Source organism: Runella sp. (assembly GCF_965279615.1).
Classification (GTDB): domain Bacteria; phylum Bacteroidota; class Bacteroidia; order Cytophagales; family Spirosomataceae; genus Runella.
The window spans coordinates 6317988-6375658 of sequence record NZ_OZ257252.1 but is presented as its reverse complement, the minus strand read 5'-3'; the positions used below and the strand labels follow the sequence as shown (position 1 = coordinate 6375658).

55 protein-coding genes and 1 tRNA gene (2 of these 56 cut by a window edge) are annotated in these 57671 nt (G+C 42.8%); 23 read left to right on the top strand and 33 right to left on the bottom strand.

The window, feature by feature from the left end; genetic code table 11:
* Window positions 1–679, bottom strand: partial view of a (d)CMP kinase gene (cmk, locus tag ACQY73_RS26710; protein WP_428657065.1) — the 5' portion only. It extends 29 nt beyond the left edge of the window; only the first 679 of its 708 coding nucleotides appear in the window; it begins with the start codon at window positions 677–679; the stop codon falls past the left edge of the window.
* A 264-nt stretch (window positions 680–943) separates the two neighbouring features.
* On the opposite strand from cmk, the gene ACQY73_RS26705 reads away from it, so the two are divergent.
* Entirely contained in the window at window positions 944–1465 is a 522-nt protein-coding gene (locus tag ACQY73_RS26705; protein ID WP_428657063.1) for a hypothetical protein, read from the top strand.
* A gap of 84 nt (window positions 1466–1549) precedes the next feature.
* Window positions 1550–1999, top strand: coding sequence for a TM2 domain-containing protein (locus tag ACQY73_RS26700; RefSeq protein WP_428657061.1), 450 nt, complete (start codon window positions 1550–1552; stop codon window positions 1997–1999).
* Between the two features lie 36 nt (window positions 2000–2035).
* Here the strand turns inward: ACQY73_RS26700 and ACQY73_RS26695 are convergent, their stop codons facing one another.
* The 24 genes from ACQY73_RS26695 to ACQY73_RS26580 form a co-directional block, all read right to left on the bottom strand.
* On the bottom strand, window positions 2036–2839 hold the full coding sequence (locus ACQY73_RS26695) for a hypothetical protein (protein WP_428657059.1): 804 nt from the start codon (window positions 2837–2839) through the stop codon (window positions 2036–2038).
* Window positions 2840–2864: 25 nt separating this feature from the next.
* Window positions 2865–3734, bottom strand: coding sequence for a hypothetical protein (locus ACQY73_RS26690; RefSeq protein ID WP_428657057.1), 870 nt, complete (start codon window positions 3732–3734; stop codon window positions 2865–2867).
* Window positions 3734–4186, bottom strand: coding sequence for a membrane protein insertion efficiency factor YidD (gene yidD / locus ACQY73_RS26685; protein ID WP_428657055.1), 453 nt, complete (start codon window positions 4184–4186; stop codon window positions 3734–3736). The genes ACQY73_RS26690 and yidD overlap by 1 nt, the downstream gene beginning before the upstream one ends.
* Entirely contained in the window at window positions 4183–4878 is a 696-nt protein-coding gene (locus ACQY73_RS26680; RefSeq protein WP_428657053.1) for a LolA family protein, read from the bottom strand. The genes yidD and ACQY73_RS26680 overlap by 4 nt, the downstream gene beginning before the upstream one ends.
* A gap of 183 nt (window positions 4879–5061) precedes the next feature.
* Entirely contained in the window at window positions 5062–5916 is an 855-nt protein-coding gene (gene prmC / locus ACQY73_RS26675) for a peptide chain release factor N(5)-glutamine methyltransferase (RefSeq protein WP_428657051.1), read from the bottom strand.
* An 80-nt stretch (window positions 5917–5996) separates the two neighbouring features.
* Window positions 5997–6281, bottom strand: coding sequence for a hypothetical protein (locus ACQY73_RS26670; protein WP_428657049.1), 285 nt, complete (start codon window positions 6279–6281; stop codon window positions 5997–5999).
* An 8-nt stretch (window positions 6282–6289) separates the two neighbouring features.
* Entirely contained in the window at window positions 6290–6832 is a 543-nt protein-coding gene (locus tag ACQY73_RS26665) for a DUF420 domain-containing protein (protein WP_428657047.1), read from the bottom strand.
* Window position 6833: 1 nt separating this feature from the next.
* Window positions 6834–7358: a hypothetical protein gene (locus ACQY73_RS26660; protein ID WP_428657045.1), complete on the bottom strand. Its 525-nt coding sequence runs from the start codon at window positions 7356–7358 to the stop codon at window positions 6834–6836.
* A gap of 61 nt (window positions 7359–7419) precedes the next feature.
* The gene (locus tag ACQY73_RS26655) at window positions 7420–7740 is read right to left on the bottom strand and encodes a cytochrome C oxidase subunit IV family protein (RefSeq protein ID WP_428657043.1); all 321 of its coding nucleotides are present in this window, start codon (window positions 7738–7740) and stop codon (window positions 7420–7422) included.
* Window positions 7741–7827: 87 nt separating this feature from the next.
* Window positions 7828–8589, bottom strand: coding sequence for a cytochrome c oxidase subunit 3 (locus tag ACQY73_RS26650; RefSeq protein ID WP_428657041.1), 762 nt, complete (start codon window positions 8587–8589; stop codon window positions 7828–7830).
* Window positions 8590–8632: 43 nt separating this feature from the next.
* Entirely contained in the window at window positions 8633–9217 is a 585-nt protein-coding gene (locus tag ACQY73_RS26645; RefSeq protein WP_428657038.1) for a cytochrome c oxidase subunit 3, read from the bottom strand.
* An 8-nt stretch (window positions 9218–9225) separates the two neighbouring features.
* Window positions 9226–10101 carry a heme o synthase gene (gene cyoE, locus ACQY73_RS26640; protein WP_428657036.1) on the bottom strand — a complete coding sequence of 292 codons (876 nt, stop codon included), beginning with the start codon at window positions 10099–10101 and terminating at the stop codon, window positions 9226–9228.
* Between the two features lies 1 nt (window position 10102).
* Window positions 10103–11125, bottom strand: a complete 1023-nt coding sequence (locus ACQY73_RS26635; protein WP_428657033.1) for a COX15/CtaA family protein — start codon at window positions 11123–11125, stop codon at window positions 10103–10105.
* Complete coding sequence (locus tag ACQY73_RS26630; RefSeq protein ID WP_428657030.1) at window positions 11103–12983, bottom strand: cytochrome c oxidase subunit I; 1881 nt, start codon at window positions 12981–12983, stop codon at window positions 11103–11105. Before ACQY73_RS26630 ends, ACQY73_RS26635 begins: the two co-directional genes overlap by 23 nt.
* 30 nt (window positions 12984–13013) lie before the next feature.
* Complete coding sequence (locus ACQY73_RS26625) at window positions 13014–14135, bottom strand: cytochrome c oxidase subunit II (RefSeq protein ID WP_428657028.1); 1122 nt, start codon at window positions 14133–14135, stop codon at window positions 13014–13016.
* Between the two features lie 30 nt (window positions 14136–14165).
* Window positions 14166–15488: a quinol:cytochrome C oxidoreductase gene (locus tag ACQY73_RS26620; RefSeq protein ID WP_428657025.1), complete on the bottom strand. Its 1323-nt coding sequence runs from the start codon at window positions 15486–15488 to the stop codon at window positions 14166–14168.
* A gap of 103 nt (window positions 15489–15591) precedes the next feature.
* The gene (locus ACQY73_RS26615; RefSeq protein ID WP_428657023.1) at window positions 15592–16182 is read right to left on the bottom strand and encodes a c-type cytochrome; all 591 of its coding nucleotides are present in this window, start codon (window positions 16180–16182) and stop codon (window positions 15592–15594) included.
* Between the two features lie 15 nt (window positions 16183–16197).
* Window positions 16198–16725: a DUF3341 domain-containing protein gene (locus ACQY73_RS26610; RefSeq protein WP_428657020.1), complete on the bottom strand. Its 528-nt coding sequence runs from the start codon at window positions 16723–16725 to the stop codon at window positions 16198–16200.
* A 69-nt stretch (window positions 16726–16794) separates the two neighbouring features.
* Window positions 16795–18222, bottom strand: a complete 1428-nt coding sequence (nrfD, locus tag ACQY73_RS26605; protein ID WP_428657017.1) for an NrfD/PsrC family molybdoenzyme membrane anchor subunit — start codon at window positions 18220–18222, stop codon at window positions 16795–16797.
* Window positions 18223–18320: 98 nt separating this feature from the next.
* The gene (locus ACQY73_RS26600; RefSeq protein WP_428657015.1) at window positions 18321–21437 is read right to left on the bottom strand and encodes a TAT-variant-translocated molybdopterin oxidoreductase; all 3117 of its coding nucleotides are present in this window, start codon (window positions 21435–21437) and stop codon (window positions 18321–18323) included.
* Window positions 21438–21462: 25 nt separating this feature from the next.
* The gene (locus ACQY73_RS26595) at window positions 21463–22662 is read right to left on the bottom strand and encodes a c-type cytochrome (RefSeq protein WP_428657012.1); all 1200 of its coding nucleotides are present in this window, start codon (window positions 22660–22662) and stop codon (window positions 21463–21465) included.
* A gap of 295 nt (window positions 22663–22957) precedes the next feature.
* A tRNA-Cys gene (locus ACQY73_RS26590) sits at window positions 22958–23028 on the bottom strand.
* A gap of 93 nt (window positions 23029–23121) precedes the next feature.
* Window positions 23122–24939, bottom strand: coding sequence for a 30S ribosomal protein S1 (rpsA, locus tag ACQY73_RS26585; protein WP_428657010.1), 1818 nt, complete (start codon window positions 24937–24939; stop codon window positions 23122–23124).
* Between the two features lie 130 nt (window positions 24940–25069).
* Window positions 25070–25582: an HNH endonuclease gene (locus tag ACQY73_RS26580; protein ID WP_428657007.1), complete on the bottom strand. Its 513-nt coding sequence runs from the start codon at window positions 25580–25582 to the stop codon at window positions 25070–25072.
* Between the two features lie 301 nt (window positions 25583–25883).
* Here ACQY73_RS26580 and ACQY73_RS26575 point away from each other — a divergent pair, with 301 nt between their 5' ends.
* Genes ACQY73_RS26575 through ACQY73_RS26550 form a run of 6 tightly spaced genes read left to right on the top strand, consistent with a single transcriptional unit; the run spans window position 25884 to window position 32895 of the window.
* Window positions 25884–26501 (top strand): TetR/AcrR family transcriptional regulator, encoded by a 618-nt coding sequence (locus tag ACQY73_RS26575; protein WP_428657004.1) that lies wholly within the window; start codon window positions 25884–25886, stop codon window positions 26499–26501.
* A gap of 24 nt (window positions 26502–26525) precedes the next feature.
* Window positions 26526–26957, top strand: a complete 432-nt coding sequence (locus ACQY73_RS26570; protein WP_428657001.1) for a DUF3995 domain-containing protein — start codon at window positions 26526–26528, stop codon at window positions 26955–26957.
* Window positions 26958–26975: 18 nt separating this feature from the next.
* Window positions 26976–27326: a DUF4260 domain-containing protein gene (locus ACQY73_RS26565; RefSeq protein WP_428656998.1), complete on the top strand. Its 351-nt coding sequence runs from the start codon at window positions 26976–26978 to the stop codon at window positions 27324–27326.
* A gap of 43 nt (window positions 27327–27369) precedes the next feature.
* On the top strand, window positions 27370–28719 hold the full coding sequence (locus ACQY73_RS26560; RefSeq protein ID WP_428656994.1) for a TolC family protein: 1350 nt from the start codon (window positions 27370–27372) through the stop codon (window positions 28717–28719).
* Window positions 28720–28768: 49 nt separating this feature from the next.
* The gene (locus ACQY73_RS26555) at window positions 28769–29815 is read left to right on the top strand and encodes an efflux RND transporter periplasmic adaptor subunit (protein ID WP_428656992.1); all 1047 of its coding nucleotides are present in this window, start codon (window positions 28769–28771) and stop codon (window positions 29813–29815) included.
* A gap of 14 nt (window positions 29816–29829) precedes the next feature.
* Window positions 29830–32895, top strand: coding sequence for an efflux RND transporter permease subunit (locus ACQY73_RS26550; RefSeq protein ID WP_428656989.1), 3066 nt, complete (start codon window positions 29830–29832; stop codon window positions 32893–32895).
* A gap of 409 nt (window positions 32896–33304) precedes the next feature.
* Here the strand turns inward: ACQY73_RS26550 and ACQY73_RS26545 are convergent, their stop codons facing one another.
* The 3 genes from ACQY73_RS26545 to ACQY73_RS26535 form a co-directional block, all read right to left on the bottom strand.
* Window positions 33305–35344, bottom strand: a complete 2040-nt coding sequence (locus ACQY73_RS26545; protein ID WP_428656986.1) for an OPT family oligopeptide transporter — start codon at window positions 35342–35344, stop codon at window positions 33305–33307.
* 34 nt (window positions 35345–35378) lie between these two features.
* Complete coding sequence (locus tag ACQY73_RS26540; protein WP_428656984.1) at window positions 35379–37235, bottom strand: glycoside hydrolase family 127 protein; 1857 nt, start codon at window positions 37233–37235, stop codon at window positions 35379–35381.
* 110 nt (window positions 37236–37345) lie between these two features.
* Window positions 37346–38287 (bottom strand): dihydrodipicolinate synthase family protein, encoded by a 942-nt coding sequence (locus tag ACQY73_RS26535; protein ID WP_428656981.1) that lies wholly within the window; start codon window positions 38285–38287, stop codon window positions 37346–37348.
* Between the two features lie 511 nt (window positions 38288–38798).
* Here ACQY73_RS26535 and xylA point away from each other — a divergent pair.
* On the top strand, window positions 38799–40127 hold the full coding sequence (gene xylA, locus ACQY73_RS26530) for a xylose isomerase (protein ID WP_428656978.1): 1329 nt from the start codon (window positions 38799–38801) through the stop codon (window positions 40125–40127).
* Window positions 40128–40226: 99 nt separating this feature from the next.
* Here xylA and ACQY73_RS26525 read toward each other — a convergent pair whose 3' ends face one another.
* The 4 genes from ACQY73_RS26525 to ACQY73_RS26510 form a co-directional block, all read right to left on the bottom strand.
* Complete coding sequence (locus ACQY73_RS26525) at window positions 40227–41558, bottom strand: NCS2 family permease (RefSeq protein ID WP_428656976.1); 1332 nt, start codon at window positions 41556–41558, stop codon at window positions 40227–40229.
* A gap of 108 nt (window positions 41559–41666) precedes the next feature.
* A complete protein-coding gene (locus tag ACQY73_RS26520; RefSeq protein ID WP_428656973.1) occupies window positions 41667–41972 on the bottom strand; it encodes a (2Fe-2S) ferredoxin domain-containing protein in 306 nt (101 codons plus the stop codon).
* A gap of 99 nt (window positions 41973–42071) precedes the next feature.
* On the bottom strand, window positions 42072–44168 hold the full coding sequence (locus ACQY73_RS26515) for a carboxy terminal-processing peptidase (protein ID WP_428656970.1): 2097 nt from the start codon (window positions 44166–44168) through the stop codon (window positions 42072–42074).
* A gap of 83 nt (window positions 44169–44251) precedes the next feature.
* Window positions 44252–45019, bottom strand: a complete 768-nt coding sequence (locus ACQY73_RS26510; protein WP_428656967.1) for an FKBP-type peptidyl-prolyl cis-trans isomerase — start codon at window positions 45017–45019, stop codon at window positions 44252–44254.
* Between the two features lie 146 nt (window positions 45020–45165).
* Here ACQY73_RS26510 and ACQY73_RS26505 point away from each other — a divergent pair, with 146 nt between their 5' ends.
* The 10 genes from ACQY73_RS26505 to ACQY73_RS26460 all read left to right on the top strand — a co-directional run bounded on the left by ACQY73_RS26505 (window position 45166) and on the right by ACQY73_RS26460 (window position 52155).
* Window positions 45166–46143 (top strand): alpha/beta hydrolase, encoded by a 978-nt coding sequence (locus tag ACQY73_RS26505; RefSeq protein WP_428656964.1) that lies wholly within the window; start codon window positions 45166–45168, stop codon window positions 46141–46143.
* 97 nt (window positions 46144–46240) lie between these two features.
* Window positions 46241–46699, top strand: a complete 459-nt coding sequence (locus ACQY73_RS26500) for a YHS domain-containing (seleno)protein (protein WP_428656962.1) — start codon at window positions 46241–46243, stop codon at window positions 46697–46699.
* A 37-nt stretch (window positions 46700–46736) separates the two neighbouring features.
* A complete protein-coding gene (locus tag ACQY73_RS26495; RefSeq protein WP_428656960.1) occupies window positions 46737–47138 on the top strand; it encodes a DoxX family membrane protein in 402 nt (133 codons plus the stop codon).
* A 67-nt stretch (window positions 47139–47205) separates the two neighbouring features.
* Entirely contained in the window at window positions 47206–48249 is a 1044-nt protein-coding gene (locus tag ACQY73_RS26490; RefSeq protein WP_428656957.1) for a hypothetical protein, read from the top strand.
* A gap of 72 nt (window positions 48250–48321) precedes the next feature.
* On the top strand, window positions 48322–49023 hold the full coding sequence (locus tag ACQY73_RS26485) for a Crp/Fnr family transcriptional regulator (RefSeq protein WP_428656955.1): 702 nt from the start codon (window positions 48322–48324) through the stop codon (window positions 49021–49023).
* 82 nt (window positions 49024–49105) lie between these two features.
* Window positions 49106–49564 carry a DM13 domain-containing protein gene (locus ACQY73_RS26480; RefSeq protein ID WP_428656953.1) on the top strand — a complete coding sequence of 153 codons (459 nt, stop codon included), beginning with the start codon at window positions 49106–49108 and terminating at the stop codon, window positions 49562–49564.
* A gap of 55 nt (window positions 49565–49619) precedes the next feature.
* Entirely contained in the window at window positions 49620–50336 is a 717-nt protein-coding gene (locus tag ACQY73_RS26475) for a hypothetical protein (protein ID WP_428656950.1), read from the top strand.
* Window positions 50337–50360: 24 nt separating this feature from the next.
* Entirely contained in the window at window positions 50361–50894 is a 534-nt protein-coding gene (locus ACQY73_RS26470) for a YceI family protein (RefSeq protein WP_428656947.1), read from the top strand.
* The gene (locus ACQY73_RS26465; protein WP_428656944.1) at window positions 50891–51397 is read left to right on the top strand and encodes a DinB family protein; all 507 of its coding nucleotides are present in this window, start codon (window positions 50891–50893) and stop codon (window positions 51395–51397) included. The genes ACQY73_RS26470 and ACQY73_RS26465 overlap by 4 nt, the downstream gene beginning before the upstream one ends.
* A 26-nt stretch (window positions 51398–51423) precedes the next feature.
* Entirely contained in the window at window positions 51424–52155 is a 732-nt protein-coding gene (locus ACQY73_RS26460) for an NRDE family protein (protein ID WP_428656941.1), read from the top strand.
* On the opposite strand, the gene ACQY73_RS26455 is transcribed toward ACQY73_RS26460, so the two are convergent.
* A complete protein-coding gene (locus tag ACQY73_RS26455) occupies window positions 52145–54058 on the bottom strand; it encodes a tetratricopeptide repeat-containing sensor histidine kinase (RefSeq protein ID WP_428656939.1) in 1914 nt (637 codons plus the stop codon). The genes ACQY73_RS26460 and ACQY73_RS26455 overlap by 11 nt on opposite strands.
* Before the next feature lie 180 nt (window positions 54059–54238).
* Between ACQY73_RS26455 and ACQY73_RS26450 the strand changes: the two genes are divergently transcribed.
* From ACQY73_RS26450 to ACQY73_RS26435, 4 genes are all read left to right on the top strand, one after another.
* Window positions 54239–55615: a hypothetical protein gene (locus ACQY73_RS26450; RefSeq protein WP_428656936.1), complete on the top strand. Its 1377-nt coding sequence runs from the start codon at window positions 54239–54241 to the stop codon at window positions 55613–55615.
* A 259-nt stretch (window positions 55616–55874) separates the two neighbouring features.
* A complete protein-coding gene (locus ACQY73_RS26445) occupies window positions 55875–56237 on the top strand; it encodes a hypothetical protein (RefSeq protein ID WP_428656933.1) in 363 nt (120 codons plus the stop codon).
* A 139-nt stretch (window positions 56238–56376) separates the two neighbouring features.
* Complete coding sequence (locus tag ACQY73_RS26440; protein ID WP_428656931.1) at window positions 56377–57108, top strand: GDSL-type esterase/lipase family protein; 732 nt, start codon at window positions 56377–56379, stop codon at window positions 57106–57108.
* A gap of 3 nt (window positions 57109–57111) precedes the next feature.
* Window positions 57112–57671 carry the 5' portion of a serine hydrolase domain-containing protein gene (locus ACQY73_RS26435; RefSeq protein WP_428656928.1) on the top strand. It continues 1024 nt past the right edge of the window, so 560 of the gene's 1584 nt are visible here — the first part of the coding sequence; its start codon is at window positions 57112–57114; its stop codon lies off the right edge, out of view.

Sequence of the window (57671 nt, the reverse complement as noted above, 5' to 3'; positions counted from 1 at the left end):
AACTGCTGATTTTTTCATCGGCCAAATTAGTAAGCAATTCTATTTGTTCATCCAATGTCATAAAAGAAGTGTCTACCAAAGTAGCATCCGCTGCTTGCCGTAAAGGACTGTCGGCCCGGGTGGTATCAATTTGGTCCCGTTTGTGAATGTTTTTTAAAATATCTTCCAGATCAAGCATTTCTCCTTTTTCCAGCAATTCAATCTGGCGACGTTGTGCTCTGATGTGAGGATCGGCAGTCATAAAGACTTTGAGTTCGGCTTCCGGAAACACTACAGTTCCAATGTCACGTCCATCCATCACTACTCCTTTGGCTTTGCCCATTCGCTGTTGCTGCGCCACCATAGCTCGTCGCACTTCCGAGATAGCACTGACCTCACTTACCCAATTGGCTATGTATAATTTTCGAATTTCGTCTTCTACATTCAATCCGTTCAGATACGTTTCATTGCGTCCGTTCTCCGGGTTTCTCCTAAAGTCAATTTTTATACTTTCAAGTGCCTTCGTAATTTCTTTAGGATTGGTAAGCGCAATATGGTGGGTGTGGAAATAAAGTGTTACAGCCCGATACATGGCACCTGTATCTATATAAGCATACCCTAAATGAGCAGCGACACCTTTGGCAGTGGTACTTTTACCGCAGCTGGAATAGCCATCTACCGCAATAATGATTTTAGACATAAGTAGTGAAATAGGTTCGCCGACAAAGATAGGAATGAAGTGCCGAGAATTCCAGAAACAACCGATTTTCTGAGTTTAATAAGTGATTAAAATTAGTTTGATCGTTTGTATTTAACACTCTTGGTTTCTACATTTACTTTATAGACCAATCATTAATCCCCTACGCGTTTACCGAATAATAAATTAGAGCAATTCTGTTTTTTTCTAACACGTTTTTGAAGTTTCTTTGTATCGTTAATTCTAACTAAAAATCACACGTTCACCATGAAAAAAATGTTTTCTATCGCATTGTTGGCCTTTGCCACAATGATTTGTTTTCACTCAACTTCATTTGCACAATTCTCAAAAGGCGATAAAAGAGTTGCTATTGGTGTGGGTCTTTTTTCACTTGGAGCCAATGCAACCGTTGAGTATGGAATTATGGATGATTTAGGAGTAGGTTTGTATGCGAGCTATGAACGCCCCAGCCTTGGATATATCGGTATCAACTATTCGTATTCAGACATCCAGATCGGACCACGTGCCACCTATCACCTTAATCGTGTATTGAATTTGGATAGTAAAGATTTTGATCTTTATGTATCAGGTGGAATCCTGCTCCGCAGCTATGGTTATCCGGATTCTTATTGGAATGCCTACGGTCTTGGTTCAAGAACCCGCTATACTACTGCTACTTTGCTGGCAAGAGTAGGTGGTACTTATAATTTTTCTGAAAAAATGGCTCTTTTCGCTGACCTTGGCTCGGGTGGCTCTTGGGTTCAGGCCGGAATTTCATTTAAATTCTAAAAATTCTAAGCTATCTTATTTGTAGGTTGTGTACCAAACATCTATTTTTGGTACGTATTTAAACAAAAAACCCAAAGTAAGTTTATGAAAAGACTATTTGCACTTGTTTTCAGCTTTGCTGTACTTCTTGTAGGCAAAAGCTATGCAACCAACACAGCCGAGTATTTTGTTGATGCACAAGCCATTGAGCAAACGCTTAATGACGGTGAGCAACTTGATCTGGCAAATACCGCAGAAGCCGCCTCTGCACTTGAAAGCCTTATGGGCGCAGGTCAAGCTGATGCTACGAAAGTAATGGCCGGTGACAAAAAACCCGTCGTAGCTTTTATTCTTTCATGGGTAGTAGGTTGGTTAGGTATTCACCGCGCTTACTTGGGTACTGCAGGTGGTGTAATTGTAGGTTATATCTTGACCTGCGGTGGATTGGGAATTGTGAACTTGATTGACTGGATTGTTTTATTGATGGAAGTGATCGAAGAAAAGAAATTCGATTCGTATGTCAACAACAAGAAATTCTTCATGTGGGCTAACTAGTCTCCGTTATAGATACAAAAAAGGGAAGTAGCCAAGCTACTTCCCTTTTTTGTTTTCTCCTTCGATCAATACCGCTCGAATTTTCTGATTATTCTTCGCCTTACGCTTCCGATTGGTTTCTTCCGCCATTAATTCAGCACGGCGCGCCCCTCCAAAATAAAAGGCCTGAAACATACCGGCACCCGTAAAAAAGCCGATCAGATAATACCGATGCCACACATGATAAACTCCAAAACCCAACGCAAGAGTTTGCAGACCTACTGAAACCAGTCCTTGCATAGGAAATCCTGCATACATTTGCCCTACTCCGGGCATCACAAACGAAAGCAACTGCGCCTTTTCCGGGCTTTTGGGCTTTTTTCGGAGGAAATCATACAACTCGTCGGCATTTATACTTAATTGATTACGAACGACATACCGTTTAAAAATCTCCTTTGACTCCGGCCAACGATCCAATTCATTAAGAGTCAATATTTCCAAAACATCTAACGCAGAAAACAAGGTTGAATCGCGCACATAGAAACGCGTTTGCAGGATTTGCCCGTGTGCTTCACCATAATGCCGGCTCAGGTAACCACATAAAGCCAACTCATAGCGCAATCGAAATTGTAACGTATCGTTTGGTTCGTTCAGGTCGATGCGTTGGGCCGTTAGCCATGCCTCTTCAAAACGTTTCAAATACTTCTGGCATTGAATTTTTTTGAACAATAAATCATTGGCTGACAAGCGATATATGTCAGCATTCATTGAATCAAGACGCCGGCTTTGGTCAAACAACGCCTTTTCATAATACACTGCGGCCAAATCAAATTGACCTGCCTTCGAAAGACTGTCGCCCATCTGAGAAACCTGTGCAATCCCTCCCTTATTGATTAAAAACAGTACGCAGAGGAATCTGCATATTAAATAAAATCTGTGCATCCAGTTTATCATTAAATTCCTGCTGACGAATATGAACCGTCAATACACTTCCCCAGATATTGCCTACATAGAAAAAAGTAAAAAGCCCGCTGTACAGCAAAAAACGAGGGCTTTTCCAGCCATCTTTTCGATATGCTTCATACGCCTGAAATCCCAATGCCGCGTTTTGAATAAGGGTTATTACTCCCTGACCCAATTTGCCGGCGTACATTTTTCCGGTTCCCGGAATGATCGCCGACATCAATCCTGCCACTACCGGTGATTTTCGTCTATGCTTTTTGAGCGATTCAAAGCTTTGTTTCATCACTTCTTCTTCCTGACTGAACGCAAAGTACTTTCCCGTAAACTGCGCCTGATACGTTGAAAAGCGCACCGTATCGCGTCGCAGTAAACTTACTCCTGCCAATTGAAGGTTCTTTAATGCAATATGGAGCGAATCAACTACTTTAAGATCTGTCAGAATAGTGTCAGCCTTTTCGTATCTTTTTGAGAATGTATGCCCAAATTCTTCTAAAAATCGTGAGGTAATATAATTGGGGTGTTGAATAGGTACTTTTTCAAAATAATAGATAGCCGAATCGATCTGTTGTTGATTATAAAAGGCAATGGCTCGAAAATAAGGAAGTGATTGCTTCTCTTTTGTCCACTGAAGTACATCATTGTAATACTTTCGTTCAAGCAGGTATTCCACAAAAAGTGAATCCGATGAAGATTTCTGCTGTGCTTTCAGAGGCGTCCAAGCCAATAAACTTACTAAATAACAAAGTGTACCAAACGACCCAAACAGAAAGGCAGACGCTCCTTTTTTACTCATTATTTACTGTTTTTGGCGTTTAGTCGGTACATAGCAGGTGTATCTATGACCCTTCCCGTTAGGGGTGAAATACGAATAAATTCAATACTGGTAGCGGCTACGCGATTGCACCGGGAAATACGATCAGCACTTAGGGCAATGCCTTTAAATATTCCAAACTCCTGAATTGCCGCTCGGCTGAATCGAGAACAGGAAAGTTCATAGAGGCATTCTGCTGATATTTGTGGTGATATTACTTTCTGATAACCCGTCAAAGCGCCGTTGAGCATCCAATAAGCAGGATTAAAACGCAGAAAAGCTTTTGCCTTTGTTTTCTTAGACTGTCCAAATTTTACAGTTGGCGCAGAACCGGATTCGGCCAGCAATTCCAAATCAGAGACTTGCGCCAAGCTTACGATTGGCGCAACCAACAAAAGCAAAAGGACAAATTTACAATGTCTAAAGAATATCATTTTATGACCTTGGCGTTAGAAGGGATGGTAAACTCCAGCAAATTAGACTGAACCTGCTCATTTATTTTCAACGCACCATAGGCCGTTTTTGTTACAATGGAATCCTTGGCCGTTACATAATCAATCTGCGTAATTGTCTGGGGAAAATCAACCGTTCCCAGTTTCATGTAATCGTAATAAAACACCTTTTTGATGGTACGTTCTGATGGATCAACATATTTCATAAAAATAGGGTTTTGCCCTTTATGGACAAGCTCTACCCGCTTTATGTTTTTGGCCAAAGGCGTTGGAGACTTCCATGTTGTGATCATTACCCCATTTTCAAATTTTGTAGTACCCAAGCTAAATCCCATACTCGAAAGCCCTAAATCGGCTTTACGATTATGAAGAAAAAAGAAAAATTGGGTCGTTTCTGTGCTGTAAGTGGCATTTTGTTGTTGCAGCACCGTATTTTTCGTAGGGTCATACACTCTCAATTCGCCATTGGCATTGTTAAATAGATACAATTCTGAGGGCTTTGGAAACTGCGTCACCATCCTGCCCGAAGTGGCATAGCAAAGTTCCGCGCGTGTATTGGTTGTTTTTCCTTTGTGATTGGTACGCATGGTCATAGAAGCACTCACTTTACGTACCTCCTGTGCATATCCTACAGTGGCAAACACTACCCAAAAAGCAATTTTTACAAAATTCATTTTATCATTTTCAAAACGTCGGCAAATTACGGCCTTTCGTCCACATACAAAAACATAAACGTCAGACTTCTACATTAACGCATTTCCAACCTCAAAAACCTCAATCGACTCCAAGACTCCAATAGCTTTAAAACAGAAAAGGGGATGATTTATCTCACCCCCTTTTCTGTCCATTATATCTTTTTACGCGGAGAGTTGAGCTTTCACAATACGATCCTTCCCGTACATATCCTGAATAACTTCTACTTTTTTGAATCCTTTTTCGAGGAACAATTGCTTAACAACTCCCCCGAAATGCTCATTTATTTCAAGATAGCACGTCCCATCCGATTTTAAATGGTTGGTACAAAAATCAGCGATGGCACGGTAAAACAGCAACGGGTCTTCATCTTCTACAAACAACGCCAAATGAGGCTCAAAACGCAGCACATTGGGCTGCATACTTGTTTGTTCGGCATAAGTGACATAGGGAGGATTGCTCACAACTACGTCAAATTTTCCGTCAAACGTATCATCTTTTAAAATATCGTACTTCTCAAAAGTAACTTCTGATAACAATTGGTGAGCGTTTTCACGCGATACGGCAAGGGCATCGTCAGAAACGTCCCAACCCCAAACTTTAGCAAACGACATAAACCTGTCCAATGCAATTGCAATGCAGCCGCTTCCTGTCCCGATGTCTACGATTTTAACGGGGCTCTCTTCCCAAAAACAGTCTTTTACGATCAGGCGAACCAATTCTTCTGTTTCAGGACGTGGAATCAAAACGGAAGGAGAAACCTTAAATTCCAACCCACAGAAGTAGGTTGATCCAATAATGTGTTGAATAGGTTCGCTCTGATTCAAGCGTTCAATGATCCTGTCCCAATTGGGTTGTGATTCATCCGGCGAAATAGGCTTATCCGTCAGCACATCAACGCTCCGTAAACGAAGATAATGCTCCAACAGCATAAAAGCCATGGCTTTTACTTCCTTCGAGGAATAAGCAGTAACGTTTTGTACGATGTAATCAAAAAGTGACTTAGCTGAAGTAAACATTGAGCAAAAGTTAGGTTTGGGGCCTTGGATTCGGGAAATTTGCCCTAAACCCATTCAAAAACACTTTATAATTCATGGAGTTAGCCATTCAGCGCATTTCGTAACTGCTCCCGAAGAGCCACTCGTTGTGCCATTTCTTTTCTGCTGCTGCGATACCATAAATAGGCAATTACACCCACCGTCAGGTACGGAAATATAAATAAATAAGCGATTCCCGCGTTGATACCGTTCCCTATCACGTTTCTGCCTGTACTCATATTGGTCTCAACAGCTCCTTTGCACATAGCACACTGCGCAATTGCACTTTCAGCGCCGACAATAAGCAACAAAATAATAGCCACAAACAAACTCTTACATTTCTTCATAGTTGTATCTAATTATAATAAGGGCTAATCATTAAATATACAATCACTCCCGTGATACTTACGTATAACCAAATGGGAAAAGCCCATTTAACTGCCTTTTTATGGAGATCGATCTGATTGCTCATGGCAAAATAAATGGCCCTCAGCACAAACCAAACAACACCGATCGATAATGTAATATGCGATACCAGCAAGACGTAATAAATAGGGCGAATGAGGCCTTCACCACCAAAAGGAGTCGACTCATTTGACAAATGGTAAAGCACATAACTTACCAAAAACAAAGAACCCAAAATAAATGAAACGGTCATCGCTTGGCGGTGAGCTGCGATGTTTTTCTTCTTAATAAAATAATAACCTGCCAATAATGAAATCGTAGTCAATGAATTAATGAGTCCATTGATATGGGGCAATGCTTTTGTCCATTCACCCAACTCTACTTTAGGGATACGTGGATTGAGCAAAATAGCCACCACCAGAGGAATTGCTACCGCAATTATGTTAATTACATTATTGTATTTCTTGTCTTTAGGTAATGATAGTGTTGTCATTTTAATCTTTGACTTTATCGTAAATATCAATGAGAACTTTTAATTCTGCCAGCAAACGGTCTACTTCCTCCGGATCAGTACCATCATATACACCTCGAATAAACCCATCCTTATCCAACAATACAAACTGTTGATTATAGGGAATGAGTTCAGCAGATTTTTTCCTTTTTACGGGATCAATTTTATAGATCTCAGCCGCCTCTTTTTCAACCTCTGCTCCTTTTAAAGGCTCTACAATTACCTGCTCCGAAGCCAATTTCTCTACTCTGGCAAATTGTTGTGTTAACTGCACGGAAGGATGTTCTCCAAAAAAAGCAACAACCTTGATCTTTTTTTCAGTGGCAGTCGGAATTTGATAAAAAACGGTGTCCGCCCCATTCATTACTACCTTTCCCGTTGAATCAACGAGAGGTTGCAGATAGGGCAGCGTAAAATGATTTTCAGTAAACGCGTGTAAAAATAGAACAATTAAAGCCGGCAGTACCAACACCACGGTTAGCAAGCCGGCTTTTAAGTATCTTTTCATAGTATAGAAATACTCTTTTACTCAGTAATGAGTTGGCGAAATAACTTTTAACTTCTCTAAATCAGCGTAAGTCAAAAATAGAACCTCCCTCACGCATAAGCGCAATCAATAACCACACCACAAAGATACATGGAATAAGAATAGCCCAAATAAGTGTTTTGACTTCGTGCTTTAAGTGCATAAATTCACCCACGATGTAAAATGCCTTAACGATGGTCATTCCTACGAAAATAGCTGTCTTAAGCGGTCCTGCATGCAGCGTAAAAGCAATTAAAAACTCCAATGCGGTAAGCACTAAAAGAATCCAAAAAGTACGCCAAATCGCTTTCCGTTGCTCTGCGCCGGCATTCTCATCAACTTCATGTTCGTGTACGTGTGCCATATCTTTTTAAAATAGTAAGTTAAACGTTAGAGAGTAGCGTTAAGCAAGCATAACTACTTAACGCCTAGTATTTAATAGAATTTTGAATTACACCAGATAGAAGAAAGTAAATACGAATACCCACACCAAATCTACAAAGTGCCAATATAATCCAACTTTTTCGACCATTTCATAATGCCCACGACGCTCATAAGTACCGGTTGCCGTGCGGTAAAAAACTAAGAAATTCAATATTACCCCTGAAAATACGTGAGTACCATGAAAACCTGTAATGAAGAAAAAGAAGTCAGCAAAAGCAGGAGGACCATATTGGTTTTCGGTAAGGTTTGCGCCAAAAACAGTTTTTGACACCCATGAACCATCAACGATTTCTTTGATTACTGTACCTCCGTCTGTTCCATGGATAAAGTGAGTCCATTCCCACGCTTGGCAACCTAAAAAAGTAGCACCACCCAAAAGAGTCCAAAGCATGTATTTCTCAACGGTAGCGCGGTCATTACGATGCCCCGCTTCTACTGCCAATACCATTGTTACAGAACTGAAGATCAGGATAAAGGTCATTATCCCAACGAATATAAGTGGTGCGTGTAAACCATGAAGGAAAGGTAAAGCATCAAAAACCTTTTCCGGGATCGGCCAATAGGTTGGTGATGAAATAAAGTCAGCAACTTTACCCGCATAGGCCGGGTAGCTGTAGCGAACCAAGCCATAAGAAACCAGCAAAGCCGAGAAAGTAAATGTGTCCGAAACCAAAAAGAACCACATCATCAACTTTCCGTAGCTGGCTTTCATAGGTTCAACCCCTCCTAGCCATACGTTTTTAACATTCGGTTGTGCAGTAGCAGCCATCGTTATTCTATTAAATATTGCAAATTTTAATTAAGACTCTTTTTCAACGAAAATACAAAAGGAAAACAAATAAATAGATCCACAAAATGTCGAGGAAATGCCAATACGTAGTACATATCTCAATCCGGCGTAAGCTTTTTGCGTGTACTTTTAACCGCATTGAAGAAGTAAATGTAACACAAAGCACCAAAAGACCGGTAATTAGGTGAACACCATGTAATAAAGTAAACACATAAAAGAACGATCCTGATGGATTTCCTACAAAATAAACGTTCTGAGCAACCAATTCTTTCCAACCCAGAAACTGCATCACCAAGAATGCCAGCCCAAGCACAAAAGTAATAGAAATTGCTATTTTGAGTGTATTGAAATTGTCTTTTTTTGCCGCCAAATAGGCCCAATGCATTGCTACACTACTGATAAAAAGTACGACAGTACTGTACCAAAATATCTGCGGAATTTCAAATTCTACCCAGTTTCCTTCGGCCCGTCGGACCAAATACGCACTGGTTTGGGAAGCAAACAGCATGATGATGGTCACAATAAACCCCCAAAGAATAAACTTCTTAGGATCCATTGCCATCGTTTCAGGCGCTTCCTCTATTCTTATTTTCTCTACCTCAGCCATGATCCAAATTAAATTTTGTCCAATAAGTACGCAATTTGTACGATTGGTAAATAAATAAATGAGCCAAACATTAATTGCAACGCAGTTTTATCGGAACATTTTCTCATTAGATGAAAGGTCTGCGCCAAAAACAAAACACCAAACAACATCGCAACCAATGCCGAATTAATTCCTGTCATCCCAAGTTGATAAGGCAGCCATCCAACCGGCAATAAAAATACCGTATAGATCATGATTTGGATCGCGGTACTTTTGTCTTTCCCTCCTTTTGAAGGCAATAACCGAAAACCGGCTTTCTTATAATCTTCATCCAGCACCCAAGCAATGGCCCAAAAATGAGGAAATTGCCAAATGAATTGAATAGCGAATAAAATGCCCGGTTCAAGACCAAATTGGTTAGTAGCGGCCACCCACCCGATCATGGGAGGAAATGCACCCGGTATTGCACCTACAAAAACAGCAATGGGGCCTTCTTTTTTCAAGGGAGTGTATACAAAACCATATAAGATGGTCGAAAGTATCGCCAAAGCACAGGCACGCAAATTAAACTCTACCAAAAAGATAAAAGTGGAAACAGTAAACAAAACCACGGCCAGCCAAATTGCTTCCTGTACACTTACCCGTTCACCGGGAAGTGGCCGAGCCTGTGTACGTTTCATTAATTTATCTAAATCTTTTTCAATGATCTGGTTGATAATATTGGCAGCACCTACAATACAAAAGGCGGCAAATATAAAAATGGATAACGGCCTCCATTCCACTTTAGCTGTCCCCAAACTGTACCCAAAAGCACCTGAGAAAGCCACTAACCATGCCAATCGCAACTTCATAAGTTCCAAATAAGCACGGATTTTCAAAAAAAGTATATCTAAAGTTATTGACATTTCAGATGTTCATTTTTTCGGTTTGCAAGACCATTTTTTGCTTAAAAACACTTTCAGCATTGAGCAACAACCACACAACAAACTGCATTCCGATTGAGACAGTGGCAAGGGTCAAATGGATTGGCTGTGCTACAGCCGGTACACTTAAATATGCCAGTGTTATTCCTGTTATTATCTCTACAACTATTATTGATAAAAGAGCCAACGATAGTTTATAGATAATTCCCTTGGTCTGACTGTTTTTAGTTAGCAGATAAATTAAACCTGCGTGCAATGTGAAAATAACAATTGAAAAAGAGCGGTGAACATAGAATGAAATACCTAAATTCTCTACCCATTTATCTCTCGCTCCACTTCCTAAGCTCGCCATCACTACATCCATTGCTTCGCGTACCTGCGTTCCAATCAGCACTTGAAGTAATGACAATCCTATCGTCCACTTGAGCCACTTATCAATCAACCCTTTGCTTCTTATTTCTTCTACTTCTACATAACCTGCGTATGATCTTGCCATTACATATAATAACACAAACACGATGACAATGGCCAACAGCATGTGTAATGTAACGATGAGTGGTGATAATTCTGCCGAGACAACTTTAGCACCCAACCACCCCTGAAAGCCTGTCAGCAGGAATGCTGCTAAGCTCATATAAAAAATAGGGCGATCTTTTTTCAGGAAGGGAATAGAAGCGAGAAGCGTTCCAAAGATCAAAACTCCTGTAAAAGCACCAAATAAGCGATTGAGGTACTCCGTCCAGGTCTTGGTAACATTAAATTCAATTTCACCCTTGAGCTTTGCTCCGTAAATTTCCTGATAGTTAGGAGGAAGTTGAGACGCTTCTGTAGGAGGCACCCAACTTCCAAAACATTTTGGCCAATCAGGACATCCCATTCCGGAGCCGGTGCTTCTAACAATTCCGCCGACAAGTATCAGTAAATATACTACGACAACGGTTAAAAGCGCCAGCCTCCGAAATAGGCGATTGTTATTTTTTGGGTCAATGACCCTGGAATTGGTCATTATAATTTTGTGCCTCAATTTCTTTTTCCTGCGCTATGTACGCGTTCTCATGAGGGAAATTCGATTCCGGCGTTTGAGAATGGGGTACGTTTTGCGGAATAAAATCTACGTCCGAACCCGGCTTGCTATAATCGTATGGCCAACGATATACTGCCGGAATTTCTCCTACCCAGTTACCGTGTCCAACATTCACAGGAGTTGTCCATTCCAACGTATTTGAATTCCAAGGATTCAATGGCGCTACTTTACCTTTGAACATACTGTAGAAGAAGTTCCAAAGGAAAATAAACTGCGCAAAGAACGTAAAGATAGCCGCAATACTTACAAACATGTTGAGGTCGGTGAATGACTTTCCGAAGTCAAAGCTTGTAAATTGATAATAACGACGTGGGAAACCGGCAATACCGATGTAGTGCAATGGGAAGAATACCAAATAAACCCCCGCAAATGTCAACCAGAAGTGCAACTGCCCCAATGTATTGTTCATCATACGACCAAACATTTTAGGATACCAGTGGTAAATTCCGGCAAAGAATCCAAAAGCTGATGCAGCACCCATCACAATGTGAAAGTGAGCAACCACAAAATATGTATCGTGCAATTGAATATCCAAAGCAGAGTTACCTAAGATAATCCCGGTCAATCCACCTGAAACGAATAGTGATACAAGCCCGATTGAGAAAAGCATTCCGGGAGTAAATACAATATTACCGCGCCAAAGTGTAGTAATGTAGTTAAATGCTTTCACCGCCGAAGGAACGGCAATGATTAGCGTTAAAAACATAAAGATTGAGCCTAAGAAGGGGTTCATCCCTGTTACAAACATGTGGTGAGCCCACACGATAAACGCAAGGAAGGCAATAGCCATCAAAGAGGCAATCATGGCACGATAACCAAAGATAGGTTTCCGTGAATTGGTAGCAATGATCTCAGACGTAATTCCCAAGGCAGGAAGCAATACGATATATACTTCCGGGTGACCTAAGAACCAAAATAAGTGTTGGAACAGAATCGGGCTGCCTCCTACGTTTGGCAGTGCTTCACCGTTAATGTAAATTTCAGAAAGGTAGAAACTTGTTCCGAAATGACGGTCAAAAATCAGCAACAAAGCCGCCGATAACAATACAGGGAAGGAAATGATCCCCAAGATTGCGGTAATCATGAACGCCCAGATAGTAAGTGGAAGACGAGTGAACGTCATACCGCGGGTACGGAGGTTAATGATGGTTGTAACGTAATTTAAGCTACCTAACAACGATGACATAATGAAGATTGCCATACTCAACAGCCACAATGTCATACCCATTTTCGAACCGTCGTGTGCCTGTGGCAATGCGCTCAAAGGTGGATAAACAACCCATCCACCGGCAGCAGGTCCCGTCTCCAGAAAGATTGACGAAAACATCAATACACTTGAGACAAAAAAGAACCAAAACGACAACATGTTCAGGAACCCCGAAGCCATATCGCGCGCTCCTACCTGTAAAGGAATCAGGAAGTTACTGAATGTACCACTAAGACCGGCAGTCAAAACGAAGAATACCATGATGGTACCGTGCATTGTAACTAAAGCAAGGTAGAAGTTCGGGTCAAGGGCTCCCGTTTCGGTGATCCATTTGCCCAGAAAAGGTTTCATCCAGCTAATATCCGCACCGGGAAAACCCAATTGAATCCGGAAAACTACTGACATTGCCGCCCCAATAATTGCCCAAAAAATACCCGTGATCATGTATTGTTTGGCAATTACTTTGTGATCTTCTGAGAAGATATACTTGCGCCAGAAGTTTAATTCTTCATGATGTTCATGCTCATCATGGGCGTGAACATCGTGCTCCAAATTGGCCTCTACTACTGACATTTTTATGAGAGTTTAAAGTTATTTATTCAATTAACGTAATGAAGAAGTTGCCGCAGCTGCTGAACCTGTAGCAGCAGTTGTGCTGTCAGCTTCCTCTACGTAAGGCGCATAATCCATTGCTTTTGCCCGCAATTTCTCAGGAATTTTAGAGATGAATTTTGGATCAGCTTCTAAAATAATCGACAAAACGGGTTTTTGCTGTTGTTTCCAGGCATCTACGGCTGCTTTATCTTCTACGATAAGACGCAAACGCATGGCAAAGTGACCACGTCCACAAACCTCTGTACAGGCAATTTCGTAATCAAAGTTAGGATTGCCTGTTTCAGCACGCATCTGCTCGGTTGATTTATCCGGTGTAAACCAAAATTTGGTTGGCATCCCCGGAACCGCATCCATTTTTACACGCATGTGAGGAATAAAAACACTGTGCAGTACATCACGTGCGCGAATTTTCAATGATACAGGTTTGCCGACTTCTACGTGCATCTCACTTACGTTAATGAAGTCATCAAAGGAAGCTTCATCTGAATAATCAATCCCGCTTGGGTTGTTATTGTTATCGTCAATAAGTTTATAGTTATAGTTTCCAAGTTTGTTATCCTGAATACCTCCGTAGCGTACAACCCAGCCAAATTGTTTTCCCATGATCTCAATTACCTGAGAATCAGCAGGAGCATCAGCCATGATCTCTGTCCATGTACGGAATCCTAAGAATACTAAAACCGCCATAATGACCGCTGGGATTGCCGTCCAGATCAATTCAAGCTTGTGGTTTTCAGGATAAAAAGTGGCCTTATATCCTTTCTTGTATTGATATTTCCATGAAAAGAAAAATAACAGAAAGTTGACGACGAAAAACGCAATGGTCAACAATGACATATCCAACCAGAACTGACTGTCAGTTTCACGACCGTGAGGCGATGAAGCTTCGGGCAAGAAGTAGTTTCTGGCAGACAGGAATGACCATACAGTGCCAACGGTGCCTGCTATTAGGAAAAACATCCACATAGCACCGTTAATCTTATTATTTGGAACGGGAGCATCCGGTTCAGTGTCTGATTGAACACTACTCATCACTTTCTGCAATTTGGCTGCGATGGCAATAGCTACCCCAAGCAGCACAAGCAATAATAAACCAACTAAATATACCATTGTATTAAGAGAGGTTGTAATTTAAATTCGTTACGCAATATCATGGTGCAAAGACTCTTCCAACATCGGGTGATTGCGTGGAATTAAATTTGCTTTTGTAAGTTGAGTTGATACTGACCAAATAAAGGCACAGGCAAACAACAGTACAAATCCGAATTCTACTGCTCCAAAACCTCCGTTTGCTCCTACCGTACCGGGCATGATGTTGGTATAAAAGTCAAAGTAGTGACCTACTAAAATTGACCAACATGCAATTTTCAAAATAACAGGAGTACGTTTTGCATCTCGTGTCATTAAAACCAGAAAGGGAGTCACAAAGTTTAACAAAACATTGATAAAGAACGGAGCTTTGTAGATACCACCATAGCCGCTGAAACGCTCACGGTAATAGATGGCTTCTTCGGGTAAGTTGGCGTAATAGATCAATAAGAATTGCGCAAACCAAACGTAGGTCCAGAAAATACTGAAAGCAAAACAGAATTTACCCAAATCATGCAAATGGCTTTCATTTACTACTTTTAAATATCCTTTGTCTTTCAATGTAACAATGGTCAAGGTCATGGTAGCCAAACCTGCTACGTGCCAACTGGCCAAGGTATACCATCCAAACATCGTTGAGAACCAGTGGGTGTCGATAGACATCACAAAATCCCATGCCGATGTAGAAGAAGTTACGGCAAAAACAACCAAAAATACCACACCGTATTTAATAGATTTTTCGTAATTATCAAGTCCACCAATTTCATCTTCCTGAAGAGAAAGAGTACGAATAACGCGCCATAAAGTATACCACAAACCAAAATAGAGTACTAATCTGATTAAGTAGAAAGGCTTGTTCAGGAAGCCTTTTTTACCGGCAATGATGGCATCATAATGCTCACTGGCAGGATCCATGATTCCTTCGTGCATCCAGTGATATATCTTATCACCAAAAAATACCGCCAAGACGATCATAATAATGGCAGGTACCGGTAAAAACGCAGGCATAGCTTCCGGGATGCGTTTGAAAGCGGCCGACCAACCTGCCTGTGCCAGATAATTATAGGAAATAAAAAACATTCCGATAACAGAGATACCCGCAAAATAAACACTGTTTAGCCATAAATTGGCAATGATACGTTGTGTCCAGTGATAACCATGAGCCCCATGGTCATGTGCATGCTCTGCAGCGTGACCGGCCGCAGCATGAGCTGCTTCATGAGCGTCATGTCCTCCCCCCTGCGACAACAGGTATGAGCCTATCAGAACCAGTGCAATACCGGCTCCCATTCCAATAAGAAGATTACGTTTCGACTCGGCGGTAAACTCAAATTGCTCTTCTACCGAAACAACTTCGTGATGATGTGCGCCCATTATAAAATTGTTATTCGTTATCGATTTTTTTTGTTATTGTTAATGGCTAATTGTCAATGTTTTATCGTAATCCGAAAAACCACTAACAATTAACGTATCGGGATTAGCCCTTTTGTAATTTATGGACATAATGTGCTATTTTCCAGCGTTCTTCAGGAGTAACCTGCGAACCATGTGGCCACATACGGCCTTTCCCATGCGTAATCACGTGGAAAATATGCCCATCATTCATCGTAAGATAAGCATCTGCTTTATAGTTAGGCACCCCTTTGTACATTTCCGCAACAGGGCCATTACCATCTCCGGCTTCACCGTGGCAATGCTGGCAATAACGACCATAAAGCGCTTTTCCCTCCGCCAATGTTTTTTCATTATTGGGAATCGGGTTTTTCAAAATAGCTTCGGCAGTTGCGATGTCATCTTTACCGATATGATAAATCATCAGATCAACACCTGCACTGTCAAACTGCGTTTTGTAATTACGGCGCGATACCGTTCCGGGAACAGGCTCACGCATGTTTTTACCGTCAGCATTAATTGGATTCTTTTCGATTTGAGTATAAGGCTCATACCCAAGCGAATTGTACATGTTGGGTGCAAATTCCCAGCCCGTATCATCATGACTGCGTTGGCATGAGGTCATGGTTGCGGCGGCAAAAAAGGCACCTATTATTAGTGTATGAATTCTTTTCATTTGTGTATCAATACATTACAACTGTTTAACACTCACTTCTTCCGCCCCCGACGCTTTGATCAAGCTTTCGATTTCGGTTTCTGACAGCTTATTTTTGCTCAAGTCGATTGCCATTACAAATTTGTTGTCAGTACAACGCGGGTCAAACAAAAGCGGTTTTACGGTTGGCCCCAAGCCATTCGAAATGAAAAAAGTAAATGTCATTCCAAAAGCAGTAAACAATACGGTTAATTCGAACATTGCAGGTACGTAGTTAGGATACGAAAGTGGATCCTTTCCTCCAATTACCATTGGCCAGTCAATGCCCATTGTCCAGGTTGTAAGTGCCAATGCACATAAAAAACCTGTAACGCCAAAGCAAAATGCGGCAATACCGATACGGGTACGTGGGTGACCGATAGCAGTATCCATTCCGTGTATTGCAAAAGGAGAATACACTTCATAGATTTTTACACCCGCACTCTTGATCTTCTTCACTGCGGCAAGGGCTACATCGTCATCGTCGTAAATCCCTACTAAAAATTTCTTATTTATATCAGCCATTATTTTATCAGTTAGATTCCGAAACCGGTTTGTGGCTATTACTTAAAAGTAGCATAGCCTGAATCATTACTACTCAGCGTCTTTTTTATAGGCAGGTGAAGCCAAACGATCAGCTTTTGATACCCCCGAAACTTTAATTGGTAATTTTTCAGAGGCTGACTTAATAACCCCTTTTACTTCAGCCATGTTAATAACCGGTAAGTATTTAGAGAATAAAAAGAAACAGGTGAAGAAAAAGCCGAAAGAGAAGATATAATCACCAATATCAAACATGGTTGGCGAGAACATTGCCCAGCTGGAAGGAACATAGTCACGGTGCAGTGAGGTAACAATAATTACGAAACGCTCAAACCACATACCAATATTTACAACAACTGAGATGAAAAATGTCCAAGTAACACTGCGACGTATTTTACGGCTCCAAAACAACTGCGGAGAAATTACGTTACATGTCATCATTGCCCAGTAAGCCCACCAGTAGGGTCCGGCCATACGGTTGTAGAAAGCATAGCTTTCATATTCAACCCCTGAATACCAGGCAATAAAGAACTCAGTCAAATAAGCAACCCCTACAATAGAACCTGTCAGGGTGATGACCTTATTCATTGATTCGATGTGCTCGAAGGTAATATAGTCTTCCAATTTGTATACGACCCGTGTTACCAACATCAGGTTTTGCACCATTGCAAAGCCTGAGAAGATAGCCCCTGCTACAAAGTATGGAGGGAAGATAGTAGTGTGCCAACCCGGAATAACCGACGTTGCAAAGTCCATAGATACGATGGTGTGAACCGAAAGTACCAAAGGAGTTGACAAACCGGCCAGAATCAAGCTGATGTATTCATAACGTGACCAAGCACGGGCTGAACCGTTCCAACCCATTGACAACACGCCGTAAACGTATTTTGAAACCTTGTTTTGGGCACGATCACGAATGGTAGCCAAGTCAGGCACCAAACCTACGTACCAAAACAAACACGATACTGAGAAGTAAGTAGAGATTGCAAAAACGTCCCAAACAAGTGGTGAGTTAAAGTTAACCCATAAAGACCCAAATGCATTGGGAAGTGGTAATGCCCAGTAAGCTAACCAAGGGCGTCCCATGTGCATAAGAATAAATGAAGCAGCACAAAGTACGGCAAAAATGGTCATTGCTTCCGCTGCACGGTTAATTGAAGTTCTCCATTTTTGACGGAATAACAACAAAATGGCGGAAATCAACGTACCGGCGTGACCAATACCAACCCACCATACGAAGTTGGTGATGTCCCACGCCCAACCGACCGTTTTGTTTAGGCCCCAAACGCCCAAACCTTCCCACCAGGTCCAGAATAAGCAAACTGTACCGTATGCTAAAACCGCCAATGAAATTACAAAAGCGACTTTCCACTCTTTGGTTGGCTTGCCTTCCACCTGCTTGCAGATATCCTCTGTCACGTCGGCGTAGGTTTTACCACCGGTTACAAGAGGGGTTCTTACGGGTGAAGTAACGTGCATATTTTTGAAAGTTAATTGTTAATTGTTATCTAATAATCTTCTTGTATAGGTAAAATGTTCTAAGTATTTATTCAAAACATTTTACCATTCTTGCTATCCTAGTGCCCTCCGTGTTCGGCATGTGCTTCTGTAGCGGCAGCTTTGGAAGCGTCCACATCTTTATTACGGATCTTGGTCAGGTAAGAAATTTGCGGTTTAACGTTGATCTCTTCCAGCATTTGGAAAGCACGCCCTTCTTTTTCCTGCATCAATAATTTAGAAACGCGGCTTTCAGGATCGTTCATATCTCCGAAAACAATGGCATCTGTTGGGCATGATTGCGAGCAAGCCACTTCTATTTCACCATCCACCGGACGGCGACGTTCTTTCTTCGCATTCAATTTACCTTCCTGAATACGTTGTACGCACATTGAGCATTTTTCAATTACTCCGCGCGAACGAACTGTTACATCAGGGTTAATGACCATTCTGCCAAGATCATTATTATAATGGAAGTCGAAATTGTCGTTATCAAAATATTTAAACCAGTTGAAACGACGAACTTTATATGGACAGTTGTTGGCACAATAACGAGTACCTACACAACGGTTATAAGCCATTTGGTTCAATCCTTCCGTGCTGTGTGTTGTTGCCAACACCGGACAAACCGTTTCGCAGGGAGCGTTGCTGCAATGCTGGCACATCAAAGGTTGAAACACAACTTCCGGATTCTCAGAAGCGATTTCCAATGCTTTTGACCCGCTTAAGCTTTTATCCAGTACGTCAGCATCTGATGAATAGTAACGGTCAATGCGAATCCAGTGCATTTCGCGGCGATTGATCACTTCCTGACGTCCAACAACTGAAACGTTGTTTTCGGCTTGGCAGCTGATCACGCAAGACCCGCAACCTGTACATGAGTTCAGGTCAATGACCATTCCCCATGAATGGTTTGGTTTCTGGTAACCATTCCAGAGCGTAATTTCATTTGGTGATTTTAGGCCTTCCGAAGTAGAAACGTGAGGGAAATAGCGCCCCGCTTTTGTATCTTTTTGGTATTCTGCCAAACGCGCTTCCTGCATGACAGCCTTACGGCCCATAACCGTTTCATGCGTCTGTGTTTGAGCAATTTTATGCGTATCGCCCGTTTTAGAAAGTGTTGCTTCTCCAACTGTAAAGTTGGTAAAGCCTGCTTTGTATTGGATCCAAGGATAAACATTTACACCTACTCCATTCCCTGATTTACCCGCTTTCTCGCGACCATATCCAATGGCAATTGAAACGGTTCCATTGGCTTGACCAGGTTGAATCAATACAGGCAATTCGATGGATTTTCCTTTTGCTTCTATCTTAACAAGATCGTCTTGTGAAAGGCCGAGTTCTTTAGCAGTTTTCTGAGAGATAGTAGCATAATTGTCCCAACACGCTTTCGTGATGGGTTCAGGGAATTCCTGTAACCAGGGGTTGTTTGCCAAAGCTCCCGTTCCCATTCCGACCTTTTCGTAAAGTACTACTTCAAGTCCTGTACTGTTGGCTTTGTAAGCAGCTGTTACAGCTCCAATTGCGACATCCAGTCCGGCAATCGGGCCTGCAATTGCTGCGGTAGTGGCAGCTGTACCTTTTTCAACTATACCATCGTGTAATGCTTTTGTCCATACACTTTCGAAATTATCGCCGCCAAGGATATTGGTTTTCCAGTAATTACGAAGATAAGCGTAAAAATCAGCATTTGCGCCGGACCATTTTAACAGACTTGACTGCGCTTGGCGCGTCTTATAAATCAGTGAAATAGCAGGCTGTTGTAAGCTATAAAACCCTGCTTTAGGTTCAGCATCACCCCACGACTCTAAATAGTGAGGGGCAGGAGCAATGTATTTACATAATGAAGAAGTTTCATCGGCACGGTCGGCAAATGAAACGGAAAGACCAACTTTCGGAAGTGCCTCCTTCAATTCCGCTCCACGTGGATGATCATATACCGGGTTGCAACCATAAACAACAACCGCACTTACCGATCCCGCCTTCACGTTATCAATAAAGGCATTCATTGCTACGTCATTTCCCTGACGATAATAAACCGGACTTCCTAAATCAATGCTTGTGCCATAAGCTCCCAATGTACTGTTAATGGCATTTACGACCACTTGCACATTCGGATCATTTGAACCTGAAACAACTAAGGCAGAACCTTGAGCTGCTTTTAAGTCCGCAACCGCTTTATCAATTAATTTGTCTACTTCAGCGCCTAAGGAAGTGCCTCCTTTTCCGGTCAGTTTACTGTAAAGAGCCAAGGCAATCAATCCTTCCTGTGAAGGCTTCACGGCGGCACGATAATCAGCATTGGCGCCGGTCAATGACATCCCGGTTTCAAACTGATAGTGACGTGACATATCTCTTTTGCCACCTTTAGCGCTATTCAGCTTACGTCCTGCAACGTATTGACGCGAAAATTCTTCCGGTGATATCCAACTTCCCAAGAAATCACAGCTAAGTCCAACGATTACTTTTGCTTTACTGAAATCATAAGAAGGAATAATAGCTTTACCAAATGAATCGCTATTGGCTTTTACTAAGCCGGCTACCGAATTGGCATCATAGGTAATGTGCTGAGTAGTAGGATATTTTGTCGTAAAATCAGCAATGACAGCTTTAGTGGAAGGGCTTAAAATTGTAGAAGATACGATGCGAATTTGTCCACCTTTACCGGCTATAGAAGCCAATTGTGCAGAAATTTCTTTATCAATCGTATCCCAATCCGCATCTGCCTCCCCCTTTTTAGGACCTTTTAATTTCTCGGCATCATATAAAGCCAACAAAGAAGCGTGTGCACGAGCACTTACGCCTCCTTTACTTACGCTTGATTGCTTGTTGCCCTCAATTTTGATGGGACGGCCTTCGCGCGTTTTTACTAAAATACTTGCATAATCTCCGCCTTCTGCATACGTTGAAGCATACCAATCAGCGATTGAAGGGAAAGTATCTATTGGTTTATTAAGGTACGGAATAGCTTTTTTGACAGGAGCATCGCAAGCCGCTAATGATACTGCGGCAAGGCCAAACCCCAATACTTTCAGAAAATCACGACGGTCTGAACCGATTCCGTCAACGATGCTTTTGTTTTGGGCAGAATCGCTAGCTTCAAAGCTACCAAATTCGTTATGGGCATTTTTTATAAAAGTCTCATCATTCCGAAGCTCTTCTAAACCTTTCCAATACCTCTTCGTTTGGTTTTCCATATATATTAATGAATAAGAAACGTGATTAATAGTGACACTTTGAACATTCCAAACCACCGATATCGGCTACTTTCAACGGCTCTTTGCTTTTTGATTTATGCAATTCTACCAATTTGTCGTAGTAAGCGTTGCCTTTGGTGTTAACATCTGTCTTACGGTGACAGTCAATACACCAACCCATCGTCAGTGAGGAACGTTGCTCTACCACTTCCATGGTTTGAATCTCACCGTGGCACTGTTGGCATTGTACACCACCAACATTTACGTGTTGTGCGTGATTAAAATAAGCCAAATCAGGAAGGTTGTGAATACGCACCCATTCGATTGGCTGATTTTTTTCAATGGCGGTATAAATTTTCTGAATTTCCGGCGATTCTTTTTTGATCACTCCGTGGCAGTTCATACAAATGTTGGCCGATGGAATCGTAGCCGATTTACCGCGATTAACACCGGTGTGGCAGTAGTTACAGTCAATTTTATACTGTCCTGCGTGAAGTTTATGCGAGAACGCAATCGGTTGCTTTGGCGCATATCCCTGTTGGATACCTACACCGTACATTCCGTCAATGGTTGCTTTGGTTACCATAAGGATAAAGAACCATACGGTAGCGCTGCGAACAGCGGAGTTCTTACTGAACCCAACCAATCCATCACGAAGTTTATCCGAGAAGGAAGTCCCTCCTGTAGCAGTTGATTCGCCACCAACAGCCTTAGATAAAATTGAAACGATTGCCATCAGCACTCCAAGTACCAATAACATCACGATCAATAAAGCTACAAGAATGTAAGTAAACAAATCTGAAGGAGCAGACTCACCGGCAGGAGCCGCAGCAGCACCGCCCGGAGCAGCGGCAGCAGGAGCAGCCACCGTATTGGCTTTTTCAATGTAGGCCAAAATGTCTTTCACTTCTTTTTCTCCAAAAGCAGGGAAAGCAGTCATTTGTGCTTTATTGAATTTAGCGTACAAAGCAACTGCGTATTCGTCACCACTCTGAATAACGCCATTAGGGTTTTTGACCCATTTAACTAACCAAGCTATATCGCGGCGTTGTTGAACACCTTTTAAGCCGGGACCTACCACCACTTCATCTTTAGGAGAGTGGCAAGCCTTGCAATTATTATTGAACAGCGTTTCACCGCTTGCAGCATCGCCGTCCTGCGCTATTACTTGCTGACTGAACACAGCCAGTAAAGCAATCAGTAACGCTTGGGCAACACTACGCATTTTTTTGAAAAATAAACTACTTCCCATTTGTGTATGAATTAACAAAACATGATACTTCTTGACCGTACAAAAGTAATGCACGAATTTATACGTGCCAAAGCATTTACATCCTTAATTTGCAATAATTCTATTATTTAGATTCTTTCTAATTAAATTCAGAAATAACCCGGAAGCATAGCCTTACTGCTTATTTTTATTGAAAATCAAGCAAATTAAAAACAAAAAATACCATCCAGCCTGTTTTAAATATTCATGGCTAAATGGTACTTTTCTTAGAAAACACATTTTACTTTCGAGGTCCCGAGCGGATTCGAACCGCTGTACGAGCTTTTGCAGAGCTCTGCCTAGCCACTCGGCCACAGGACCTTTTATTATTTTTAAATTGTTAGTTTGATATGACTTTTTACGGTCGTAAATATCATAACAAACTAACAATTTAGCAAATCAGGAGTCAAAAAATTACTCAGCCGACGCTTCTTTTGCTACTTTTTTGGTAGCAGCGGCTTTCTTCTTCTTCTCTCCTTCTTCCAACTGCTCTTTCAAGGCAGAAAGGGCTTCCAAGTCACCTAAAGTTGCTTTTTCAACTTCTTTAGGTTTTTCTGCTTTAGGAGCTTTAGGTTTTTCTTCTACCTTAGGCTCTTCTTTTTCCTGCCAAGTTTTAGTATGTGAAAGTACGATACGTTTTTCGTCTTTCAGGAATTCAGTCACTTTGAAATCCAGAGATTCACCGATTTCGCCGACGGTTCCGTCTTCTTTTGCCAAGTTTTTAAGGATACATACACCTTCAATACCGTAAGGCAATTCAAGGGTTGCAACTTTGTCACCTTTGGCTACGACTGTACATCTATGTACTGAACCTACGGCAAACACTGTTTCGAAAGTATCCCAAGGATTTTCTTCAAGATGTTTATGGCTCAAAGACAAACGGCGGTTTTCAGCATCCAATTCAAGAACCATTACTTCAAGTTCTTCACCAACTTTAATGAAGTCACTTGGGTGTTTGATTTTCTTGGTCCATGAAAGGTCAGATACGTGTACCAAACCATCAATGCCTTCTTCCAATTCAAGGAAGAGACCGAAGTTGGTCAAGTTACGAACTACACCTTTATGAACGGTACCTACTGCGTATTTGTCAATGATTTCCTGACGAGTCCAAGGATCTGCGGTCAGTTGTTTTAAGCCGAGCGACATTTTGCGCTCATTGCGGTCAAGTGTCAATACCACTGCTTCCACTTCATCACCGATCTTCAGGAAGTCCTGCGGGTTACGCAAGTGCTGAGACCATGACATTTCAGAAACGTGGATCAGACCTTCAACACCCGGCATGATTTCAAGGAATGCGCCGTAATCTGCTACGTTTACAACTTTACCTTTCACGCGTGAACCGATTTCAATTTCCTGAGAAAGAGCTTCCCAAGGATGAGCCTGCAATTGCTTCATGCCCAATGAAATCCGTTTTTTATCTTCGTCGAAGTCAAGAACAACAACGTTGATTTTCTGGTCGAGGTGCAACAGATCAGAAGGATCGTTGATACGTCCCCATGAAATGTCTGTGATGTGCAACAAACCATCCACGCCTCCAAGGTCGATAAATACCCCGAATTTGGTCATGTTTTTGATAACACCTTCGAGTACCTGACCGCGTTCCAGATTGGTAAGAATCTGTTGACGCTGTGCTTCGAGGTCTTTTTCGATCAATACTTTGTGAGATACAACCACGTTATTGTTTGCGTGATTGATTTTCACCACTTTCACTTCCATTTTCTTGCCGACGAAAATGTCGAAGTCACGAATTGGCTTAACGTCAATTTGTGAACCGGGCAAGAAAGCTTCGATGCTATAGATATCAACAATAAGACCACCTTTGGTACGACGTTTTACAAAGCCGTCGATCACCAAGTCATGATCAAATGATTTTTGAATATTATCCCAAGCAGTAATAACCCGCGCTTTTTTGCGGGAAAGCACCAACTGTCCGTTAGGGTCTTCTTGGTTTTCAATATATACTTCAATTTCGTCGCCGATTTTCAGGTCCGTCAAATCACGGAATTCTGAACGCGGTACGATACCGTCTGATTTTGATCCAATGTTCAAAATCACTTCGCGGTCATTCATACCGACCACGACTCCTTTTACTACCTCTTTTTCGGCAACGGGAGAGATTGTACCGTTGATAAGTTGCTCCAACTGGGCTTTTTCAGAAGCGGAATAACCGCTGCCAAAGCCTCTGTTGTCGGCTCTGTCCCAGTCAAAATCAGTTAATTGAGCTTTACTCATAATGAAGTTGTGAAATTGCCCTTTCTTACATCAGCCAACAGGCAAACCGGCTGAAATTTGGTGAAACAAACGATTGCCTTTGCAAACGGAGTGCAAAAGTAGAAAATCTCACCGGAAGAAGCAATTTTTTTTACGAAACCTTTTCTCTTTTGGAAAGGAAAGGCATCCAGGAATCATCGGTAGCGCCTGAATAATCGCGCAAAAACATAATAAAGGAAGGTTTGAAAGGGCGATGACGCATAGGCATCAAGGCCTCTTCCGGCGTATAATCACCTTTACGCGTATTACAACGCTTACATGCTGTTACAAGATTATCCCAACTTGTACGACCTCCGCGCGATTTTGGAAGCACATGGTCAAGGGTCAATTCTTCATGAAGACCGCAATAAACGCAACGGTGCCCATCACGCTTGAAGATATTCTGCCGCGTCATCATCACTCCTTTATAGGGTAAATGAATATAACGATGAAGGCGAATGACAGTAGGCATTGGAAATTCTGTACTGACAGTGCGCAAGAAATAGTTTGAAGACTCGGCCACCAATTCAGCCTTGTTGAGATAGACCAACAGGAAGGCTTTCGGAACGGAGCAAATGCTCAACGCGGAGTAATCTTGATTAAGGATTAAGACTTTCCTACCCATACCGTTACAAAGGGTGTTTTAGGTTTTCGAAAGTTACAACTTTTAACTTTAAAAACTGCTACATTCTCGTTTTGTTGTAGTAAAAAATCTTTATTTACTCATAGCTAACGCTTAATTGCCTCTTTATCATCGGCTTTAATAAGAATATATAAGAACATAATTGTATTATCAAGGCTCATAGGATCACCTTTCAGCCCCATTTTTTAGCCTTTTAACATTTTTATAAATAAATTCTTTAAAAAATGAACAGTGTTCATTATGTTTGCATCGTTTATAAGATAAAAGGATTAAGCAGCAGAATATGGGAATTCAGGAAAGAAAAGAACGGGAAAAAGAGGACATGCGCAGGCTGATTCTGGAGGCTGCCCGAAAGCTGTTTTTAGAGCAGGGCTACGAAAAAACGAGTATCCGTGGCATTGCTGATGCTATTGAATACAGCCCGGGAACTATCTATCTATATTATAAAGATAAGAATGAACTATTGTTTGCCCTGCATGAAGAAGCATTTTTGAAAATGATGCAGGAATTGAGCAAAGTAGTAATTATAAGTGATCCTTTTGAGCGATTGATCGAAATGGGCCGGCAGTACATTAAATACGCCCTTGAAAATCCGGAGCTCTACGATCTGATGTTTATCATGCAGGCACCCATGGAAACACTTGCCTGCCGCGATGAAATATGGGAAGACGGCTTAAAATCTTTTGGTCTCTTGAAACTGGTCATTGAAGATTGCGTAAAAGCCGGGTATTTTAAAGAAACCAATATTGAAGTAATGGCCATGACCATCTGGGCTTATATGCACGGGCTCGTGACGATCTACCTTAAAAATCGGATGAGTATGTTTCAGGATAATCAACAGTTAGAACGCATTCAGGAATCCTTTCAATTATTTGTCAAAATGATCAAAACGTCTTTGTAACACACTGTATAACCCCTGATACGTATGAAGCCTTTTTTTGCACTTATTACTATTGTCATCTTTGCATCAATTGCTGTCCTTCATTTTTATTGGGCGTTGGGTGGGCGTCGTTGGGTAAATGCGGTAGTTCCACATCGTGGTAATAGCCAACAAAAACCTTTATTTACGCCGGGGCCTTTGGCAACGATCGCGGTAGGAATAGGGCTCGTGTGTTTTGCGTGGATTATGGCACTAAAAGTAGGTTTTGTAAAGAGTTCATTGCTATCTGATCAAGCCATTCACTATGGTTCAATGGGCATTGCCCTTATTTTTCTCCTGCGTGCTATTGGGGAATTTAAGTACGTTGGCTTTTTTAAAAGAATAAAACAGACCGAATTTGGGCGAATGGATACTCGCTGCTATTCTCCTTTGTGTCTGGGCATCAGTTTAATCATTCTCGTTATCAATTATTACTAAATCACTCTGTAAACAGCCATGAAATCACTTCTCACATTGGAAGACATTGGCGAATTTGTTCTCGCTGTCTTTCTGTTCAGCCGCCTGGAATTTGCCTGGTGGTGGTTTCCCGCCCTTTTATTACTTCCCGATCTAAGTATGATAGGTTATGCCATCAATACTCGAATCGGCGCTTATCTGTACAACTTCGTTCATCATAAAGCATTGGGGATCAGCATTGCAGCAGTAGGTTTCTATTTTGCTCAACCTGCGGTGATGCTGACCGGGATCATCTTATTCGCTCATTCTGCGATGGACCGTATTTTTGGCTATGGCCTCAAATACACCGATTCATTTAAGCATACTCATCTGGGATGGATCGGAAAATGACCTTTTTTTGCCCTTTCACTAAACACTGTTCATTTTATAAGATATGATAAGGATATATTTTACCTTGCTTTTGCTCTCGATAAGCATCGGCATACAAGCCCAGCACTCAACCATTTTGGAGGAATACGTTCAGGAAGGATTGAAGAATAACCTTGCCCTAAAGCAGGAAAATCTGGAAATTCGGAAAGTACTCGAAAACATCCAACAGGCCAAAGCACTATTCTACCCAAGGGTGACGTTTGCACCTACGTATTCGCTGGCAGCGGGTGGACGGAGATTACAATTCCCGGTAGGAGATCTGCTCAACCCGGTATATAGCACACTTAATAAGCTTACGCAAACAAGCGTATTCCCGCAAATCGACAATGTAGATGAACTATTGGCTCCCAACAATTTTCACGACACTAAAATTACAGTTCAGTATTCTATCTATAATCCTGAAATTCAATACAATTACCTGATCCAAAAAACATTATTGACGGCTCAGGAAGCCAAAAAGAAAGTGTACGAAAATGAACTTCGGTACACTATTGAAGGAGCTTACTACCAATACATACAGGCATCTGAAGCCATCAAAATTTTTGGCAATGCGCAAAAAACGCTCAATGAGTTAGTGAGATTGAATCAAAAATTGGTGAATAATAATGTGTTAACCAAAGATGCCGTCATCGCGGCTGAATATGAGGTAAGCAAACTTAATCAACAGGTAGCCGTAGCAACCAAAAACCGCGAAACAGCAAAAGCTTATTTTAATTTCCTGTTGAACAAAGACTTAGGTGAAGGAATTGTGGTTGACTCAACCAATCTGAAACCTTTAACTACGTATGAATCACTGGATAAACTGAGCGAGTCGGCCCTGCAAAACCGTCAGGAATTGAACCAACTCGAGCAATCCATTCTCGCTTCTAAAACCGCCGTTACATTGCAGGAAAAAGCCTCAAAACGACCTTCGGTCTTTATTGGCGGAAATACCGGTTTTCAGGGATTTGGCTATACTTTCAACAAACAGGCTTACGGAGTGGCTCAATTAGGTTTGACATGGGATCTGTTTAAAGGATATGAACGAAAATCGAAAATTCAGGGAGCCAAAATTCAGACAGAGTTGCTGAAAACAAAAAAACTGGAAGTCGAAAAACAAATCGAACTGCAAGTCACTCAGGCGTTTCTGGAATTGCAGGCCACTCGCGAAAACCTAACGCTGGTACAGGACGGAGTGAATAAAGCCGAGCAATATTTCAGGGTTGTCGATAGTCGATACCGAAACAACAGTGTGCTTTTCATTGAATGGATAAAAGCACAAAATGAAGTGCTGACGGCTCAGTTACAGCAATCACTCGCCCGTTTTGACGTGCTGATCAAAGAATCTTTATTAAACAAAGTAACAGCCCATTGATTTAATCCATCTCCTCAAACCAAAGAATGATTTTATAACGCATACAATCATGAAACAATACTCCTTTATCATCGCTGTTTTCCTCCTCGCGGCCTGCGGCAAACAGGAAGACAAAAAAACAGAAACCGTTGTGTTGGGTGAAGAAACGGTCGTGCCGGTAAAACTTGAAAAAGTAACGCAAACCGTTCGTTCTGAGTCCATTGTCGCTTCGGGATTGGTTGCCTCTTCGGGAGAAGCAAAACTTTCCTTTAAAATTGGCGGGATCATCCAAAAAATATATGTCACCGAAGGCCAAAAAGTACACAAAGGGCAAGTGTTGGCCTCGCTCAATATGACCGAAATTGACGCACAGGTAAGTCAGGCAAAATACAGTGTGGAAAAAGCCGAACGTGACTTCAAACGCGTTGAGAGTATGTACAAAGATACCGCCGCTACACTCGAACAAATGCAAAACGTTACCACAGGTTTTGACGTGGCAAAGCAAAATCTTCAAATTGCTCAATTCAACCGTTCGTATGCGCAAATTACCTCCCCTATTGATGGAGCTGTCATCCGGAAAACCGCTAATGAAGGCGAATTTACAGGTCCGGGCACATCCATTTTCTTTCTCACTTCCAATCGTCAAAGTGATTGGGTAGTTCGAGTTGGCGTATCGGATAAGGATTGGGCACGACTCAAAGTAGGCAACAAAGCAACTGTTGTGCTGGACGCCTATCCAACAGAAACGTTTATGGGTACCGTTACCAAGTCTGCCCCTGCCGCCGACCCAATGAATAAGCTCTACGAAATTGAAGTGCGGATCAATCCAAACGGCAAACGATTTGCGTCCGGATTGTTTGCTAAAGTGGAGATTAAACCTGCCGAAAATCGCTCTTATGTCATGGTTCCCATTGAAGCCATCATTGAAGGAAACGGACAGGATGCGTTTGTGTATGTCTTGGACGAATCGCGCAAAAAAGTAAAACGTCTGCCTATTCAGATCGGCTTCGTAGACGGCGATAAAGTGTTGGTAACAAATGGATTGGATGGAATTACCGAAGTCGTTACTTCAGGAAATGCTTTTCTGACCGAATCTTCTACCGTAATTATTAAATAACCACAACTACACCGATGAATCTTTCAGAATTTTCCGTCAAGAACTGGCAGTTTATGCTGGTGATGTTTGTGGGCGTGGTAGCGTTGGGACTCAATTCCCTGTTTAATATGCCGCGTGCCGAAGACCCCACGTTTGAAGCCCCTACGTTTGTCATTACGGTCATTTATCCGGGCACCGACCCCAAAGATATGGAGGAATTGGTGGTTGATCCCGTTGAAAAACGCCTCAATGAACTCAAAGACGTCAAAAATATCCGTACGACCATTGATGATGGTCTGGCGGTATTCCTGTTGGAATACGAATATGCGGTAGACAATGACGAAAAGAAGCAGGAAATTGCCCGCGAAGTAAATTCGATGCGCGGGATTCTCCCAACCGATATTTTCGATATTCGTTATTTTCAATTTGATCCCGGATTGGTCAATATCGTACAGGTAGCGTTGGTTTCGGAAGTTGCTTCCTATAAAGAAATGGCCGATTATTCCGAGAAACTGCGGAAGACGCTGGAAAAAAACAAAGACCTGAGAAGCGTAAAAGACTACGGTTTTCCCAAAGAAAATGTGCGCATTTCGCTCAATGTGGAGAAAATGGCGCAGGAAGGCATCGCTATTAATCGGGTAATGGGCGCTTTACAGGCCGAAAACCTCAACATTCCCGCAGGAAGTGTGCAGGAAGGCGCGCGGCGATTTAACGTCAAAACCAGCGGCGATTATGAATCGTTGGAACAAATGCGCAACACGATCGTATCAACCAACGGTCAGAAGATCATTTACCTGAAAGACATTGCCGCCGTCGATTTTAATTACGAAGAAGAAACCAATTTCACCCGTTTAAATGGACGAAGAGCAGTTTTGGTAGCGGCAGCGCAGAAATCCGGCAAAAACATTACCGAAACAGGAAAAGTACTGAATGCAAGCTTGACAGAGTTTGAAAAAACGATGCCCAAGCACATCAAAATGGTGAAGTATTTTGACCAATCGGTGAGTGTAGATCGTCGTTTAGGGCGTTTTGCCAAAGACTTCGGTATTGCCATTTTGCTTGTGGCGCTTACGCTTCTTCCCCTCGGATTGCGGGCTGCGTTGGTGGTAATGGTTTCGATTCCGCTTTCATTGTCTATCGGCCTGACAGCAGTTAATTATCTGGGTTACAGCATCAACCAATTAAGTGTAGTAGGCTTGATCGTAGCATTGGGAATATTGGTTGATGATTCGATTGTGGTGGTCGAAAACATTGAACGCTGGATGCGCGACGGTTTCTCCAAACGAGATGCGGCCATTAAGGCCACCAAACAAATCACATTGGCTGTCATAGGATGTACGGTGACGTTGGTTTTAGCCTTTTTACCATTGCTGTTTTTACCGGAAGCCTCGGGCGACTTCATCATAAGCTTGCCGATGGCCGTGGTAATGACCATTTTAGCTTCCATGGTAGTGTCGCTTACCATTGTTCCTTTTTTGAGCAGTCGTTTATTGGAAAGCAATCACAATCCGGAAGGAAATATCTTTCTGAGAGCGTTGAAAAAACTTATTTCGGGTTCTTACAGCAAGTTATTGAATTGGGCACTGCGGCATCCGCTTCCAACCCTGCTGTTTGCCGGGTTATTATTTGGTGCTTCATTGTACATTCCTAAACTCATCGGATTTGGGTTATTCCCTAAATCAGAAAAGCCCATGTTTCGGATCACTTTTGAAACGCCCGAAGGAAGCAGTTTGAATGAAACAAATCGCGTGGCGCGGGTGGTGGAGAATGAATTGAAACGTCTGCCGGAAGTGAAATTTTTCTCTACCAGTGTCGGGCGTGGTAATCCTCGGATGTATTACAACGTCATTGAGCGTTCGGAATCAAGCAATTACGCCGAAGTATTTGTGCAATTACAGGACGAAATCCATCCGCCTGAAAAAGAAAAAATCATTGACCAACTTCGCGACAAACTGCGTTACGTACCCAATGCCAATGTAGAAGTGGTAGATTTTGAACAAGGCCCCAATACCGAAGCACCCATTGCCATTCGGGTCATGGGTGAAGACCTCGAAAAGCTTCGCAGCGTAGCCGCCGATGTAGAGAAAATGTTGAAGGAAACACCCGGAACGATCTACGTTAAAAACCCACTTACTACCCGTCGTACCGATCTGCGCGTAAAGATCAATAAAGAAAAGGCCGGATTGTTGGGAATATCGGTAGCGGATATCAATCGTACTGTTCGTCTGGCGATTGCAGGGTTGAACATTGGTACGTATAAAGATGCAAGTGGTGATGATTACAGCATTAATGTTACGTTGCCTAAAGGGAAAACGACCACCCCCGCTGTCCTTAATAATTTATACGTGAATACACTAACGGGAGCGGCCGTGCCTTTACGACAAGTGGCTGATATTCAATTCGAAACATCCACAAACCAGATTCGCCACTACGACCGTGACCGTTTTGTGACTGTTTCAGCCTTTGTTAAAAGCGGTCATTTGGTCGATAATGTGTATAAAGAAGCTATTGCCAAATTGGACAAATACAAATTCCCGAACGACTTCAGCTACGTAGCAGCGGGAGAATTGGAAGCGCGTCAAAAATCATTTGGCGGTTTGGGCACCATTATTCTTATCACGGCCTTCGGCTTTTTGGGTGTTTTGATTCTGGAATTCGGTAATTTCAAGAGCTCTTTGATCGTTCTTTCCGTCATTCCGTTGGGTATTATCGGAGCTTTTACCATGCTTTGGATCGTAGGCTATCCGCTCTCTTTCGTGGCCGTTATCGGGCTTATTGCGTTGATCGGTATTGAAGTTAAAAACTCTATTTTGCTCGTCGATTTTACCAACCAACTTCGTGAAGAAGGGCGACCATTATTTGAAGCAATTCAGGAAGCGGGCGAAATTCGTTTTGTACCCATTGTGCTTACTTCGCTTACCGCCATTGGTGGTTTGATTCCGTTGGCGATTGAAGGGAATCCGCTTTATTCGCCGTTAGCGTGGGTATTGATTGGAGGATTGATAAGTTCAACGTTGTTATCACGTATTGTCACTCCCGTGTTATATCGTCTGATTCCTCCGCGCGTAGAAGTGAAACAGGTAGAAATGATCGAAGAATAGCGCATAAAAGCGCGTCCAACATGTTTTAGACGCACATAATCACTAGCTTCGGAGAAGCCCCACCTTTGTAGGAAAGATGGTTATTCCCTGGTTATAAGGCTTCGGAGAAGCCAAACATCAAATTAATGTTTGGCTTCTCCGAAGCCTTGTAATTAACTGACAATCCTATACTACAAAGGTAAAGCTTCTCCGAAGCCATTATTTAACTGACAGTTAAGTACATTGGCTAAAATAGTTTGATGTATTTCGCAGTTGTTTGACCCCATCCGGGGTCAGATATTTGTAGTAATGCCGCTCTTTTCTACAAACATCTGACCCCGGATGGGGTCAAACAAATAATGCAAAGTATTTTTAATGAACTACTTATATGTCCAAAATTGTTTTGGGTAGGCTTTTACTAATTCGCCTTTTATCGTTTCATCGCCACTCGGTAAAGCACTGAAGCCATTGCTACAAACAAACCTGCGCCTAAAAGTTGGTAGCCGCCTTCACCAATGACAGAAGCAATTGCGGATTCAAGATTGATCTTAGCCAAGGCGTTGAAAATAGCATCATTTACGGAAAGCAACGCAACCACCACTCCCGCCAATGCACCACCTGCGACAAGGCCGGTAGAGAATAAATTACCTTTGCCCAGATCAGGATCTTCTTCTTCAATGCCTTTGCGTTTGGCATTCCAGTTCACAAAAGCTTTGACGCAACCACCCGCAAAAATGGGCAACGTTGTAGAAAGCGGTAAGTACAAACCTACCGCAAATGATAACGCATTGACTCCCATGATCTCGATGGTAATGGCGGTGAAAACACCAACCAATACAAACTGCCAATCAAGATTGAAAGACAACAATCCTTTAATGAGCGTCGCCATAAGCGTCCCTTGCGGCGCGGGGAATTTGTCGGTGCCGATGGCATGTTGAATGCCCTGCGCCACCAAATCAGGGGTAGGAGTATCCAATAATTTGACGGTAGCTCCAATCACCAACGACGAAACAATGACTCCGATAAACAACGCAATTTGTTGATACTTGGGCGTGGCTCCCACCAAATAGCCCGTTTTTAGATCCTGCGACGTATTTCCTGCGTTGGCCGCTGCGATACAGATCATACCTCCGATCACCAAAACGGCCGGTTCGTAGAGTTTACCGGTAAGGCCAAAACCAATGAAAACCAAAGAAGTAGCCATAATGGTTGCAATCGTCATCCCCGAAACAGGTGATGAGCTTGAACCGATAATACCCACAATCCGGCTTGCCACCGTCACGAAGAAAAAGCCAAAGACAACTACTAAAATCGCAATCAAAAATTTGGTCAATAAACCATCGCCCGGAATTTGGGGCAAAATCACCATCAATATCACTAAGGCCAGACAGCCAAAAATGACCACTTTAAACGATAAGTCCTGCTCGGTACGAACACGAGCACTCTCGCTGCCCGCTTTCATGGAAGCCAGACTTTGCTGAAACGAAGAGATGATCGTGGGAATGCTTTTCATCAAGGCCATAAAACCGCCCGCCGCCACAGCCCCGGCACCGATCTGACGAATATAGGCGCGATAAATGGCCGACGCTGTGTCGGTAAAACTGTGCGTGGCAGGATTCCAACCACCCGGACCACCTGAGGTAGCGAGGTCTTTGAGATAACCGAGTTTGATCAATTGCCCGGCAATAGTGTCTCCGGGCACGAGCGTAGCCAAAAGCGGAATCAATCCCAACCAAGCCAGCAAACCACCACCCACCAATACCGCAGAAATGCGAAAGCCAATAATATACCCTACACCCAAATATTCCGGCGTGATTTCTCCGCTGACCACTGCCGACGGAAAAATTTTACTCGCTTGTTCAGAAGCTAATCTGGGCACTTCAGCAATAACGTGAAGGATTTTTTGCAGGAAAGCGTACAGCATGGCAATGCCCAAACCTTGGTAAGCGGTTTTGGCCAAGTCACCGCCTTTTTCACCTGCTATCAAAACGGAGCCGCAGGCCGTTCCTTCCGGATAAGGCAGCGTCCCGTGTTCCTGCACGATCAGCGAGCGCCGCAATGGGATCATCATCAACGTCCCCAAAATTCCACCCAAAATGGCTAAGGTCAATATCGTCCAATAATTAAAGAAATCAGCACCGATGCTTTTGCCTTCTTCAGTGGTGGATAAAAAGAGAAAACCCGGCAAGGTAAAAACCACGCCCGATGCAATGGACTCCCCCGCCGAACCGGTGGTTTGAATGATGTTATTTTCAAGAATCGTGGTTCCTAAATATTTTCGTCCCAACGAGATCGCCAAAACGGCAATCGGGATAGACGCCGATACTGACAGTCCCGCTTTAAGCGATAAATAAACGGTAGCAGCGCCAAACAAAACCCCAAACAAAATGCCCATTACTACCGACTTCACGGTAAACTCGGCCATGTTTTGCTCGTTAGGCACATAGGGTTTAAAGTCTTTGATTTCCATGAATTAAAGGTTTAGAAGTATAAATACCGGAATGCTATTTTCCTTTCCAATCAATCCAAACTTTCATACGTCCTGCCTGACGGTTGTCCCAAGAATAGTATGGAATAAGGGTAAAATTATCATTACCATTCTGCGCTTTTATCGTAGTTACGCCTCCTAACAGTGCCGGCTCAAAAGTGGTACTGAACTGCGTTTTTTTCGACAACAGGATTTGATCATAATCCAAATGACGATTGTCCTGCTCTTCCACGCAATACACCAACGGCCCGCGCTGTATGGCACGTTTGCCTTCGTTTGCCTTCACGCGCGAATCGGCCGCAACCACTTTGACGGGCATTTCCATGCGAAGTTTAAGGATATCATTTTTGGCCCAAGTTCTCGAAACTGTCACGTAGCCTTTGTCGGGCGTTAACTTCTCTACAACTTTACCGTTGATCTCAATCGTGTATTTATCGCACCACGCAGGAATGCGCAGTTTTAACGCAAAATCTGCTTTGCTGCTGTCAGGAATGGCTTTTATTTCCACTTCACCCGCCCAAGGATAATTGGTTTTTTGAGCAAATTTCACTTTATGCGCACCTAATACAACCTCGGTTTCGCTGCCTACATACAAATTGACCCACAATGTATTTTCAGACGTATTGTAAATATAACCGCCTACCGAAGGCATCAAACGCGACACATTGCTTGGACAACAGGCCGTACCATACCAAGGGCGGCGGTGATGCAGTCCGAAGGAAGCCAAGGGATTTACATAGAAAAATAAATTCCCCGTAAGTTGTACTCCCGCTAACGCTCCATTGTAAAGTGAGCGTTCCAACACATCCACGTATTTTGATTCTCCCGAATAAAGATTCATGCGTTGATTCCAGAAAACCATTCCCACCGAAGCGCAGGTTTCACAATAAGCCGATTCATTGGGCAGGTCATAATCAACCGTAAAGCCTTCATTCTTAGTGGAAGAACCGATTCCTCCCGTAATATACATATTACGTTCTACCACATCGGCCCATACCCGTTCAAGCGCTTGGGTATAACCACGGTCGCCGGTTTCGGCAGCTACATCGGCCATGCCTGTGTAGAGGTACATTGCCCGGACGGCGTGGCCTTTAATATCGGTCATTTCGCGCACGGGTACATCGTCTTGGCAATAACGTGCGCCGTCAAAATGTTTGTCGGTCCAGATTTGTCCCCGCCCGTTTCCTTTGCCACGTTGCTCAATGAGCCAATCAGCGAGTTTGAGGTAGCGATCGTTATTGGTCGTATGGTATAGTTTCACCAACGCCAATTCCAGTTCCTGATGCCCGGTCACCCATGGTTTATTTTGAATACGAAAAGTAGAATCAAAATGATTGGCAAAACGAATCGACACATCCAACAGTTTACGTTTACCGGTGGCATCATAGTACGCTACAGCTCCTTCGATCAAGTGTCCGAGGCAATAATCCTCGTGCTTTTCCATGTCGGTCCAGCGTTTTTCCAAACCTACTAATGTATAATAGGTATTGAGATACCCATCGGGAAGTTGAGCTGCCGCAATTTTATCGATCCATTCATCGGTTTTGGCTTCCAGTACTTTATCAGGCGTGGTTTTGAGCGTATACGCAATTCCTTCAATGACTTTATACACGTCAGAATCATCAAAATAAATGCCTTTGTGTTTACCGCTGCGCAGGGCTGCATTCTCAAAATTCCGAATCCGCGCCGTCGAATCTTCAGTATACGTCATACATACCGGCAAGGTAGCCGAGTGTACTTTTTCAATACGCGGTTTCCAGAAGAAATCTTTGACGGTAACTTTGGAGAAATTAACGGGAGAAATTTGGCGTTGGGCAAAAGCGCCGTGAACCGCCAAAACAATAATCAATGACAGAGAAAGGCCGGATTTCATAGATAAAAGGTTAGCTATTTATACCAAAGCAAATAAACCGATTTTTTTAACTAAAAAGACCTTCTACGCCGAAACATAGAAGGTCTTTTATCCTGAAAACAAAAAGTTGTTTATGCGAAAGTTAAGGAGTTGATCTCAATTTCTTTAGAAAGTTTATCCACCGTTTCAAGCAAAGCATCTGCATTCGCTTTTTCCACTTCAGTCAATGGCTCAACCTTACGACGTGTATACAATGTGATAGGAAAACCGCGTTTTTGCAGGTAATATTTTGCAACGGTCGGATAAGCCATGTGAATAACGCCCATCGTATCGATCAGGAATTGCTGTACGCGTTGCACATTTTCCTGCTGCGTTGGCTCGTTGAAATTTTGGCATAGCCACACGATCAATTCAGGAAAGAAATTTCCCTGAATACAGGACAATCCGGCCGAACCGGCTTTTAACGAAGCCGCTGCATGTTCCATGTAAGCATCATAAACGCCAAAAACCTGACCGGCTGTAGCGGCAATTTTGGCTTTTACGTTTTCAATATCCAATGAGGTATCTTTATGATAAATCACCCGCCCTGTGGCCGCCAGTTCTCCCAAATTTTCGGCTGTAACAAGTCTTTTATAAGGGACAGGACATTCGTAGAGACCAAACGAAACGCCCGGAGTCAAACTAAGAAGCTCGTGCATCCGCTCCATGAATACCTCATCCGTTTCATCAGCGCCGGCAATTAAACTCGTAATCACGATTACTGCCTGAATACCCGTTGCGTAAATCTTTTTGGAAAATTCGGCTTGTTCAGCAATAGAACCGCCAAATGTTCCCGTTGCCACGACGGGAACTCGTCCGTTGGCCACGTCAACAACGTGCTGGGTAATGGCAAGGCGCTCATCTTCGCTCAGTTCGTACATTTCAGAAGAAAGACAGTTGGCGAATAAACCCGCCGCGCCGGCTTCTAAATAAAATTCAGTAAGTTTGGTTAATCCGTCAAAATCAATCTCCCCGTTGTCTTTAAACGGGGTCAACATTACGGGAATAAAACCTTGTGGAAGGGAATTTTGCATGGATGAATAATCTATAAAAATGTAAAAAGACGTATCCTGTTAAAAGTAACCTTTTGCGAATCTGTTCAATGGTAAGTTCAAAATCAGTTTAAAATGTTTCAGGCTGTTTGACCCCGGATGGGGTCAGACGTTTGTAGATAATAATTCTGTTTCTACAAACATGTGACGGCAGCGACCGTCCGCCCCATCCGGGGTCAAACAACACACGAACAATTCCACCTATTTTGACTAAACAATTATGGTCATTGTATAATTAGTATCAAAAGCTTAGCTGTTGACTAAATTACCAACTGTACTACTTACTGCTTTTTTGTTCGAAAGTACTATTTTTTCATAGCTATGTTCACCTATGAAAAATAAAAAATGCCCGGTGAGAAACGTATTCACATACTTTTAAAAGTAAAATTGTCAAATTGACATTTATTATTTTTCTTTGCACAAGTAAGAATTTATTTTTCACTCTTTTAATAGTAATTCTGTCTTTTAGACTCCACTTAAAACATTCTATTTTATGTCCCTTACACTCGGAAATACCGAATATTTCAAAGGAATCTCCAAAATTCAGTTCGAAGGTCGCGACTCTGACAACCCACTGGCGTTCAAGTGGTACGACGAAAATCGTCTTGTTGGTGGAAAGACCATGAAAGATCATTTACGTTTTGCCGTTGCCTACTGGCATACCTTCTGCGGCACCGGTGCCGATCCGTTCGGTCCGGGCACTAAAGAATTTGCGTGGGATGCAAGCAGTGACGCTGTACAGCGCGCCAAAGATAAAATGGATGCCGCTTTTGAATTCATTACTAAACTTGGCGTACCTTATTATTGCTTTCACGATGTGGATCTGGTTGACGAAGGACCAACCATCAGCGAATACGAGCGCCGTATGCAGGCAATTACTGAATATGCAAAAGGTAAACAAGCCGAAAGCGGGGTGAAATTGCTATGGGGCACAGCCAATGTTTTCTCTAACCCTCGTTACATGAACGGCGCTTCAACCAATCCTGATTTCAATGTGTTGGCATACGCCGGCGTTCAGGTAAAAAATGCGCTGGATGCTACGATTGCTCTGGGTGGCGAAAATTACGTATTCTGGGGCGGACGTGAAGGTTACATGAGTTTGTTGAACACCAACATGAAACGTGAGGTTGATCACCTTGGTCAATTTCTAACCGTTGCGCGTGACTATGCCCGTAAAAACGGATTCAAAGGAACGTTCTTTATTGAACCTAAACCTTGTGAGCCGACCAAGCACCAATACGACTATGATTCGGCAACCGTGATCGGTTTCTTACGGCAATATGGTTTGGACAAAGATTTCCAATTAAATATTGAAGTGAACCACGCAACGTTAGCGGGCCATACTTTCCAACACGAACTCCAGGTAGCGGCTGATGCCGGTATGTTGGGCAGCATCGACGCCAACCGCGGTGACTACCAAAACGGTTGGGATACCGACCAATTCCCCATCAATTTAAGTGAATTGACGGAGGCGATGTTGGTTATTCTCGAAGCAGGTGGCATTACGGCTGGAGGTATCAATTTCGACGCTAAAACCCGTCGTAATTCAACTGACCTTGATGATATTTTTATTGCACACATTGGTGGCATGGATGCTTTTGCCCGGGCGCTTGTGATCTCAAATGATATTTTGGAAAAATCATCCTATAAGAAACTCCGTACCGAACGTTATGCTTCTTTTGACAGCGGCGCCGGGAAGGATTTTGAAACAGGTAAACTGACATTGGAAGATCTGCACAGCTTTGCCGTATCGGCAGGTGCGCCAAAACAGATCAGCGGCAAACAGGAATTATTCGAGAACCTTCTGAATCAGTATATCTAGGAATTAAAGCTTCGGAGCGGTCCGCCGCGCGGAAGCACAACATTTGTAAAATTATACAGCGTCTGACGGTTTACAACCGTCGGACGCTTTTTTTATTAATCAATGTCCCCAAACCAACGACATGACGGCGAAAGCATCAATGATCCAGAGTGTTGGTGAAACTTCTTTGCTTTTTCCGGTGGCCGTTTTGAGAAGGGTCCAACTTAAAAATCCGAAAATGATTCCCTGCGTGATGGAATAACTGAACGGGATCAGTACCAATGCCAATAAGCACGGAATTGCCTCATCCATAACGGTCCAGTCAATTTTTGTGATGGGTTTCATCATAAATGCACCCACTAAAATCAGCGCCAGAGCAGTGGCAATGCTCGGAATGACCGACAGTAAAGGTGATAAAAACATGAAGGGCAAGAACAAAAACGCTGCTACTATTGCCGTAAGTCCCGTTCGCCCGCCCTGTTCAATCCCCACCGCCGATTCTATATAGGCGGTTCCGGGGCTGGTGCCCAGTAACCCTGCCAATGTAGTAGCTACGGCATCGGTCAAAAGTGATTGTTGAATATTACGCGGATCACCGTTTTCGTCATAAAGATCAGCCGCTTCCGCTACTCCAACAAACGTAGAAACACTATCAAACAAATCCGTAAAAGTAAACGCAAATATGACCGGCCAAAGTGCTAAAGTCAGCGAGCCGGTAAGATCAAGCTGAAAGAGTAGGCTAAAATCAGGGGCAGCCCACAATCCATTCCAATTGACCAAGGCAGTTTGACCAAAATTAACGGCGGAAGCATCTCCCCACCAACGCCCGATGGGAATAGCCATCAATGTTGTAAGCACTATTCCAATCACAATTCCTCCCTGAACCTTGCGCACAATCAATACTGCCGTAATAATCAGGCCTATCAGAAACGTCAGCAAAATAGGATCTTTGAGATTTCCCATTCCCACAAGCGTAGCAGGATTACTCACGATAAATTTAGCATTGGTCAAACCAATCAACGTAATAAAAAGCCCGATTCCCGAAGAAATGGCATAACGTAATGGTTTGGGAATCGCCTGCACAATGTATGTACGAACGTTAAAAACGGATAGTATCAGAAAGATAACGCCCGCCCAAAATACCGCACCCAAAGCGGTTTGCCATGCTACTCCCATCCCTTTTACTACCGTAAACGTAAAAAAGGCGTTTAGTCCCATGCCCGGCGCTACAAGTAATGGGTTTCGAGCATAAAGTCCCATCATCAAACTACAGAAGAACGAGAGCAAAACCGTTGCCGTCAACACGCCGCCAAAGGGCATCCCCGACTGACTCAAAATGGCAGGATTGACCACAATGATGTACATTGTAGCGAGAAAAGAGGAAAGCCCGGCAATGACCTCAGTACGAACCGTTGTGCCGTTTTGAGAAAGCGAAAAGTAGCGTTGGAGCATAAGAGTGTGCAGTTGCCGGTAAAAATAAAAATGTCAAAGCTGAATGCAAAGCCCTATAGGGGAATTTACATTCAGCTTTGACAAATAATAAGTAAAAGGAAAGCGCTCTTAGAATTTCAATGCCAGACGCTCGACCGGGACATCGTTTATCAAATGGCTTTCAATGATCTCCTCTACGTCTGAGAGTTCCACTTTTCCGTAGAAAACACCTTCAGGATATACCACCAAGGCAGGGCCGAAAGCGCACACATCCAAACAACCGGCTTTTTGGGCGCGAATATTCATATGCAAATTTTTCTCTTTCAGGGATGTTTTGAATGCATCAACCAAAGCTGCGCCGTGTTCGGCTCCGCAGCATTTTTTGCCGCCATCTTTTTGATTGGTGCAAATAAAAACGTGTTTTTCGTATTTCATAAATCAGTTAGAATGGATTAAAAATAAACGTTGGACGTTGGATTTGGGACTAAAGATAGTACCCGCAACCCAACGTCCAACGTTTAAAGAGAACAAAATTTATCGTTTTGCTACTGACGGTGCTTTGATAAGCGCAATGTAATCAGCCAAGATCCGATTGGTTTCGTTCATATAAATGTCCTTTTTCTTTTTCTCAGGAACTTTAACGGTCGTCGTTGTTTCGTCCTCGTCGCCTTCATCTTCTGTTTCCAGTTTTTTCAGGGCAGCACGTTTCTTCTCGGCTTCTTCGCGTTCTTTTTTACGCTTGGTTTCCTGCAAGGATACCGTGGTATTTTCGCGCGCTTTACGGAACAGGTCAAGTTCATCTGAGAATGTTTTCAACTCTGCTTCCGATTTGAGGCGTTGCTGATATTTTTCTTTCAATTTTACCACCTGTTTTTCATTCAGTGCTTTGCTCAGATCAAAACGTGCGGTTGCAATTTGATCCCAAGGTAAAGCGGTAGGTTGCGAGCTTTCGCCGTATTCTTCCGCGCTGAAAGCCGATGGGAATTCAATGTCCGGTGATACACCTTTACGCTGCGTACTGCTGCCGTTGATCCGGTAAAACTTCGCAACGGTAATATTGATCTGACCCAATTTGTCAGAATCTTTGATCCATTGGTTCAGGTCAACCATCGTTTGAACCGTTCCTTTTCCGTAGGTCTGTTCGCCAAGAATGATACCGCGTTTGTAGTCCTGAATAGCCGCTGCAAAGATCTCAGAAGCCGAAGCACTGAAACGGTTGATCAATACTGCCACAGGTCCGTCATAACTTACACTTGGATCAGGATCCGTTTGTACTTCTGTATCACCGGTCGATTCACGTACCTGAACCACAGGACCTTTTGGTATGAATAAACCTGTCAATGAGATCGCTTCTGTCAATGACCCGCCACCGTTGTTGCGTAGGTCGATCACGATTCCTTCTACATTTTCCGCTTTGAGCGAATCAATGATTTTCTGAACGTCGCGGGTTGTGCTGGCAAAATCCTTGTCACGCTTACCGGCACCTTCAAAATCCCGATAGAAAGACGGAATATTGATAATACCGATTTTGTAATCGTGTTTGTTTTGGTTGATCGTTACGATCTCTTTCTTAGCGCGTGATGTTTGCAAGTTTACTTTTTCACGTACCAACTTAATTTCTTTCGGAGGGTCATTGGCAAGTGCATCACCGGCCAATACCTGCAAACGTACAGTTGTGCCTTTGGTCCCTTTGATTTTCTTGACCGCATCGTCTACGTACCAACCTACAATATCTTCGAATTTCCCTTCTTCACCTTGGGCTACCCCAATGATCTTATCATCTTTTTTCAGACGCTTGTCTTTGAAGGCAGGGCCGCCGGGAACAACTTCTACCACTTTGATGTAATTACCATCTTCACGCAACACAGCGCCAATGCCTTCAAGGGCTTGGTACATATCCTGTTTGAATTTGTCGGAATCAGCAGGAGAGAAATAACGGGTGTGAGGGTCAAGTACTTCGCAAAAAGCATTCATGTACATTTGGAATACCTGTTCGCTGCGGAAACGGCCCAAATTACGCTCACGGTTTTTGTAACGATCTCTCAAAAGTGTCACTACCGACGAATCAGCTTTTCCTGACAGCTTTAATTCCAACGCTTCATTTTTAAGCAATTTGCGCCAGAGTTCGTCCAATTCTTCCGTATTTTTAGCCCAAGCCGCTTTTTCACGGTCTGTATTGAATGTCTCATCTACAGTAAAGTCAAATTTAGGGCTGGCCAAAAATTTAGTGATATAATCACTCCGTTCACGATACCGCTTGCGGAATGTGTTATAAATGTCGTAAGCGGCAGCCAGATCCCCATTGCTGAGGGCTTCATCCAATTGGGTACGGTATTTTTCAAAATACTGAACGTCGGACGATAAAAAATACAGTTTAGCACGGTCGATGTCGTTGAGGTAATTATCATACATCTTTGACGACAACGAATCGTTCATCGTAAATTTGCGGTAATGATACCCGGAAAAGATCTTTGTAACATACGCCTCCACTTTCTCTTGCGTAAGGGTAGGTTTGAGGTCATCATCCGCAGCAGCGAAGGGAGGACGAGAAGATACTACCCGCGAACGCGAGTCGTCGGGTTGCAGACTCAGCAGCAACACCGGAGCTAAGGCGATTAAAAAGCTTTTCATTTTCATAAACTGATTTAATTGAATCCGGCCTTAGAATTTTGAAGATTATAGGTGGTTTGGTTGATCTTCAAAATCCGCCGAAATCATTTTACGATTTCCAATAACTCTACTTCAAATATCAATGTCGAATACGGCTTAATTTCCTGACCTGCGGCACGCTCACCATACGCAAGGTTATAAGGCACGTACAATTTCCACTTAGAACCCACAGGCATCAGCTGTAATGCTTCTACCCAACCCTGAATCACTCCGCCTACCGGAAACTCTGCCGGTTGGCCTCTCTTCACTGAGCTATCAAAAATTGTTCCATCAATAAGTGTTCCATGATAATGCGTCTTCACTGTGTTGTTGATGGTTGGTTTCGGGCCTTCTCCCGCTTTCAGGACTTCGTATTGCAAACCGCTGGGTAAGGTAACGACGCCGGTCTTCTTCTTATTTTCTTCAAGGAATTTTTCACCTTCCAATTTATTACCTTCAAACTTCTTGGCTTCCTCCGATTGGCGCTGTGATTGAAGCCTGTTAAAATAGTTACCTAAGATCATTTGAGCTTGGTTATCGTCCAAATCTCCTTTGCCGCCTTTCAGCACATCCTGAATACCTTTGGCTAATAAATTAACATTGATCTTGTCAAGACCCTGACCTTTTAGGTTTTGGGCTATATTCATCCCGATGCTGTACGCAACCGAGTCTAATTCAGTACTCATTTTGGAAGCAACCGCAGTTTTTGCAGGAGCCGCTTTGGCAGGAGTTGTGGTTTTTGCGGCAGGTTTGGCAGGTACTTTTTTAGTTTGTGAGAAGGAAACAACCGTTGAAATCAATAATACAGAGACAGTGCAAGCTAGATACTTCATTATGTAAATAATTTTGTTTGGTTTTAGTAGATTCTTTGAAGATCGGCGTCGCTTTCGTAATTAAAACCAAGCAAAATTCAAAAAATCAAAAGTTTCTTTAAACTTTCGTAAATAAACGTAAAATTGATAGAAAAAAGTTTGGCAGAATGAATTATTTGAAATTAATACCCCAATATGGGTTATTTGTATTTTTGTTTCCCACTAAAGCATTTACCTTCTTGAAACACACTGACACCACGATAGAAATCAACGTTCGGCATGAAAAAACATTCTATTCAACGCATTTGCAGCGGCAAGTGACGCTTGAGGTTGTTTTACCTGCCAACTATATCAATACAAACTTCGCCTACAAAGTATTATATATGAACGATGGGCAGGATCTGGACCGCCTGAACATGACTGAGGCTATCGAAAAAACTACACCTTTTATTGAGCCTTTTATCCTTATTGCTATTCATTGCGGTGAGCGTATTCAGGAATACGGAATAGCTTCCCGCCCTGACTATAAACAACGAGGAGCCAAAGCAGGTTCCTATACGCAATTTGTTTTGGAAGAGCTAATGCCTTATATCCAAGAACATTACCGAGTACTTACCGGTCCGAAAAACACCGTTTTCTGCGGCTTTTCGCTGAGTGGTCTTTCGGCATTTGATATTGTGTGGCACCATCCGGAACTGTTTGGCAAAGCGGGCGTATTTTCCGGCTCTTTCTGGTGGCGACAAAAAGCCTACGAAAATCATTACGATGACCATACCGACCGAATCATGCACCAATTGGTGCGGAATACACCCGTAGGGGCAGGGCTTGCCTCTGCCCCTGAAGAGCTAACCAAAGAAATCCGGGCAGAATTAACCAAAGAAATCCGGGCAGACGTAAAGCCTGCCCCTACGGATCGTCCGCAATTCTGGTTGCAAACAGGCTCAGAAGACGAAAAAGATGATCGAAACGGTAACGGCGTCATTGATTCGATTGAAGATACACTTGACTTAATTGCAGAATTAGAGCGTAAAGGTTACCGATGGGGAAAAGATATACGCTATGTTGAAGTCAAAGACGGGCATCACGATCAGGAAACGTGGTCTGCCATCATGCCCGATTTTTTGAAGTGGGCTTTCGGAAAGTAAGTTAATAAAATTTGATTTTTCAGGGTTTTGTCATTTAGCCGACATTCGATTGGGTGTTGATGTATGAACTTTGCAGCATCAAATTATCAATCAAGTCATGAAAACTATCTTTTTAGCGGTAATCCTGCTATTGACACAGCTTACGTTTGCCCAAACTTCGGCAGTACGTAAAAACCAATTTAACCTGGAAAACGGCATTGCTCTATCAGGTTATGACCCTGTCAGTTATTTTCAGAAAAAGCCGACGAAAGGTTCAAAGGCGTATACAGTTACGCATGAGGGAATTACGTATCAATTCTCAAGCGCCGCAAATGCCGAAACATTCAAAAAAACTCCTGCTGCTTATGAGCCACAATACGGAGGGTGGTGCGCGTATGCCATGGGTGCTAACGGCGAAAAGGTGGAAATAAACCCTGATACCTACAAGATCGTCAATGGAAAGCTCTATCTTTTTTACAATAGACTTTTTAATAATACTCTTCCCGACTGGAACAAAGATGAAGTCAACCTGAAAGCCAAGGCCGACAAAAATTGGATGCGTATTTCCGGTCATTGATAATTCCTAAACCATCAACCTTTCCTACTTTATAACGATGAAAACGAAACGTATTATCTCTTGGATAGCCCAAGTTGTGGCGGCGATTATTATGCTTCAAACCCTTTGGTTTAAATTTACGGGCGCCGAAGAAAGCATTTACATTTTCTCTAAACTCGGTGCCGAACCCTACGGACGTATCGGTTCAGGCATCATCGAATTGATCGCCGGAATTCTTTTACTTACACCGCGTTATTGTTGGGTCGGGGCCGGATTGGGTTTGGGGACAATGGCAGGCGCTATTTTGTCCCATCTCACGCTGCTCGGTATTGATGTTTTGGGCGATGGTGGTCAACTGTTTGCAATGGCGCTCATTACTTTTAAATGCTGCGCTATCGTTTTGGTATTAAATTGGTCAAAAGCCATGACAACCATAAAAGAGCTTCGACCCGCCCATTGAATCAACATTTTTTTCTTAACTTTTTAGCCCTTAACTTGCTTTAAGTACGTGTTACCTACCCACATTTATGTTCTCAAACGTTCGTTTTCCACTTTGGCTCATTAAACTGTTTAATTACGAATACTGGACCTGGTGGGTATTTTTTATGCCTTTGGCTCCCTATTGGCTCTATTTAGCCATTCGCAATAGATCACTTACGTACTTTACAACCGTTAACACCTGCATTCCCGACGGAGGAGTTTTCGGGGAGTCAAAAAATGATATACTTAGTCAAATTGATTCTCGGTATTTGCCGGCAGGAGCTTTTATACAACAGGGAGAAGCATGGGAGTCTGTTGAACAAAAATTAAAAAACGCCAAGATTTCTTTTCCGCTGATTGTCAAGCCCGATGTGGGAGGCCGAGGGTTCAGAGTTCATAAGATAAACGACGCACAAACCCTGCAACGCTATTTAATCGAAACCCCACAACCCATTATCATTCAGGAATATGTAGCGTACGAATTGGAATTCGGGGTGATGTATGCTCGCTTCCCGGAAGAAACCAAAGGAAGAATTACCTCTATCACGCAGAAAGAATTTTTGAGCGTTATCGGCGACGGGCGCTCTACTGTTGCAGAATTGCTGGCTAAAAATACCCGCGCCCGCTTTGCGATGGAAGAACTTCAGGAAAGAGTAAAAGAGGCATGGAACGACGTAGTTCCGAACGGTCAGCGCCGTTACCTTCAACCCATTGGCAATCATTGTCTGGGAACCAAGTTTCTGAATGCCAATCATTTGATCAATCAACGATTGGTGCATGTTTTTGATCAAATAGCACTCCCGATCGAAGGTTTTTATTATGGCCGTTTTGATTTGAAAGTGAGCTCCTTAGAAGACTTTTATGCCGGAAATAATATCAAAATTCTGGAATTAAACGGCGCTACTTCTGAGCCGGGGCATGTCTATGATCCCAATTATAGTCTTTGGAAAGCCTACCGAGATATTATGCACAATATGCGAATTGTAGCCGACATCAGCGCGGCTAACATTCGCTTGGGTGTAAAGCCTACTCCTTTGGGTCAACTTTTACAAACTTCGCGGGCGTTTTTTGCCATGAGCGGGCAATTGTAAGGCTGCATCATTTGGGTAAAATGTTCGTATATTTACTCAAACTAACGCCCGTTTACCCTAAACCTTTGTAGAATGACGCCGCAATTTTCGCTCGAAACCCGCTATTGGCACCTTCGCGACCATCAATTATTCAGGCACCTTGATTCTGCGGAACTACGACAAATTTGCCTGATCACCAATTTCAAATCTGCCAGAAAAAACGAGATCATCTACTTTGCACACGACGAAATGAATCGCGTTTATTTTCTTAAAAAGGGAGTTATAAAAATTGTAGAACTGGACGTTGACGGCAACGAGAAGATCAAAGAAGTAATTCAGAAAGGAGACCTTTTCGGACAAATCACGCTCGATACTGTCGAAACGGATGAGTATGCCGTCGCTTTATCTGACGCTGTTACGGTTTGCAGTTTTAAAATTGAAGACTTCGAAAATGTCATCCAACAAAACCCTACCCTGGCCATAAAGTTCACCAAACTGATCGGCTTACGTTTTCGCAGGCTTGAGAATCGATATACAAATCTCATGTTTAAAGACGTTCGTACCCGTCTATTGCTTTTTTTGGAAGAGTGGGCCGAAAAAGAAGGCACGCCTACTCCCGAAGGTATTACCCTGAAAAACTACCTGACGCATCAGGACGTTGCCGGCTTGATTTGCAGCACCCGCCAAACAGTGACCCAGCTTTTCAGCGAATTAAAACAGCATGGACTTCTCGATTACAATCGCAGCAATATTATTATTCCTGATATAAAACAACTGCGAAAATTTACGGTATAAATATCACGCAAACGTCAGCGAGCCGACATTCATTTCGGGCATGATTGGGCACCTTTGTAACAGGAACAAATTATAAAAGCCCATGAAACAAATACTGTTACTGCTGTTGGTGCTGTCGGGAGGAATGGCCTGTCAAAGAAACGGGGAACTTTTACCGGTTTCGCTGACACCGGAGTCAACGACCAACAATATCGGCATTAATAAGCCTATCGCTCAATTTGACTCTGTAGGGCAAAAATTATTGGCCCAAGGTGAGTTTGTGTCCAATGTTCACACTACTTCCGGTGGGGTAAAACTGTATCAAAAAGGGGAAAAATATACCCTTGTATTTGATAACTTCAAAACCGACAGCGGGCCCGATCTACGCATTTATCTTTCCGAAGATCGTGTAGCTTCACGATTTATCGAAAGCAGTACTAAAGTAAACATTGGCAATTATTTTGTTGAAATTCCCGCTAATGTTGACCTGAAAACGTATAAATACGTCTTAATCTGGTGCAAGTCGTTTTCTGTATTATTTGGCAGTGCCGAACTGAAATGATAATTACAGCACTATGTATTCCAATTCGATTTTTTATCAGCTAACTTTTAAATGAATGAGAAAAGCATTTTTGATACTGTTTACCCTAACGGTAGTTACCGGCAGTCATGCCCAATATGTTTACCCTAAAAAACAGGCAAACGCTGACGTGGCATTGTCGGCCATCGGCGGATTTTCGGGGGCGTTATCGTACCAACAATTGTATGGTATTGGTAAAGTCAAACGATTTAAAGTGGGTTGGGGAGTGCGCCTAACATCCTTTGTCGGCAAGAACCGTGATTATACCACCGCACCCGCCCGGCTTACTTCAGGGCAAGTAGGGCCGCAGGTGTTGTTTGTTGAAAATGTTTTGTCCAACATTGACACGCTCCGTCTAGCGCATTCGCAAACCAACGCACTCAATTTGGTCATTAATCTGGAATACAGTTTCCGAAAGCTGGACGTTGGTTTCAACATTGACGCCGTTGGCGTAACTTTTGGCGGCGAGCAGACAGGGACGTTTATTGCCAAATCTACCGGCTCACGTTTCCACAATACACAACAATCGGCCAAACCTACAAGCTTTAATTTGTTATTGGTCAGCGATAATGACTTGGGAAGTTTAAACTCTGAACTTTATGCACGTTATTGGTTGACTCCGAAAACCGCCATACGCATCGGTGGCAGTTTTCAGTTTACCGAATACACTGCCTCTCAAAAACTTACGTTTGAGAACGACCGCTTTCGCAACAAGATATTAATGCCTTTTGTGGCAGTTTCTTTCAGATTATAACGCCGAAAAGATGCTTTAGAAGCTATGAAAACAATCTTAGTTTTAGTAATTTGCGTAAGTATATCGGGTAATGGGATTAGTCAAACATGGCAACCGATTGCTTCAAGCATTGGTTTTTCCGTAAAAATGCTCGGTGTAACGGTCCAAGGCTCGTTCAAAGGATTGTCGGCAACGCTGAAATTCAATCCTGAAACTCTTAATACAAACAGTATTTCAGCCACCGTTGACGCGGCTTCTGTTGATACCGACAATTCGCTTCGAAATCGACATCTCCGCGAAAAAGAAGATTTTTTTGAAGTGGCCAAATACCCTAACATCAGTCTAAAATCTACGAAGTTCGAAAAAGCCCCCAATGGCTACATCGGCTACTTTGAATTGACCATTAAATCCATTACGAAGATTGTAAAAGTGCCGTTTACATTTTCAGAGTCAAATAATAAAGCCACTTTTAGTGGAACATGTACTATAAACCGACGTGATTGGGCCATCGGAGGTAATACCTTCGGAATGTCCAATGATGTTACTATCCATCTAACAGCTAACACCATTTTAAAATGAATTTGCTCCAACGAACTAATCTTGATGTACTGTTCCAGCTTAGAGATTTACTCACCATCATCTCGTATGAGGCTTATTCCAGTCCGTTGCCCCTACTGCATGGCAGCAGCGTAGGAAAACACATCAGGCATACATTAGAATTTTACCAATGTCTTTTTGAGCAGGCACCGCACGGTTTCGTAGATTATGATGCCCGGAATCGCAATATGCGTCTGGAAAATGACCCCGCTTTCAGTCTTTCTTTCATCCATACATTAGAAGAATCATTGACCAAAGCGATTCCTCAAACGCCCATTACCCTCAAAACATCTTTTTTGGGCAACGAATCTGAACACATTCAAACATCATGGGCGCGTGAATTGGTGTATATGGCCGAGCATGCCATTCACCATTTTGCCGTTATTAAGATCGCCCTCCGGGAGCAGTTCCCGGAAATAACCCTCCCTGCTCACTTCGGCGTAGCGTATTCGACCATCAAGTACCGCGAAAGTGTAAATGCCTGATGTACTTAACCCACCATTGATAAATTATGTGCTTTGTAACCTATATCCCCTACCAACGAGGCTTTATTCTGACTTCCAATCGTGATGAAAGTGTAGGGCGTCCGAAGGCATTACCTCCCAAAAAATACTTTATTGATGAAACACCCGTATTTTATCCACAGGATAAGTTGGCCGGAGGTACATGGATCGCCACTTCGCCTAAGGCAACGGTTTGTCTGCTCAATGGAGCGTTTGTTAAGCACCGGCATCAGCCTCCCTATCGAATGAGTCGAGGAAAAGTAGTGCTTGATTTTTTTCGATATGAGCAATTGTCGGATTTTGTAGAGCAATATGAACTCAATGGCATTGAGCCGTTTACGTTAATTATTGTTGAACAGGAGAATAAATTACAGCTTTCTGAACTTCGTTGGGACGGTGCTCAATTGCATATAAAAACGTTAGATGCGTTTCAAACCTATGCTTGGTCGTCGGTAACATTATATACTGATACGATTATTCAGGAACGTGAACATTGGTTTAAAGAATGGGCGATTCAGCACGTCGTTTTTGAAGGAAGCGACGTACTTGACTTCCATACTTTGGGAGGTAACGGTGATATTACCAATGATCTCGTCATGAATCGCAACGACTTATTACGCACCGTAAGCACTACTCAAATTCAAAAAACGCCTGCGCAGTTTTTGATAAATTACCAAGATAGATTCACCGGCAAACGCTTCAGTTATCGCATTTTTGAAGAAGAGAAAATCAGTTGTTAAGTACAATTTGAGGCGTAAGTAATTGTCGTGTTTCTTCGTATGGAATATTAATACTGATAACGGTTCCGCCGTTAGGTTGACTTTCTATTGAAAGCGTACCACGAATGTCCGTAGCGCGTTGGCGAATGTTTTGTAAACCCATCCCCTCTTCCACTCTTTGGATCGGAATGCCTTTTCCGTTGTCGGCCACGGTCAGGATCACCCGGTTGCCCAATCGTTGCAGGGTTACAAAGGTTTTGGTAGCTTGGGCGTGTTTGAGAACATTATTGCATAATTCAAAACCGATCAGGTAAAGATTAAACTCAATTTCGGGCGTAAAACGCTCCGGTAGATCGCCGCTTGTCTGAAGACTGAATTGCGTAGTACCTGCCGAATTCAGTTTGTAGATCAAACGGTCAAATACCGGCAAAAGCCCTTCCCGCTCCAAGTCTTCGGGAAGCATATTGTGCGAAAGCGTCCGTACTTGGCGGCAGGCGTCGATCATCATTTCCACCACATTATCATAAATATCGCGCTCGTGGCGGTCAAGCTGTGAAGGGTCAAGAATCTGCAAGCTTAGTTTGGCCGCCGATAAAAGCCCGCCCAAGTTATCGTGCAATTCAGACGCAACACGTTTACGTTCAGTTGTTTGCCCTTTCAAAAACGCTTCTTCTATTTCACGTTTTTTGCGCGCCAGTTCATAATTTTTCTGCCGTAATGTACGGCTGTAAACGATCAATGCAATGCCAAATGCGCTCAAAAGAAATACCCCTATCAGCAAAAAATTTCGGGTACGGTTCTGCAAAGCGATCTGCTGCTCCAGACGTGCGCTGTCGACTTCGTACACGCGCCGCATATCTGCCAACGCCACTAATCGGCGGGCAATGCCCAAACTATCGCGTAAAGTAGCTTCCCGGCGGTAAGCCCTTAAGGAAGCAAGTTCGTTTCCAAGCTTCGCATACGCTACGGTGAGCGTTTGATAAGAAAATGGTTTAAGAGAAGCATAATTATACCGGTCGGCCATAGCCAATGCTTTTTCGGCATATCCCTGCGCTTTTTTATAATCTTTCAGGGCAAGAAATGATTCTCCGAGGCTATTGGTCACTGAAGCCACCCCCCGTGTATGGTTGATCTCTTCAAAAAGTGCAAAGGCTTTGCTCAAAAGCGGCAGGGCTTTACCGGCCCGCCCGATCTTATTATAATAATCACCCATTTCTTCATAGGTGCCCGCCAACGAGTTCTTATTGTTCAATTCCTGCGCCACGGCAAGTTGCTTTTCAAACATTTGAAGCACTAATTCATTCTTGCCCCATTGCTGGTACAGAGAATTGAGCATGCTGTAAAGGCCCAGCATAAATTTCAGTTTGAGTGGCCTGTCTTCGTCAGAGCTACTTTCCAGTTGCGCCAGGGCCGTTTTCAAATACTTTTCCGCTTTTGGAAAATCAGAGGAGCGCAAAAAACTTTGCCCCAGATTTTGTTGTATCATCCAGGATTTTCGGCAATTGCCACCCAAGGCGTCACACAGTTTGAGCGCTTCCAGACTTATTTCAAGCGATCTGACATAGTCATGCGTGCGGCGGTACTTTACTTCTCTGCGAAGCATAGCCTCTATCACCATTTCTTTATCTTCCTGCTGCTTGGCAAGCTCAAACAGGCGGTCATTATAGAACATACTCGTATCCAGATCGCGGTAGTCATCTTCCAGATACAAAGAACCCAACAAGTTGAGTACCTGCATTTTTTGTTTAAGTTGTTTGGAAGAAGAAGGTAGACGCTCTACATCGGCCAACATTTTTTTAGCTACCGCTTTAAGGCTGTCTTTATAGACATGATTGTAGTTTCGAGTATGATCAATACGCGGTACCTGCCCCACTGTTTTGTAGAAAGGTAAAAAGAAAACCCATAACAAAAGCCAATTTCTCATGCTGAAAAGCTAAAAAGTAGGGGGTAAACCGTTGATTATGTGGATTTTTGAAAGCACTAATTTAGAAGAATCTTAGGGAAGAGAAAAATAAATGATTTGTTTAACCGCTTTTTAATTTGTTTTTTAATCGGTATTAATCTTTCCGGCGGTGCTTTGTGTCGAAAAAATTACTCTCGCACCATGAAGCATTTTATTTGGTTTTTTTTATTTGTCGCCGTTACAACTCAAGCACAGGACACCCTTAAAGCCATTCCTGAAAAGAATGAGTTAAAGTACAATCTTAATGCCTCAGGTTCCCATTTTTTCAAAGCCACGTTTCTGAATCAAACGTGGGTACGTTTTAACAACAGTAATCCCGGTACCACAGTCTTAGGCGAAGCGGCCCCTCAAACGTTTGACTTAGGTCTGCGCCGTACACGGATGCAATTGTTCGGACAAATCACTGACCGTACGTTCATTTATCTCCAATTGGGGATGAACAATTTTAACTTTTTAAATGGTTTTCCGGCGTTGGGAAACGCACAGGGAGTTCCTTCCAACCGTAAAGTAGCTTTCTTTTTGCACGATGCAGTGGTAGAATTCTCGGCATTTCCCAACAAAGATTGGTTGAAAATTGGCGGTGGTTTGACGATTTTGAATGGTCTTTCGCGCTTTAGCCAACCAAGTGTGAGCAGCATTATGACGATGGATGTACCCGTTTTTGCTCAGGCTACGGTAGACCAAACGGATGAATTCTCGCGCAAACTTACCCTTTATGCTCGTGGGCAAGTGGGCCATTGGGATTATCGATTTGGTTTAACAGATCCCTTTCCCATCGGAACAAACGGAAACCCCGTTCCTGCGATTTCGGTCAACTCTACTTTTGCCGCCAAAGGACACCACAAACAATACCAAGGCTTTCTGGTTTACAACTTTTTTGACAAAGATGTCCACCAAACACCTTACATGACAGGCACTTATTTGGGAAAAAGAAAAGTATTGAACATTGAAGGAGGTTTTATCAGTCAAAAAGCGGCCATGTGGCGCACGCAAAATTCGGGCCGCGATACGGTGTATAATGCCATGAATTTATGGTCATTGGCGATGTTTGCCGATATGCCGGTCAATAAGGCAAAAGGAACCGCTATTTCTGCCTACTTAGGCTATTTTCATACCGACTACGGTGCCAATTACCTGCGTTTCAACGGCATCATGAACCCTGCCAACGGTACCACACAATCGCTGTCGGGAGTATCGGGAATACAAGGCAATGCTTTTCCAATGTTTGGCACGGGCAGCGTGATTTACAGCCAGTTCGGGTACTTATGTGCTTCTGATCTGTTTGGCAAAAATGGAACACTTATGCCGTATGCATCAGCACAACTGGCCGATTATCAACGCCTCACCAAAACAGCAGGTATATATAATATAGGAGTTAATTGGATGCTGAAAGGTCATAATTCTAAAATATCATTGGAATTCCAGAATCGTCCGGTCTATCAAAATGCCACCGATGGTCTTTTGAAACAAAACGGGCGGCGTGGCTCAGTAACGGTACAATATCAGGTTTTCATCTAAATTTTTCCGATAAGGCAATCGTATTCTTTGAATCGATCGACTATCGCAGTAATAAAATTAAAGATTTCATTAGTAGAGAAAAGGTTTAGGTAAGTTCGAATCCGACTTCTCATTGGGAGGTCGGATTTTATTTATTTAGCATATATATTGTATTTTATCAGGAAAAATTAATAAAAAATTCATTGATTTTTAATGCAGATTCTGCCGGCAGTTTTTTATCATTGCAAAAAATACATTCAATTTAAATTTAGTAAAACTTATGAACAAAATCATTTTCTCCCTGCTGTTGGGTATTGGTGCCATTTCTTATTCTGCTTCAGCACAAACTGCTACTCCAACGGCAGCTGCTTCAACCGATACTACTGCCCTAAAAGAATTTGCGGGCAAATATAAATTTGAAGGCCTTCCGTTTGAGTTCATGGAATTTTCGTTGAAACAAGGTTCTCTTGCAGTTCAGGCAGGAGATCAGGGAGGTCCAATTGCTCCGGTCAAAGATGCTGTTGATAAATTTGAAACCGCCGACAGCGCCGCCAAATTTACCTTTACCCGTAACGAAGAAAAGAAAATTGTAAAAGTAAAGGTTGAATTTCAGGGAATGGAATTCGAAGGTAAGAAAGAGTAAACTTGCTTTAGGCAGAAAATATCCCTAAAAGCATTAAAATATTAGTGAGGCTTACTGAAAAGTATAAAAATATTTTCAGTAAGCCTTTGTTTTTTAGTAAATTGCGCATCTTTTCGCTTGCACTCCATTCACCCTACTTATGAGAAAAAATTTTACTCTACCCCTTTTGGGGTTGGCATTGCTGATGGCTTGTCAACCCGACACTAATTATTCCCAACCTCAACCTATTGCAGAAGCCTTCGAATGTGACTACCAAATTGATCGGTATGAGCCTGAAATCAGAACTTTCGAAAAAGACAATCTAGAAAAAGGCATTAAAACCGGCGAGATACTATTTTACGGAAGCTCCAGCTGGCGCCTTTGGAAAGACATGAAAACGGATCTGGCTCCATTGCCCGTTGTTAACCACGGTTTTGGAGGTTCTACCATTCCTGAGCTTATTCATTATCTGGACCGGGCGGTATTTCCGTATCAACCGAAACTATTGGTTATCTACGGCGGCGAAAATGATTTGGCGTTGGGTAAGTATAAATCAGCAGAACAGATGTTTGATTCATATCGTGAATTGATAGCATTGGTACAAAATCGTTTTCCATCAACAAGGATCTGTTATGTATCCATGAAGCTGTCTCCCTCGCGCCGCAAGCATTGGGAAACTTTCAAGAAAGGAAATGCTTTGATAAAACTATTCACTACAGGTTGCACAACAGGGAAGCGCCTGTCGTACATAGACATAAATCCTCTTCTTTTCAACGCTAACGGTACTGTTAAAGGTGAGTTGTATACACAGGACAGCCTCCACCTTAACCCGCAGGGATATCGCGAGTATGCCAAAGTACTTGTGCCTTATCTAAAGCGAAAATACAGATAACTTATGCAAACCACTCGTCGTCAATTTATTCAGCAGCTGGGCTTTGCCGGCGCAGGCATGGCCTTTTCGGCAGCTGTGCCTTTTGATCTGTTTGCCAAATCAAAAATAAGTTTACCACGTACCACTCCTGAAATCCAAGGCATAGACTCGGCGGGAATTTCAGCATTTTTGGGTGCCGTTGCCCAAAGCAAACACGAGTTTCATAGTTTGATGATAGTACGCCACGGGCACGTAGTGGCCGAAGGTTGGTGGGCTCCGTACCGCGCAGACCTAAAGCATACTTTGTATTCGATGAGCAAAAGTTTCACTTCTACGGCCGTAGGCTTTGCGGTAGCTGAAGGAAAACTCAAGACGAGCGACTTGGTTGTATCATTTTTCCCCAATGATCTGCCTGCTACCATCAGTGAGAACTTAGCAAAATTGAAGGTCAAAGACCTACTATCAATGTCAGTAGGGCAAGAGGCGGAGCCTTTGATCAGAAATGAAGATAATTGGGCCAAATCTTTTTTGGCAACTCCCATCAAATATACTCCCGGAAGTGTCTTTTTGTACAACAGCATAGC

Bases quoted from the DNA above. Each gene is read 5' to 3' on its own strand.
- ACQY73_RS26705 (WP_428657063.1), top strand. From the start codon at position 944: ATGAAAAAAATGTTTTCTATCGCATTGTTGGCCTTTGCCACAATGATT.
- ACQY73_RS26700 (WP_428657061.1), top strand. From the start codon at position 1,550: ATGAAAAGACTATTTGCACTTGTTTTCAGCTTTGCTGTACTTCTTGTA.
- ACQY73_RS26695 (WP_428657059.1), bottom strand. From the start codon at position 2,839: ATGGGCGACAGTCTTTCGAAGGCAGGTCAATTTGATTTGGCCGCAGTG.
- ACQY73_RS26690 (WP_428657057.1), bottom strand. From the start codon at position 3,734: ATGAGTAAAAAAGGAGCGTCTGCCTTTCTGTTTGGGTCGTTTGGTACA.
- yidD (WP_428657055.1), bottom strand. From the start codon at position 4,186: ATGATATTCTTTAGACATTGTAAATTTGTCCTTTTGCTTTTGTTGGTT.
- ACQY73_RS26680 (WP_428657053.1), bottom strand. From the start codon at position 4,878: ATGAATTTTGTAAAAATTGCTTTTTGGGTAGTGTTTGCCACTGTAGGA.
- prmC (WP_428657051.1), bottom strand. From the start codon at position 5,916: ATGTTTACTTCAGCTAAGTCACTTTTTGATTACATCGTACAAAACGTT.
- ACQY73_RS26670 (WP_428657049.1), bottom strand. From the start codon at position 6,281: ATGAAGAAATGTAAGAGTTTGTTTGTGGCTATTATTTTGTTGCTTATT.
- ACQY73_RS26665 (WP_428657047.1), bottom strand. From the start codon at position 6,832: ATGACAACACTATCATTACCTAAAGACAAGAAATACAATAATGTAATT.
- ACQY73_RS26660 (WP_428657045.1), bottom strand. From the start codon at position 7,358: ATGAAAAGATACTTAAAAGCCGGCTTGCTAACCGTGGTGTTGGTACTG.
- ACQY73_RS26655 (WP_428657043.1), bottom strand. From the start codon at position 7,740: ATGGCACACGTACACGAACATGAAGTTGATGAGAATGCCGGCGCAGAG.
- ACQY73_RS26650 (WP_428657041.1), bottom strand. From the start codon at position 8,589: ATGGCTGCTACTGCACAACCGAATGTTAAAAACGTATGGCTAGGAGGG.
- ACQY73_RS26645 (WP_428657038.1), bottom strand. From the start codon at position 9,217: ATGGCTGAGGTAGAGAAAATAAGAATAGAGGAAGCGCCTGAAACGATG.
- cyoE (WP_428657036.1), bottom strand. From the start codon at position 10,101: ATGTCAATAACTTTAGATATACTTTTTTTGAAAATCCGTGCTTATTTG.
- ACQY73_RS26635 (WP_428657033.1), bottom strand. From the start codon at position 11,125: ATGACCAATTCCAGGGTCATTGACCCAAAAAATAACAATCGCCTATTT.
- ACQY73_RS26630 (WP_428657030.1), bottom strand. From the start codon at position 12,983: ATGTCAGTAGTAGAGGCCAATTTGGAGCACGATGTTCACGCCCATGAT.
- ACQY73_RS26625 (WP_428657028.1), bottom strand. From the start codon at position 14,135: ATGGTATATTTAGTTGGTTTATTATTGCTTGTGCTGCTTGGGGTAGCT.
- ACQY73_RS26620 (WP_428657025.1), bottom strand. From the start codon at position 15,488: ATGGGCGCACATCATCACGAAGTTGTTTCGGTAGAAGAGCAATTTGAG.
- ACQY73_RS26615 (WP_428657023.1), bottom strand. From the start codon at position 16,182: ATGAAAAGAATTCATACACTAATAATAGGTGCCTTTTTTGCCGCCGCA.
- ACQY73_RS26610 (WP_428657020.1), bottom strand. From the start codon at position 16,725: ATGGCTGATATAAATAAGAAATTTTTAGTAGGGATTTACGACGATGAC.
- nrfD (WP_428657017.1), bottom strand. From the start codon at position 18,222: ATGCACGTTACTTCACCCGTAAGAACCCCTCTTGTAACCGGTGGTAAA.
- ACQY73_RS26600 (WP_428657015.1), bottom strand. From the start codon at position 21,437: ATGGAAAACCAAACGAAGAGGTATTGGAAAGGTTTAGAAGAGCTTCGG.
- ACQY73_RS26595 (WP_428657012.1), bottom strand. From the start codon at position 22,662: ATGCGTAGTGTTGCCCAAGCGTTACTGATTGCTTTACTGGCTGTGTTC.
- rpsA (WP_428657010.1), bottom strand. From the start codon at position 24,939: ATGAGTAAAGCTCAATTAACTGATTTTGACTGGGACAGAGCCGACAAC.
- ACQY73_RS26580 (WP_428657007.1), bottom strand. From the start codon at position 25,582: ATGGGTAGGAAAGTCTTAATCCTTAATCAAGATTACTCCGCGTTGAGC.
- ACQY73_RS26575 (WP_428657004.1), top strand. From the start codon at position 25,884: ATGGGAATTCAGGAAAGAAAAGAACGGGAAAAAGAGGACATGCGCAGG.
- ACQY73_RS26570 (WP_428657001.1), top strand. From the start codon at position 26,526: ATGAAGCCTTTTTTTGCACTTATTACTATTGTCATCTTTGCATCAATT.
- ACQY73_RS26565 (WP_428656998.1), top strand. From the start codon at position 26,976: ATGAAATCACTTCTCACATTGGAAGACATTGGCGAATTTGTTCTCGCT.
- ACQY73_RS26560 (WP_428656994.1), top strand. From the start codon at position 27,370: ATGATAAGGATATATTTTACCTTGCTTTTGCTCTCGATAAGCATCGGC.
- ACQY73_RS26555 (WP_428656992.1), top strand. From the start codon at position 28,769: ATGAAACAATACTCCTTTATCATCGCTGTTTTCCTCCTCGCGGCCTGC.
- ACQY73_RS26550 (WP_428656989.1), top strand. From the start codon at position 29,830: ATGAATCTTTCAGAATTTTCCGTCAAGAACTGGCAGTTTATGCTGGTG.
- ACQY73_RS26545 (WP_428656986.1), bottom strand. From the start codon at position 35,344: ATGGAAATCAAAGACTTTAAACCCTATGTGCCTAACGAGCAAAACATG.
- ACQY73_RS26540 (WP_428656984.1), bottom strand. From the start codon at position 37,235: ATGAAATCCGGCCTTTCTCTGTCATTGATTATTGTTTTGGCGGTTCAC.
- ACQY73_RS26535 (WP_428656981.1), bottom strand. From the start codon at position 38,287: ATGCAAAATTCCCTTCCACAAGGTTTTATTCCCGTAATGTTGACCCCG.
- xylA (WP_428656978.1), top strand. From the start codon at position 38,799: ATGTCCCTTACACTCGGAAATACCGAATATTTCAAAGGAATCTCCAAA.
- ACQY73_RS26525 (WP_428656976.1), bottom strand. From the start codon at position 41,558: ATGCTCCAACGCTACTTTTCGCTTTCTCAAAACGGCACAACGGTTCGT.
- ACQY73_RS26520 (WP_428656973.1), bottom strand. From the start codon at position 41,972: ATGAAATACGAAAAACACGTTTTTATTTGCACCAATCAAAAAGATGGC.
- ACQY73_RS26515 (WP_428656970.1), bottom strand. From the start codon at position 44,168: ATGAAAAGCTTTTTAATCGCCTTAGCTCCGGTGTTGCTGCTGAGTCTG.
- ACQY73_RS26510 (WP_428656967.1), bottom strand. From the start codon at position 45,019: ATGAAGTATCTAGCTTGCACTGTCTCTGTATTATTGATTTCAACGGTT.
- ACQY73_RS26505 (WP_428656964.1), top strand. From the start codon at position 45,166: ATGAATTATTTGAAATTAATACCCCAATATGGGTTATTTGTATTTTTG.
- ACQY73_RS26500 (WP_428656962.1), top strand. From the start codon at position 46,241: ATGAAAACTATCTTTTTAGCGGTAATCCTGCTATTGACACAGCTTACG.
- ACQY73_RS26495 (WP_428656960.1), top strand. From the start codon at position 46,737: ATGAAAACGAAACGTATTATCTCTTGGATAGCCCAAGTTGTGGCGGCG.
- ACQY73_RS26490 (WP_428656957.1), top strand. From the start codon at position 47,206: ATGTTCTCAAACGTTCGTTTTCCACTTTGGCTCATTAAACTGTTTAAT.
- ACQY73_RS26485 (WP_428656955.1), top strand. From the start codon at position 48,322: ATGACGCCGCAATTTTCGCTCGAAACCCGCTATTGGCACCTTCGCGAC.
- ACQY73_RS26480 (WP_428656953.1), top strand. From the start codon at position 49,106: ATGAAACAAATACTGTTACTGCTGTTGGTGCTGTCGGGAGGAATGGCC.
- ACQY73_RS26475 (WP_428656950.1), top strand. From the start codon at position 49,620: ATGAGAAAAGCATTTTTGATACTGTTTACCCTAACGGTAGTTACCGGC.
- ACQY73_RS26470 (WP_428656947.1), top strand. From the start codon at position 50,361: ATGAAAACAATCTTAGTTTTAGTAATTTGCGTAAGTATATCGGGTAAT.
- ACQY73_RS26465 (WP_428656944.1), top strand. From the start codon at position 50,891: ATGAATTTGCTCCAACGAACTAATCTTGATGTACTGTTCCAGCTTAGA.
- ACQY73_RS26460 (WP_428656941.1), top strand. From the start codon at position 51,424: ATGTGCTTTGTAACCTATATCCCCTACCAACGAGGCTTTATTCTGACT.
- ACQY73_RS26455 (WP_428656939.1), bottom strand. From the start codon at position 54,058: ATGAGAAATTGGCTTTTGTTATGGGTTTTCTTTTTACCTTTCTACAAA.
- ACQY73_RS26450 (WP_428656936.1), top strand. From the start codon at position 54,239: ATGAAGCATTTTATTTGGTTTTTTTTATTTGTCGCCGTTACAACTCAA.
- ACQY73_RS26445 (WP_428656933.1), top strand. From the start codon at position 55,875: ATGAACAAAATCATTTTCTCCCTGCTGTTGGGTATTGGTGCCATTTCT.
- ACQY73_RS26440 (WP_428656931.1), top strand. From the start codon at position 56,377: ATGAGAAAAAATTTTACTCTACCCCTTTTGGGGTTGGCATTGCTGATG.